Origin of the sequence: Kitasatospora sp. NPDC052868, assembly GCF_044547105.1 — a bacterium.
Taxonomy (GTDB): Bacteria; Actinomycetota; Actinomycetes; order Streptomycetales; family Streptomycetaceae; genus Kitasatospora.
In genome coordinates this window covers 119319-176046 of sequence record NZ_JBITZW010000014.1, presented here as the reverse complement: position 1 = coordinate 176046, position 56728 = coordinate 119319, and the positions used below count along the sequence as shown (strand labels likewise).

At 73.1% G+C, this 56728-nt stretch carries 45 protein-coding genes, 1 tRNA gene and 1 riboswitch (1 of these 47 running past the window's edge); of the genes, 24 read left to right on the top strand and 22 right to left on the bottom strand.

The window, feature by feature from the left end; all coding sequences use genetic code 11:
• From ACIGZJ_RS24125 to ACIGZJ_RS24110, 4 genes are all read right to left on the bottom strand, one after another.
• Window positions 1-1154, bottom strand: the 5' portion of a protein-coding gene (locus tag ACIGZJ_RS24125) for an FtsW/RodA/SpoVE family cell cycle protein (protein WP_396459178.1). The gene continues 223 nt to the left of window position 1, outside the view; the window shows 1154 of its 1377 coding nt (coding positions 1-1154); the start codon lies at window positions 1152-1154; its stop codon lies beyond the left edge, outside the window.
• A gap of 172 nt (window positions 1155-1326) precedes the next feature.
• Entirely contained in the window at window positions 1327-2997 is a 1671-nt protein-coding gene (locus tag ACIGZJ_RS24120) for a PP2C family protein-serine/threonine phosphatase (RefSeq protein ID WP_396459162.1), read from the bottom strand.
• A gap of 53 nt (window positions 2998-3050) precedes the next feature.
• On the bottom strand, window positions 3051-3581 hold the full coding sequence (locus tag ACIGZJ_RS24115) for an FHA domain-containing protein (protein ID WP_392930240.1): 531 nt from the start codon (window positions 3579-3581) through the stop codon (window positions 3051-3053).
• Window positions 3582-3627: 46 nt separating this feature from the next.
• Window positions 3628-4518, bottom strand: a complete 891-nt coding sequence (locus tag ACIGZJ_RS24110) for an FhaA domain-containing protein (protein WP_396459161.1) — start codon at window positions 4516-4518, stop codon at window positions 3628-3630.
• A gap of 417 nt (window positions 4519-4935) precedes the next feature.
• Here ACIGZJ_RS24110 and ACIGZJ_RS24105 point away from each other — a divergent pair.
• A tRNA-Leu gene (locus tag ACIGZJ_RS24105) sits at window positions 4936-5019 on the top strand.
• Window positions 5020-5109: 90 nt separating this feature from the next.
• Here ACIGZJ_RS24105 and ACIGZJ_RS24100 read toward each other — a convergent pair.
• Complete coding sequence (locus ACIGZJ_RS24100) at window positions 5110-6255, bottom strand: sensor histidine kinase (RefSeq protein ID WP_396459160.1); 1146 nt, start codon at window positions 6253-6255, stop codon at window positions 5110-5112.
• Window positions 6252-6905, bottom strand: coding sequence for a response regulator (locus ACIGZJ_RS24095; RefSeq protein ID WP_396459177.1), 654 nt, complete (start codon window positions 6903-6905; stop codon window positions 6252-6254). The genes ACIGZJ_RS24100 and ACIGZJ_RS24095 overlap by 4 nt, the downstream gene beginning before the upstream one ends.
• Window positions 6906-7274: 369 nt before the next feature.
• Between ACIGZJ_RS24095 and ACIGZJ_RS24090 the strand changes: the two genes are divergently transcribed.
• Both ACIGZJ_RS24090 and ACIGZJ_RS24085 read left to right on the top strand, forming a co-directional pair.
• Window positions 7275-9104, top strand: a complete 1830-nt coding sequence (locus tag ACIGZJ_RS24090; protein ID WP_396459159.1) for a phosphatidylglycerol lysyltransferase domain-containing protein — start codon at window positions 7275-7277, stop codon at window positions 9102-9104.
• Between the two features lie 208 nt (window positions 9105-9312).
• On the top strand, window positions 9313-10089 hold the full coding sequence (locus ACIGZJ_RS24085; protein ID WP_396459158.1) for a hypothetical protein: 777 nt from the start codon (window positions 9313-9315) through the stop codon (window positions 10087-10089).
• Window positions 10090-10110: 21 nt separating this feature from the next.
• Here the strand turns inward: ACIGZJ_RS24085 and ACIGZJ_RS24080 are convergent, their stop codons facing one another.
• The gene (locus tag ACIGZJ_RS24080) at window positions 10111-12972 is read right to left on the bottom strand and encodes a SpoIIE family protein phosphatase (protein ID WP_396459157.1); all 2862 of its coding nucleotides are present in this window, start codon (window positions 12970-12972) and stop codon (window positions 10111-10113) included.
• A gap of 278 nt (window positions 12973-13250) precedes the next feature.
• Here ACIGZJ_RS24080 and ACIGZJ_RS24075 point away from each other — a divergent pair, with 278 nt between their 5' ends.
• The 5 genes from ACIGZJ_RS24075 (at window position 13251) to ACIGZJ_RS24055 (ending at window position 19507) form a co-directional block, all read left to right on the top strand.
• Window positions 13251-14414, top strand: coding sequence for a rhodanese-like domain-containing protein (locus ACIGZJ_RS24075; RefSeq protein WP_396459156.1), 1164 nt, complete (start codon window positions 13251-13253; stop codon window positions 14412-14414).
• Between the two features lie 127 nt (window positions 14415-14541).
• Window positions 14542-15201 (top strand): DUF5819 family protein, encoded by a 660-nt coding sequence (locus ACIGZJ_RS24070; RefSeq protein ID WP_396459155.1) that lies wholly within the window; start codon window positions 14542-14544, stop codon window positions 15199-15201.
• Window positions 15198-16514 (top strand): HTTM domain-containing protein, encoded by a 1317-nt coding sequence (locus tag ACIGZJ_RS24065; protein WP_396459154.1) that lies wholly within the window; start codon window positions 15198-15200, stop codon window positions 16512-16514. The genes ACIGZJ_RS24070 and ACIGZJ_RS24065 overlap by 4 nt, the downstream gene beginning before the upstream one ends.
• A gap of 10 nt (window positions 16515-16524) precedes the next feature.
• On the top strand, window positions 16525-18663 hold the full coding sequence (locus ACIGZJ_RS24060; RefSeq protein ID WP_396459153.1) for an FUSC family protein: 2139 nt from the start codon (window positions 16525-16527) through the stop codon (window positions 18661-18663).
• 64 nt (window positions 18664-18727) lie between these two features.
• On the top strand, window positions 18728-19507 hold the full coding sequence (locus tag ACIGZJ_RS24055) for a TrmH family RNA methyltransferase (RefSeq protein ID WP_396459152.1): 780 nt from the start codon (window positions 18728-18730) through the stop codon (window positions 19505-19507).
• Between the two features lie 17 nt (window positions 19508-19524).
• Here ACIGZJ_RS24055 and ACIGZJ_RS24050 read toward each other — a convergent pair whose 3' ends face one another.
• The 5 genes from ACIGZJ_RS24050 to ACIGZJ_RS24030 form a co-directional block, all read right to left on the bottom strand.
• Entirely contained in the window at window positions 19525-20859 is a 1335-nt protein-coding gene (locus ACIGZJ_RS24050; protein ID WP_396459151.1) for a peptidoglycan-binding protein, read from the bottom strand.
• A 219-nt stretch (window positions 20860-21078) separates the two neighbouring features.
• Entirely contained in the window at window positions 21079-21999 is a 921-nt protein-coding gene (locus ACIGZJ_RS24045; protein ID WP_396459150.1) for a pyridoxamine 5'-phosphate oxidase family protein, read from the bottom strand.
• Between the two features lie 63 nt (window positions 22000-22062).
• The gene (locus ACIGZJ_RS24040; RefSeq protein ID WP_396459149.1) at window positions 22063-22533 is read right to left on the bottom strand and encodes a VOC family protein; all 471 of its coding nucleotides are present in this window, start codon (window positions 22531-22533) and stop codon (window positions 22063-22065) included.
• A 216-nt stretch (window positions 22534-22749) separates the two neighbouring features.
• Window positions 22750-23793 carry an XRE family transcriptional regulator gene (locus tag ACIGZJ_RS24035; RefSeq protein WP_396459148.1) on the bottom strand — a complete coding sequence of 348 codons (1044 nt, stop codon included), beginning with the start codon at window positions 23791-23793 and terminating at the stop codon, window positions 22750-22752.
• Window positions 23794-24024: 231 nt separating this feature from the next.
• Window positions 24025-26178, bottom strand: a complete 2154-nt coding sequence (locus tag ACIGZJ_RS24030; protein ID WP_396459147.1) for a protease pro-enzyme activation domain-containing protein — start codon at window positions 26176-26178, stop codon at window positions 24025-24027.
• A gap of 253 nt (window positions 26179-26431) precedes the next feature.
• Between ACIGZJ_RS24030 and ACIGZJ_RS24025 the strand changes: the two genes are divergently transcribed.
• On the top strand, window positions 26432-27022 hold the full coding sequence (locus ACIGZJ_RS24025; RefSeq protein ID WP_396459146.1) for a CGNR zinc finger domain-containing protein: 591 nt from the start codon (window positions 26432-26434) through the stop codon (window positions 27020-27022).
• A 55-nt stretch (window positions 27023-27077) separates the two neighbouring features.
• On the opposite strand, the gene ACIGZJ_RS24020 is transcribed toward ACIGZJ_RS24025, so the two are convergent.
• The 3 genes from ACIGZJ_RS24020 to ACIGZJ_RS24010 all read right to left on the bottom strand — a co-directional run bounded on the left by ACIGZJ_RS24020 (window position 27078) and on the right by ACIGZJ_RS24010 (window position 31868).
• Entirely contained in the window at window positions 27078-28580 is a 1503-nt protein-coding gene (locus ACIGZJ_RS24020; RefSeq protein ID WP_396459145.1) for an FAD-dependent monooxygenase, read from the bottom strand.
• A 138-nt stretch (window positions 28581-28718) separates the two neighbouring features.
• Entirely contained in the window at window positions 28719-30419 is a 1701-nt protein-coding gene (paaN, locus tag ACIGZJ_RS24015; protein ID WP_396459144.1) for a phenylacetic acid degradation protein PaaN, read from the bottom strand.
• Between the two features lie 180 nt (window positions 30420-30599).
• Complete coding sequence (locus ACIGZJ_RS24010; RefSeq protein ID WP_396459143.1) at window positions 30600-31868, bottom strand: glycosyltransferase family 39 protein; 1269 nt, start codon at window positions 31866-31868, stop codon at window positions 30600-30602.
• A 165-nt stretch (window positions 31869-32033) separates the two neighbouring features.
• Here ACIGZJ_RS24010 and ACIGZJ_RS24005 point away from each other — a divergent pair, with 165 nt between their 5' ends.
• Window positions 32034-32618: a TetR/AcrR family transcriptional regulator gene (locus tag ACIGZJ_RS24005; protein ID WP_392930195.1), complete on the top strand. Its 585-nt coding sequence runs from the start codon at window positions 32034-32036 to the stop codon at window positions 32616-32618.
• A gap of 7 nt (window positions 32619-32625) precedes the next feature.
• Here the strand turns inward: ACIGZJ_RS24005 and ACIGZJ_RS24000 are convergent, their stop codons facing one another.
• Complete coding sequence (locus ACIGZJ_RS24000; protein ID WP_387941220.1) at window positions 32626-33072, bottom strand: Lrp/AsnC family transcriptional regulator; 447 nt, start codon at window positions 33070-33072, stop codon at window positions 32626-32628.
• Between the two features lie 163 nt (window positions 33073-33235).
• Here ACIGZJ_RS24000 and ACIGZJ_RS23995 point away from each other — a divergent pair, with 163 nt between their 5' ends.
• From ACIGZJ_RS23995 to ACIGZJ_RS23980, 4 genes are all read left to right on the top strand, one after another.
• On the top strand, window positions 33236-34378 hold the full coding sequence (locus ACIGZJ_RS23995) for a thiamine pyrophosphate-dependent dehydrogenase E1 component subunit alpha (RefSeq protein ID WP_396459142.1): 1143 nt from the start codon (window positions 33236-33238) through the stop codon (window positions 34376-34378).
• Between the two features lie 83 nt (window positions 34379-34461).
• Window positions 34462-35424, top strand: a complete 963-nt coding sequence (locus ACIGZJ_RS23990) for an alpha-ketoacid dehydrogenase subunit beta (protein WP_392931009.1) — start codon at window positions 34462-34464, stop codon at window positions 35422-35424.
• 5 nt (window positions 35425-35429) lie between these two features.
• Complete coding sequence (locus ACIGZJ_RS23985) at window positions 35430-36770, top strand: dihydrolipoamide acetyltransferase family protein (protein WP_396459176.1); 1341 nt, start codon at window positions 35430-35432, stop codon at window positions 36768-36770.
• 217 nt (window positions 36771-36987) lie between these two features.
• Window positions 36988-38601: a globin domain-containing protein gene (locus tag ACIGZJ_RS23980; protein ID WP_396459141.1), complete on the top strand. Its 1614-nt coding sequence runs from the start codon at window positions 36988-36990 to the stop codon at window positions 38599-38601.
• 55 nt (window positions 38602-38656) lie between these two features.
• Here ACIGZJ_RS23980 and ACIGZJ_RS23975 read toward each other — a convergent pair whose 3' ends face one another.
• Window positions 38657-39223 (bottom strand): NUDIX domain-containing protein, encoded by a 567-nt coding sequence (locus ACIGZJ_RS23975; protein WP_392930187.1) that lies wholly within the window; start codon window positions 39221-39223, stop codon window positions 38657-38659.
• A gap of 443 nt (window positions 39224-39666) precedes the next feature.
• Here ACIGZJ_RS23975 and ACIGZJ_RS23970 point away from each other — a divergent pair, with 443 nt between their 5' ends.
• Together ACIGZJ_RS23970 and ACIGZJ_RS23965 are read left to right on the top strand one after the other, a co-directional pair.
• Window positions 39667-40392 carry an IclR family transcriptional regulator gene (locus tag ACIGZJ_RS23970; RefSeq protein WP_396459140.1) on the top strand — a complete coding sequence of 242 codons (726 nt, stop codon included), beginning with the start codon at window positions 39667-39669 and terminating at the stop codon, window positions 40390-40392.
• 238 nt (window positions 40393-40630) lie between these two features.
• The gene (locus ACIGZJ_RS23965; RefSeq protein WP_396459139.1) at window positions 40631-41056 is read left to right on the top strand and encodes an SsgA family sporulation/cell division regulator; all 426 of its coding nucleotides are present in this window, start codon (window positions 40631-40633) and stop codon (window positions 41054-41056) included.
• Window positions 41057-41156: 100 nt separating this feature from the next.
• On the opposite strand, the gene ACIGZJ_RS23960 is transcribed toward ACIGZJ_RS23965, so the two are convergent.
• Window positions 41157-41534 carry a phage holin family protein gene (locus tag ACIGZJ_RS23960; RefSeq protein ID WP_392930182.1) on the bottom strand — a complete coding sequence of 126 codons (378 nt, stop codon included), beginning with the start codon at window positions 41532-41534 and terminating at the stop codon, window positions 41157-41159.
• A gap of 96 nt (window positions 41535-41630) precedes the next feature.
• Here ACIGZJ_RS23960 and ACIGZJ_RS23955 point away from each other — a divergent pair, with 96 nt between their 5' ends.
• Both ACIGZJ_RS23955 and tenA read left to right on the top strand, forming a co-directional pair.
• Window positions 41631-41948, top strand: a complete 318-nt coding sequence (locus tag ACIGZJ_RS23955) for a cupin domain-containing protein (protein ID WP_396459138.1) — start codon at window positions 41631-41633, stop codon at window positions 41946-41948.
• A 46-nt stretch (window positions 41949-41994) separates the two neighbouring features.
• Window positions 41995-42663 carry a thiaminase II gene (gene tenA / locus ACIGZJ_RS23950; RefSeq protein WP_392930177.1) on the top strand — a complete coding sequence of 223 codons (669 nt, stop codon included), beginning with the start codon at window positions 41995-41997 and terminating at the stop codon, window positions 42661-42663.
• A gap of 82 nt (window positions 42664-42745) precedes the next feature.
• On the opposite strand, the gene ACIGZJ_RS23945 is transcribed toward tenA, so the two are convergent.
• The gene (locus tag ACIGZJ_RS23945; RefSeq protein ID WP_396459137.1) at window positions 42746-44038 is read right to left on the bottom strand and encodes a hypothetical protein; all 1293 of its coding nucleotides are present in this window, start codon (window positions 44036-44038) and stop codon (window positions 42746-42748) included.
• 276 nt (window positions 44039-44314) lie between these two features.
• Between ACIGZJ_RS23945 and ACIGZJ_RS23940 the strand changes: the two genes are divergently transcribed.
• Window positions 44315-44515, top strand: coding sequence for a DUF5326 family protein (locus tag ACIGZJ_RS23940; RefSeq protein WP_392930172.1), 201 nt, complete (start codon window positions 44315-44317; stop codon window positions 44513-44515).
• A gap of 143 nt (window positions 44516-44658) precedes the next feature.
• Here the strand turns inward: ACIGZJ_RS23940 and ACIGZJ_RS23935 are convergent, their stop codons facing one another.
• From ACIGZJ_RS23935 to ACIGZJ_RS23925, 3 genes are all read right to left on the bottom strand, one after another.
• Window positions 44659-47418, bottom strand: coding sequence for a PKD domain-containing protein (locus ACIGZJ_RS23935; RefSeq protein WP_396459136.1), 2760 nt, complete (start codon window positions 47416-47418; stop codon window positions 44659-44661).
• Window positions 47419-47641: 223 nt separating this feature from the next.
• Window positions 47642-49126, bottom strand: a complete 1485-nt coding sequence (locus tag ACIGZJ_RS23930; RefSeq protein ID WP_396459135.1) for an SPFH domain-containing protein — start codon at window positions 49124-49126, stop codon at window positions 47642-47644.
• A gap of 206 nt (window positions 49127-49332) precedes the next feature.
• Window positions 49333-49539: a hypothetical protein gene (locus ACIGZJ_RS23925; RefSeq protein WP_396459134.1), complete on the bottom strand. Its 207-nt coding sequence runs from the start codon at window positions 49537-49539 to the stop codon at window positions 49333-49335.
• Window positions 49540-49635: 96 nt separating this feature from the next.
• A riboswitch (TPP riboswitch) is annotated at window positions 49636-49770 on the top strand.
• Here ACIGZJ_RS23925 and thiC point away from each other — a divergent pair.
• The 5 genes from thiC (at window position 49766) to ACIGZJ_RS23900 (ending at window position 55560) form a co-directional block, all read left to right on the top strand.
• Window positions 49766-51589 (top strand): phosphomethylpyrimidine synthase ThiC, encoded by a 1824-nt coding sequence (thiC, locus tag ACIGZJ_RS23920; protein ID WP_396459133.1) that lies wholly within the window; start codon window positions 49766-49768, stop codon window positions 51587-51589. It overlaps the preceding riboswitch by 5 nt.
• A 197-nt stretch (window positions 51590-51786) precedes the next feature.
• A complete protein-coding gene (locus ACIGZJ_RS23915) occupies window positions 51787-53127 on the top strand; it encodes a hypothetical protein (RefSeq protein WP_396459132.1) in 1341 nt (446 codons plus the stop codon).
• A 112-nt stretch (window positions 53128-53239) separates the two neighbouring features.
• Window positions 53240-53392, top strand: coding sequence for a thiamine biosynthesis protein ThiC (locus ACIGZJ_RS23910; protein WP_396459131.1), 153 nt, complete (start codon window positions 53240-53242; stop codon window positions 53390-53392).
• A 275-nt stretch (window positions 53393-53667) separates the two neighbouring features.
• Window positions 53668-55359, top strand: coding sequence for a DUF885 domain-containing protein (locus tag ACIGZJ_RS23905; RefSeq protein WP_396459130.1), 1692 nt, complete (start codon window positions 53668-53670; stop codon window positions 55357-55359).
• A 48-nt stretch (window positions 55360-55407) separates the two neighbouring features.
• Window positions 55408-55560, top strand: a complete 153-nt coding sequence (locus ACIGZJ_RS23900; RefSeq protein ID WP_396459129.1) for a thiamine biosynthesis protein ThiC — start codon at window positions 55408-55410, stop codon at window positions 55558-55560.
• The last annotated feature ends 1168 nt before the right edge of the window (window positions 55561-56728 follow it).

Sequence of the window (56728 nt, the reverse complement as noted above, 5' to 3'; positions counted from 1 at the left end):
CCGACGGCGAAGAGCTTGCCGAACGGGTCGCGGGCGGCGACGGCGGTGCGCAGGCCGCGCTGGATCAGCAGGGCGTAGAGCATGAAGATCGCCATCAGGCCGGTGAGGCCCAGCTCCTCGCCGAAGGAGCCGAGGATGAAGTCGCTCTTGGCGGCGAAGTCGATCAGCCAGGAGCGCCCCTGGCCGAGGCCGGAGCCGGTCACCCCGCCGGAGCCCAGCGCCATCAGCGACTGGCCGATCTGCTCGGTCGCGCCCACCGGCGGCTTGGGCGCGAACGCGGCCATCGGGTCGAGCCAGGCGTTGATCCGGACCTTGACGTGGCTGGCGGTGGAGGCGACCGCGACGGCGCCGCCCACCGACATCAGCAGACCGAAGACGATCCAGCTGGTGCGCTCGGTGGCGACGTACAGCATCACCACGAAGAGGCCGAAGTACAGGAAGGACGAGCCGAGGTCGTTCTCGAAGATCAGGATCAGCAGGCTGAGCAGCCAGATCACGATGATGGGGCCGAGGTCGCGGCCGCGCGGCAGGTACAGGCCCATGAAGCGGCGGCTGGCCAGGGCCAGGGCGTCGCGCTTCACCATCAGGTAGCCGGCGAAGAAGACGGTCAGGATGATCTTGGCGAACTCGCCGGGCTGGATCGAGAAGGCGCCCATCCGGATCCAGATCTTGGCGCCGAGGTCCTCCTTGCGCTCCGGGAAGAAGGCCGGTGCGGCGAGCAGCACCAGGGCCGCCGCCATCGAGATGTACGTGTAGCGCTGGAGGACCCGGTGGTCCTTCAGGAAGACCATCACCACGATGAAGAACGCGACCCCGAGGGCCGACCACATCAACTGGTTGGCGGCCGCCGGGTAGTTGCTGTGCAGCAGCTTCCCGGCCTTGTCGAGCCGCCAGATCATCACCACGCCGAGCCCGTTGAGCAGGGTGGCGATCGGCAGCATCAGCGGGTCCGCGTACGGCGCGAAGCGGCGCATCAGCAGGTGCGCGACCAGGGCGAGCGCCCCCATGCCGAGGCCGTAGCCGAGCATGCCGGTCGGCAGCGTGCCGTCCATGGCGAGGCCCACGTTGGCGTACGCGAGGACCGGCAGCACCACCGCGAAGGCCAGCATGGCCAGCTCGGTGTTGCGCCGGTTGGGCGTGCCCTGCGGGGAGATGGTGGTGTTGCCCCGGCGCCGGGAGGAGGCGCGGTCGGCGGGTACACCGGTGGGCGGCTGGTCGCCGGACCGGCTGTTCGGGCCGCTGCTCAGGTCGAAGGTGCTCACGTGGAGGCCGCTCCCTGACGGCCGGCGGGCCCGCGACGGGCGGCCCTATGTCGGGTCGCGGCCGTCACGGCTTGGGGCAGGAGTCGGCCCGCTGCCGCTCCTCGTCGCTCAGGCCCGGCAGCTCGCCCGGCGAACCGGCGGCCGGGGCGGCGGCGCTCTGGCTGGGCGCGGCCGTGCTCGGCGAGGCGGTCGGGGTCGGGCTCGGAGTCGGGGTGGACGTCGGCCCGGCCGCGGCCGGGCCCCGCAGGCTCGCGCCAGGGCTCGGCGTGGTGGTGGCGGCGAGGAATCCGACGTGCGTCACCGCACCGGCGGGCGCGACGGTGGGCTGGGTCGCCGGCTGGCCGCCCGGCGCCGCCGGGTTGGCCGCGGCCGTCCTGGCGTCCGAGACCTTGCGGCAGAACGTGACCTGCTCGCCGAGCTTCTTCACCTTGTCGTCGGCGTCGCCCAGGCTGCTGGCCGAGATGGTGTTGGTGACGTGGGTGCGCTGGTCCTGCGGCAGGAACTTGAGTTCGACGTCCTTGTACGAGGTGTGCACCGAGGACAGGCTCAGGCCGGCCAGGCTCTGGTTGATGCCCTGGTAGACCGCGACGTGGTCGCCGTCCACGCCCACGTAGTACTGGTCCTGGGTCCACTGGTAGCCGAAGAACCCGGCGCCGCCGAGCAGGCCCAGCGTGACCAGCGCCACCATCGAGAGCTTCAGCGCCTTGCCCTTGCGCTTCGGCCGGTCCTCGTCGTCGAACTCCTCGGTGCCGTACACCGACGGCTCGCCGGCGCCGTAGCCGTCGTAGCCCTCGGCCGGGCCGAAACCGCCCGGCGCGGCGCCCGGGTAGCCGCCCTCGTAGCCCTCGGGGGGGCCGAAGGCGCCCTGCGGGGCACGCCCGAGGCCGGCCGCCCGGCCGGCCGGGGTGTCGCGGATCGACTGGTCGGCGGCGGCCGAGGACGGCGGGGTCTCGGCGACCGCGCCGACCACCACCGGGACGTCGTTGTACTGGCCGCTCAGGGTGTCCGTGGCGCCGACGTCGATGACGTCCGCCACGATGCAGGTGATGTTGTCCGGACCGCCGCCGCGCAGCGCGAGCTGGATCAGCTCCTGCACGGTCTGCTCGGGGGAGTAGTAGCTCCCGAGGGTGTCCTGGAGGGTCTGGTGGCTGACCGGGCCGGAGAGGCCGTCGGAGCAGATCAGATAGCGGTCGCCGGCCCGGACCTCGCGGATCGACAGGTCGGGCTCGACCTGGCCGCGGCCGTCCAGCGCCCGCATCAGCAGCGAGCGCTGCGGGTGGGTCTCGGCCTCCTCGGGCGTGATCCGGCCCTCGTCGACCAGCCGCTGCACCCAGGTGTGGTCCTGGGTGATCTGCACCAGCGCGCCGTCGCGCAGCAGGTACGCACGGGAGTCGCCGACGTGCACCAGGCCCATCCGCTGCCCGGTCCAGAGCATCGCGGTGAGGGTGCAGCCCATGCCCTCCAGCTGCGGGTCCTCCTCGACCATCTGCCGAAGCCGGTCGTTGGCACCCTGGACGGCGTCACCGAGCAGGGTCAGCAGGTCGGCGCCCGGCACGTCCTCGTCCAGGCGGACGATCGAGCCGAGCACCTCGGAGGACGCGACCTCGCCGGCCGCGGCGCCGCCCATGCCGTCGGCCACGGCCAGCAGCCGCGGCCCGGCATAGCCGGAATCCTCGTTCCCCTCCCGGATCAGTCCCTTGTGGGAGCCGGCGGCGAAGCGCAGCACCAGGGTCATGCGACCTGAGCCCCCCTCTGGGTCATGGACGGGATGCTGTCCCTCATGCGCTACTACTTCCGCAGTTCGATGACGGTCCTGCCGATACGGATCGGCATGCCCGGCTGGAGCGGGGTCGGCGCGGTAAGGCGCTGCCGGTCCAGATAGGTGCCGTTGGTGGAGCCTAGATCCTCGACCGTCCACTGCCCAGTCTGATCCGGATAGATCCTGGCATGCCGGGAGGACGCGTAGTCGTCGTCCAGCACGATGGTGGAGTCGTGCGCGCGGCCCAGGGTGATGGTCTGGCCCTGCAGCGCGACGGTGGTACCGGCCAGTGAACCCTGCACCACGACCAGCTGGGTGGGGGCGCCTCGGCGGCGCCCGCCGCCCTGGGTCTGGGTGGCCGGAGCGCCCTGCGGCTGCGGGGCGCGCCCGGCCGCGGGTGCGGGGGCGGCGGCGGCCGCGGCAGCGCCGCGGCGGGAGGACCGGGGATTCACCCTGGTCCCGAACAGGTCGCTGCGGATCACCTGGACCGCGACGATGACGAACAGCCACAGCACGGCGAGGAAACCCAGCCGCATGACGGTCAGGGTCAGTTCTGACATGGCCGGCCCGCCCGTGAGTGAGCGAAGCGAGCGAACAAATCGGACACTACCCTTCGACCTGTCGGTAGACGATGGTGGTGGAGCCCACGACGATTCGCGAGCCGTCGCGGAGCGTAGCGCGCTGGGTGTGCTGTCCGTCCACCACGATGCCGTTGGTGGACCCCAGGTCGAGGACCATCGAGGGGGTGCCGGGCCGGATCTCGGCGTGCTTGCGGGAGACCCCGGGATCGTCGATCCGCACGTCCGCCTCGGTGGAGCGGCCGAGCACGCAGGCGTTCCCGGTGATCTGGTGGCGGGCGCCGTTCACCTCGATCCAGCGCCGCATGGAGGTGCCGTGGCCGGCGCCCGGGAAGGGGCGCACGTTGCCGCCGGCGGGGGCGGGCTGGCCGGGGGGCACGGCGGGCGGCGCGGCCGGCGGCGGGGGCGCGTAGGGCGCGCCGGCGTTCGGCTGCTGCCACGGTGCGCCGGGGGCCTGGGCGGCCGGCGGGCGGCCGTAACCGCCGCCCTGGGTGGGCTGGTGCGGGGCCGGCGGGGCCTGCTGGGGCGCCTGCTGCTGGGGCTCCTCGGCCGCCAGGGTGCGGCTGCGCACCCGGTACAGGCCGGTGTCGAGGTCGTCGGCCTTCTCCAGGTTCACCTGGAGCGGGCCCATGAAGCTGTACCGCTGGGCCTCGGCGTACTCGCGGACCATGCCGGCCAGCTCGCTGCCCAGTTGGCCGGAGTAGGGGCTCAGGCGCTCGTGGTCGTGCGGGCTCAGCTCGACGATGAAGTCGTTGGGCACGACGGTGCGGTCGCGGTTCCAGATGCTCGCGTTGTTGTCGCACTCGCGCTGCAGCGCACCGGCGATCTCCACGGGCTGGACCTCGGATTTGAACACCTTGGCGAAGGTGCCGTTGACGAGACCCTCGAGTCGCTGCTCGAACTTCTTCAGCACTCCCACGGGGCACCCCCTTCCAGGGTTTCGTTCGCCTGCCTGCCGACCGGATCCCGGGGAGCCGGTCGCGCCTACTTGCGGTACTTCCGTACTGATCGTATCCACGCCCGGGCCATCCGTACGGTTCCCGTGGCCGTGTGGTGCCCGGGGTGGGCTCGGACACACAGGGTGACGCATGACCGCGGCAGCATGCCAGGGCTACCCGTCCCCGGGGCCCCTCATCCCTCGCTCGCCTGTTCGCCGGGCAGCCGTTCGGATGCGTTCGGCCTCCCCGGGAAACGGATTCGGAGGTGACCCGCAGGTCGTGCTACTGTTTTCCACGTCGGAAGGGGCACCCGCAAGGGGGCCGGATCGAAGAACCGCGAACGCCATATGGTAGCGAGTGGTTCGGTTGATCGGCTGGCATCTACGACAAACACCCATGCGCGGGTGGCGGAATAGGCAGACGCGCTGGATTCAGGTTCCAGTGCCCGAAAGGGCGTGGGGGTTCAACTCCCCCCTCGCGCACAGCGAAACCCCGCAGATCTTCGGATCTGCGGGGTTTTTTTGTTGCCCCGACTCCCGGGCCCGGGCCCCCACGGGGGCTGTCTGCCGCGGTCAGTCCCGGGTGGCGGGGAGGTCGGCGAGGACCTTGAAGCCGCCGTCCGGGGTGGGTTCCGCGGTCAGGGTGCCGCCGAGCAGCTGGGCGCGCTCGCGCAGGCCGACCAGGCCGTGGCCGCCGCCGGGCAGTGTCTCGGCCGGCACGGTCGGGGGCGCCTCGTTGCGGACCTCCACCTGCAGCCGGCGGCCGGTGGCGCGGACCCGGACGTGGACGGCGGCGTCCGGCGCGTACTTGGTGATGTTGGTGAGGGCCTCCTGGACGGTCCGGTAGGCGGCCCGTTCGACGGCCTCCGGCCAGGGGCGGTCGCCGGGGGCCAGTTCGCTGTCGGCGGCCAGGCCGCTCTCCTCGATCAGCCGGGGCAGGTCGGCCAGCCGCGGCTGCGGGGCCAGCGGGGCGTCCGGGCGCAGTCCGGCGGCGCGGAGCACGCCGACCATCTGGCGCAGCTCGTCGAGGGTGCGTACGGACAGCTCGCGGATGGTGCGGGCGGTGGTCGCGGCGGCCGGGTCGGCGGTGCTCACCTGGAGCGCCCCGGCCTGGATGCTGATCAGGCTGACCTGGTGGGAGACCACGTCGTGCATCTCCCGGGCGAGCCGGCCGCGTTCGTTGACCAGCACCCGTTCGGCGAGCAGCCGGCTCTCGCGCTCCTGGCCGCGGGTCAGCTCGTCCAGCCGGGCGGCCAGCTCCCGGCGGGTGCGGGAGAGCAGGCCGGTGGCGGCCGGGCCGGCGGCCAGCATCACCGACTGGATCGCGTACAGCGCGGTGTCCCGGCTCGGTTCGAAGTTCTGCTCGGAGAGCGGCCAGTGGAAGAACTCGACCAGCGCGAACAGGGTCGCGCAGGGCACCACCACCCTGGGGGTCGGGCGCTCGGCGGCGACGGTGTAGACGGCGGTGATCGGGGCGAGCCAGATGTCGTCGACGTAGCTGCCGGGCATGGTCAGCAGCAGCACCGTCACCGGGAAGCGCCGGCGCCAGAGCAGCACCACGGCGGCCGTGGCGGAGAGCAGCACCTGCCACCAGGGGGCGTCCCTGGCCACCAGCGCGGCGTCCACCAGGGAGTAGAGGGCCGGCAGCAGCAGCATCAGCCAGGGGGCGGTGGCCCAGGCCGGCAGCCGTCGTGCGGGGGCGAGGTCGGCGCTGGTCATGCCCCGTTGCCGGGCTTGGGCCGGACCAGGCCGGCCCGGTGGGCGACCACCGCGGCCTGCACCCGGTTGGCGGCGCCCAGCTTTCCGAGGATCGCGCTGATGTGGTCCTTGACGGTGCCGGTGCCGAGGAAGAGCCGGTCGGCGATCTCCGCGTTGGACAGGCCCTCGCCGAGCAGCGCGAGCACGTCGAGCTCCCGGCCGGTGAGGGTGCGGGCCAGCGCGGCGGCCTCGGCGTCCGGGCCGCCGCCGTCCACGTAGCCGCCGATCACGGTGCGGGTGACGGTGGGGGAGAGGATGTTGCCGCCGGCCGCGAGCACCCGGACGGCGTGCACCAGCTGTTCCGGGGCGGTGTCCTTGAGCAGGAAGCCCGCGGCGCCGGCCCGCAGGGCGGTGCCGATGTACTCGTCGGTGTCGAAGGTGGTGAGCATCGCCACGGCGGGAGGGTCGGGGAGCGCGCGGATCCGGCGCAGCACCGAGATGCCGTCCAGGTCGGGCATCCGGATGTCGAGCAGCACCACGTGCGGGCGCAGACGGTGGACGGCGTCCTCGGCCTGGCCCCCGGAGCAGTCGCCGACCACCTCCAGGTCGTGGGCGGAGCCGACGATGAGGCCGAGGCCGGAGCGGACCAGGATCTCGTCGTCGACGATCAACACGCGGGTGCTGGTGATGGTCCCTCCTCGGTTCGAACGGCCGGGTCCGGCCGCTCCACATGGGTGGATTCGAGACTAGGGCCTGTCGTCAAACTCCCGCCTGCGCGGCGCCGCCGGGCCCGGTGGGCAGCGGGTTCGCCAGGCCGAACGGGCGGTCGCCGCAGCACCCCCGCCGTTCGGCGGGGGTCGGAATCGGCTACCGGGTTCACGCAATTCTCACCCGGGGTGGGGAACCATTGATTTGGCTGGCCCTTCGCCGGTTTTCCGGCCGTGGCGAGGGTCGCTGGTCAGTCCGTCGGGCCCGTGCGGGCGCCCGGCGCCGGGCCGTGTGCGGATGCGCCCCACCATCTGATCGTTTGGAATTGAGCTGTGTCGTCCACTGTGAAGTCGGAGCCGTCCGCCGCGCCCGCCGGGCCCCGGCCCGTTTCGCCGCTCGAGCGCTGGCGCCCCAGGGCCGCCGCGTCCACCGTCTGGTACCTGCGGCTGCTGGCGCTGCTGAACCTCGCGACGGTCCTGCTGGTGCCGTTCCGGGACCAGGTGCAGACGCACAACGAGGGCGAGTACTTCACCCCGTACCTGATGACGGCCGGCCTTGCCAGCGCGGTGCTGTCGATCTTCCTGGCGATCGCGATGCGGCGGCGCAAGCGGGCCGCGTGGATCTTCAACCTGGCGCTGGCCGGGCTGTTCGCGACGCTCTACCTGCTCGCGATGGTGCTGCCCGGCGAGCATTTCAGCCACCACCCGCTGAACTACTTCTCCACCGTGCTGACCTGCCTGTTCGTGCTGGCGCTGCTGGTCGGGCGGAAGGAGTTCACCTCCAAGGGCGACCGCTCCAACCCGAAGACCGCGGCGGCGGCCTTCGTGGCCGGGCTGCTGTTCGGCGGCGGCGTGGGGGCGCTGCTGGTCTGGATGAACAACAGCCTCAAGGGCGCCGACTTCTGGGACCTCTTCCGCTACTCGGTCGGCCGGATGATCACGATCACGCCGTCCGAGCACCTGCGCTCGGTGATCTCGGCGCCGACCTGGGTGAACGCCTTCATCAACGCGATGGGCGCGGTGCTCTTCCTGCTGGTGCTCTACGTGGCGTTCCGCAGCCCGAAGGACAAGGAGCTGCTGAACCCGGAGGACGAGGAGCGGCTGCGCGGGCTGCTGGACAAGCAGGGCGAGCGGGACTCGCTGGGCTACTTCGCGCTGCGCCGGGACAAGGCGGTGGTCTTCTCCCCCAGCGGCAAGGCGGCGGTGACCTACCGGGTGGTCGGCGGTGTCTCGCTGGCCTCGGGCGACCCGATCGGGGACCCGGAGGCCTGGCCGGGGGCGATCGACGCCTGGCTGTCCGAGGCCAGGGAGCACGCCTGGGCGCCGGCCGTGATGGGCGCCTCCGAGGAGGCCGGGGTGATCTACGCCCGGCACGGGCTGGACGCGCTGGAGCTGGGCGACGAGGCGATCGTCGAGCTGGACGAGTTCTCGCTCGACGGCCGGGCGATGCGGGTGGTGCGGCAGGCGTACAACCGGGTCAAGCGGGCCGGGTACACCGTGCGGATCCGGCGCCACCAGGACATCCCCGAGTGCGAGATGGGCGAGCTGGTGGCCAAGGCCGACCAGTGGCGCGACGGTGCCACCGAGCGCGGCTTCTCGATGGCGCTCGGCCGGCTGGGCGACCCGGGGGACGGGCGCTGCGTGATGCTGGAGTGCCATGACGGGGACGGCGAGCTGAAGGCGCTGCTGAGCTTCGTGCCGTGGGGTGCGGACGGGCTCTCGCTGGACCTGATGCGCCGGGCCCGGGACACCGAGAACGGCCTGATGGAGTTCATGGTGATCGAACTCCTGCAGCGTGCGGAGGAGGTCGGTCTGGCCCGGGTCTCGCTGAACTTCGCGATGTTCCGCTCGGTTTTCGAGCGCGGCTCGCGGCTGGGTGCCGGACCGGTGCTGCGGCTGTGGCGCTCCGTGCTCGGCTTCTTCTCGCGCTGGTGGCAGATCGAATCGCTGTACCGGGCCAACGCCAAGTACCGGCCGATCTGGGAGCCGCGGTATCTGCTCTTCGAGAAGAGCAGTGAGATTCCGCGGATCGGCATCGCCAGCGCCCGTGCCGAGGGCTTCATCACCGCGCCGAGCCTGCCCGCCCTGTTCCGTCGCCGACACTCCGGGCCCGCCGTCGCGGCGCCCCGGGTGCCGACGGCGGCACGGGATGGGAAGGGGTAGTTCCTCCGCCGGGGGGCGGAGGAGACCGGGGGGGTCCGGATGGGGGTGTCTCGGGGTGTTCTCTCCCCCCAGAGGATGACTCCGTTCCGGCTTTTATGCCGATGTGGATTCATTAATCGGCTTCTAATGTTGGGGTAGTCGGGAAGGCGTTTCGCGGCTTCGGGGATTTGGAGAGACGGTTGTGATTCACAGGACCCACGCGGGGGGCGTGCGAAAGGGGCCGCTGGCTATTGCCGGAGCGGCCGCTGTCGCCGAGTGGGGGACGCTGTTCGGAACGGTTCGCGAGCAGGTGCTGCGCAAGAGGTTCGCGGCCGTTCCGCTCGCCACCACGGCGACCTGTCTGATTCTGCTGTTCAGCATCGTGCAGCACCTGCCGGGCGGGGAGCGCCTCGTCACCCACATCGGGGTGGTGAAGGCCGCGCTGCCGCTGGACGTGTCGCTGATGCGCACGCCGCTGTCGTTGTACGTGCCGGCGCTGGACCTGCCGGTCTGGGGGGCGCTGGCCCAGGTGTTCGTGGTCTTCGGGCTCGCCGAGATCGTGCTCGGCCGGCGGCTGACCCTGGTGGTCGCCTACGCCTGCACCCTGGCGGGGACGCTGTTCGCCCGGGTCGGGGTGGCGATCGGGCCGGACCACATGTTCGGCTTCCCGAGGTGGGTCGCGTACGTGCGGGACACCGGGCCCTCGGCCGCGGTGGTGGCGCTGGCGATCTGCATCGCGTTCCGCTGCCGGGCCTGGTTCACCGGCGGCCTGGTGGTGGTGCTGATGGTCGGCGAGGCGGTCGTGCTGCCGAACCTGGCGGGTCTGGAGCACGTGGTCGCGGTGATCACCGCGCTGCTGATCGCCGTCTCGGTGGAGGTGTTCGGGGACCTCTGGCCGCGGGTGCTGGCCGGGGTCGTCGCCGCGACCTCGGTGGCCGCCGCGGCCTCGAAGGAGGTCGCGGCGGAGGCCCGGCGCCGGACCTCCGCGGGGGCGGCGATCCCCTGAGCCGCCGCCCGGCGCCTGTGGTCAGGCGCCGGGCGCCTTCGGGGGCAGCGGGAGTTCGAACCAGACCACCTTGCCGACGGCCTTGCGGGCGGTGCCCCAGCGCTCGGCGAGCTTGGTGACCAGGGTCAGGCCCCGGCCGGTCTCGCCGAGCTGCTCGGCGGGCTCCAGGGACGGCAGGTTGTGGTTGTCGTCGCTGACCTCGACCAGCAGCTTGTCCACCCGGATCAGCTGGAGCTGGACCCGGTCCCGGGCGACCCGGACGGCGTTCGTCACCAGCTCGCTGACCAGGAGCTCGGTGGTGTCCGCGAGCGCCTCCAGGTGCCAGCCGGCCAGCTGCTCGCGGACCAGCGCGCGGGCCCGGCGGACCTCGCGGTGGTCGACGGTGAGGTCCCAGGTGGCGACCTCGGTCGGGGCGACCCCGTCGAAGCGGGCCACCAGCAGGGCGACGTCGTCCTTGCGGTCGTCCGAGTGCAGCCGCTCCAGCACCACGTCGCAGGCCTCCTCGGGGCTGCGCTGCGGGTCGATCAGGTTGCCGCAGAGCGCGGCCAGGCCCGCTCCTATGTCGCCGCCCCTGACCTCGACCAGTCCGTCGGTGCAGAGCACCAGCATCGAGCCGTCCGAGACGTCGATGGTCTTGGCGACGAACGGCACCCCGCCGACGCCGATCGGCGCGCCGGCCGGGATCTCCAGCAGCTCGCCGGAGCCGTCCGGGTGGACCAGTACCGGCGGGACGTGGCCGGCGCTGGCCAGCTCGCACGTCCGGTTGATCGGGTCGTAGACCGCGTACAGGCAGGTGGCGAGATGGTCGTCGCCGAGCTTGTGGGCCAGGTTGTCCAGGTGGCGCAGCAGCTGGCCGGGCGGGAGGTCCAGCGCGGCGAGGGTCTGCATCGCGGTGCGGAAGCGGCCCATCGCGGCGGCGGAGTGCAGACCGTGGCCCATCACGTCGCCGACCACCAGGGCGACCCGGCTGCCGGGCAGCTGGATCGCGTCGAACCAGTCGCCGCCGACCTCGGCCCTGGAGTCGCCCGGGAGGTAGCGGTGGGCGATCTGCACGCCGGGGATCTGCGGCGGGCGGGTCGGGATCATCGAGCGCTGCAGGGTGGTGGCGACCCGGGCCTCGGCGCGGTGCAGCCGGGCGTTGTCCAGCGAGAGCGCGGCGCGGGCGGCCAGCTCCTTGAGGGTGGCGGCGTCGCCCTCGTCGAAGGGGGCGCGGTCGGGCAGCCGCAGCAGCTTCAGGATGCCGAGCACGGTGCCGCGGGCGGAGAGCGGCACCACCAGCATCGAGCGGCCGGAGACCACGGTGGCGAGCCGGGCGCCGCCGAGGGCGGCGGCGTAGTCGACGGCGACGTCCTCGCTGACCACCGGGACCAGCACCGGCTGGTTCTGCTGCAGGGCCATCCCCGGCGGGGTGCGGCGGGGCATGGCGACCAGGGCCCCCTCGGGGAGCACGTGGTCCCACTCGCCGGCGGACTCGTTGGAGGCCAGCGCGACCCGGCGGAGCATGGTGTCGTCGTCGGGGCGGGCCGCGGGCAGCTCGGAGTCGGAGATCAGGCCGTCCAGCAGGTCGACGCAGGCGAAGTCGGCGACCCGGGGGACCAGCACCCGGCAGAGCTCGTGGGCCGTGAAGCCGAGGTCCAGGGTGGTGCCGACCTTGCCGCCGACCTCGTTCAGCAGGGCCAGCTGCTCGCCGGCCTGGCCGTTGGTGACGAACGGGCCGAACCGGCCGACCTGCGGTGAGCCGACCTGGGGTGTGGCGCCCTGGGGTGTGCCGACTTCGCGCCCGAAGGCGGACGGGGTGCCCCCGGGGGCCGGGACGGCGGGCCGGTCGGCCGGCGGGGCGCTGCTCGGGCCGGTGCTGGGGGCGGCGTCGGCCCGGCGGGTCTGGTGGCCGTTGGCGGACGGCTCGACGGCGGCCTGCTCGATGGTGGCGCCTCCTCTGGGCGGGGCCGGGACGGACGGACCGGCGCTCGCCGACGCGCCGCTCACGGCGCCGGCGGGCTGCGCGGCCGGGTGGGCGGGCCGGTCCGCCGCCTCGCGCTGGCCGGGCAGCGGGCCCGCGGAGCGGCGGCCGGGGGCGGACTGCTCGGGCTGGGGCGGCGGGCCGAGCCGCGCGGCGCGCTGCTGGGCGGTGGGGTAGCGGCGGCCGAGCCCGGCGGCGGCGTGGGCCGTCCCCGGCTGGGCGTCGAGGGGCAGGACGGGCAGCACGGTGCTCGCGTCCAGCCGCAGGGCGGGCAGGCCGCCCCGGTCGAGCCCGCTCAGCAGGGCGGCCCGGTGGCCGGCGCCGGTCGGCAGCAGCCGGGCGAGCGGCTCCGGTACCGGGCGGCCGGGCGGGGTCAGGGCGGCGGAGAGCCGGTGGAAGCCGCCCCGGGCGGCGGGCGCGGCCGCGAACGGCAGCAGCCGCTCGCCCAGGGCGAGCCGGGGGCCGGTGGAGCGCAGCGGGCGGGCGTCGGCGGCCAGCGCCAGCAGGCCGCCGTTCGGGCCGGGCACCGGGTAGGCCCACCAGAGCACGTCGCGCAGGTGCTCCTCGCGGTCGACCACGGGCATCTGCCCGGCCCAGCCGCCGGTGGCGGCCGTGAGCCCGGCCAGGGTGTCCAGTGCGTCGCAGCGGCGGCGGGCGGCGGCGGCCGGCCCGGGGATGCTCCGTGGCTCGACGGCGGGCAGCAGTCCGGACGCGGGGCGGTCGTGGGCGACCTCGGCGCGGTGCCCGAACAGCTCCTCGGCGGCCCTGCTCCACTGGGCGATCCGCCCTGCGCCGTCCACCAGGACGAGGGCGAGCCGCACCAGGGCGACCACGCCTGACGGCTGGTCACCCGGCGCGGGCCCGGCGCCGTACCCCGTCGAGGGGCCGACTGGAAGCGGTGTGGAGTTGGGCTCGTCCGCCATGGATTCGGTCTGCTCCCGCCTGGCCGCCACGCCTGGAGGCGGCCGTTTCTGTGGAGGAAGGCACGCTGTGCGGATACCAGCGAAGCACGGAGAGGGCGGGGCTTGATAGCGAAACGGGGAGATTCATCCATATCAGTTGCGTGTCACACGGCGTGCGCCGCTGCGCACTCCCCGTCCACCCCGTCGGAGCACTGCGCGCGGGGGTAGGGTGGCAGGCCGGGCCGCCCCGCGGGGCCGGTCCGCAGCAGGGGAACGGCAGGACGAGACAGAGGCGAGAAGTGAGCGCGCAGAGCCCCGTCCGCTGGACGGACCCGGAGCAGCAGGAGCTGGAGGAGCGGGTCGCCGCCGCCGAACTCGCCTGGCTCACGATGGACGTCGACATGCAGACCCTGCGGGTCGAGATCGACAACTTCGCCCTGATCCACCATCAGCTGCTCGGCCCGCTGTACGCCCGGCTGGACGAGCTGGACGCCCTGGTCGCCGAGACGGTGGCCGCCCGGACCGGGCACCCGGAGGACCGCCGGCGGGCCGCCGAGGCGCGGCAGCGGGTGGACGAGCTGCCGGACCTGGACGCGCTGTTCGACAGAGTCCAGGAGCAGGACGCCGCCCCGCCGCCGGCCGCGCCCGCCAAGGTCAGGCCCGGCCGGGAGGCCCAGCGGCTCTACCGCGAGCTGGTCCGCCGCGCGCACCCGGACCTGACCACCGACGGGGCCGAGCAGCAGCGCCGGGCCGTCTTCATCGCCCGGGTCAACGAGGCGTACGCGTACGGCGACACCGCCGCGCTGGAGCGGCTGGCCGGCGAGTGGTCCACCGCGCCCGAGGCCGCGCCCGCCGAGGACTCCCCCGACCGGCTCGGCTGGCTGCGCCGGCGGCTGGAGTGGCTCAACGCCAAGATCGCCGAGACCGCCACCGAGCAGGTCCGGCTGGAGAACACCGCGATGGGCCAGCTGTTGGCCCTCGCCCCGCAGGACCCGGACCGCCTGTTGGAGGAGCTGGCCGAACAGCTGCTCGCCAAGGCCGCCGCGCAGCAGACCGAGCTGGAGCGGCTGCTCGGCGGCGGGCCGGTGGGGGACAATGGCGGAGCCCAGACCGAACCCCAGGAGAACCAGACGATGTTCGCGCAGATCCCCACCACCGACGCCGCCTCCGTGCCGGTCGACGCCGCCCTGCTGGACGTCCGCGAGCAGGACGAATGGGACGCCGGCCACGTGGAGGGCGCCCTGCACATCCCGATCGGCGAGGTCGTCGCGCGGCTGGGCGAGCTGCCCGAGGAGGGCACGCTGTACGTGCTCTGCCGGGTCGGCGGGCGCTCCGCGCAGGTCGTCCAGTACCTGGTCCAGCAGGGCCGGGACGCGGTCAACGTGGACGGCGGCATGTACGCCTGGAAGGACGCGGGCCGTCCGATGGCCGCCAGCGGCGGCCAGGACGCCTTCGTCCTCTGACGTTCGCCAGGCCGCGGGCACTCCGGGAATGCCGTGCCGGCCCGGCTCCACCGACGGGGGCCGGTAGGGCAGGATGGGCGCGACCGCGCCGGAGCCGGACGGGCGGCGCCCGACCCCGGGGGAGCGCATGGCGGAGAGCACGGACGCGCCGCCGGACGGGCGGACCTGGTCCACACCCGCGCTGGCCGTGCTCTGCCTGGCCTCGGCGGCCCTGCTCTGCGCCACCGGGCTGTTCCTCGGCGCGGTCTTCCTGCACGTCGCGCCGGCCAACTCGCTCTCCCGGGAGTACCGGGACGAGGTCGACGGCCTGGTGTACCCGGAGTTCGAGCAGAACTGGAAGCTGTTCGCGCCCAACCCGCTGCAGCAGAACGTCGCGCTGGACGCCCGGGTGCGGACCGTCGCCGACGGCGGGGCCACCCGCACCCTCGACTGGAGCGGCCTCACCGCGCAGGACATCGCCTCGATACGGGGCAACCCGGCGCCCAGCCACGCCGACCAGAACCTGCTGCGGCGGGCCTGGGACTTCTACGACGGCTCGCACAGCGCACAGGACGAGTCGCTGACCAACGGGCGCGGCAGGCTCGCCGAGCAGTACCTCAAGCGGATCGCGCTGCAGCGGATCGGCCGTACCGCCGAGGGCGGGCGGATCCTGGAGATCCAGTTCCGGGTGACCACCGGTACCGTCCCGCCGCCGGACTGGAGCGGGGAGAGCCCGCCGCCCGCGCCCCGGGTGCGGGAGCTGCCGTGGTGGCCGGTGAACGACGAGGACTACCGGGGGCTCGGGTGAACGAGGTGTCGCCGGCGCCGGACCAGACGCCGGACCAGGCGTCCGACCGCGGGTCGGAGTGGTCGTCGGTGCCGGTGCCGGTGCCGGTGCCCGGGGAGGTGTCCGGGCAGCGGCTGCTGGACGGGATCCCCCGGCAGCCGGCCCCGCCCGGACCGGAGCCGGCCCGGGCGGACCGCGGCCCCGGCCCGGGCGAGCTGTTCGCCCGCGCGTTCGCCGCGTTCACCGGGCGGGCGCTGGGCCCCTACCAGGCGGCGGTGGTGCGGATCGGCTTCGGCCTGGTCTGGCTGGCCTACCTGCTGCGGGAGTGGCCCAACCGGCGGCTGCTCTACGGCGACCGCTCGCCCTGGTCGCTGGACCTGGCCGAGCAGCTGCTCGCCGACAACGGGGCGCTGACCGTGCTGCCCTGGTTCGGCGGGCGGCTCTGGTTCGAGCTGGTCTACCACCTGGCGGTGCTGGCGGCCGTGGCGGTCCTGCTCGGCTGGCGGACCAGGGCGGCCACGGTGCTGTTCCTGGTCACCGTGCTGTCGGTGCAGAACCGCAACGTCTTCCTCGGCGACGGCGGGGACAACGTCGTCCACCTGATGGCGGTGTACCTGGTCTTCACCCGCTGCGCCGCGGTCTGGTCGCTGGACGCCCGTCGGCCCGGACCGGGCCGGTCCGGGGTGGCGCTCTGGGCCGGGCTTGGTGCGGTGCTGCTGGTCTGCGGCCTCGGGGACTTCTCCGGCGGGAGCCTGGCCTGGACGGCGACGGCCTTCCCGTACGTCGGCTGGGGGCCGCTGTTCTGGGGCCTGTGGGCGGTGGCCGGGGTCTGGTGGGCGCTCGGGCGGTGGCGGCCGGACGGCGAAGTGCGGGCGGTGCTGGACGCGCTGGCGAACATGGTGCACAACTGCGCGATGCTGGTGATCGCCACCGAGGTGGTGCTGATCTACGCCACGGCCGGCTGGTACAAGGTGCAGGGCTCGCGCTGGCAGGACGGCACCGCGCTCTACTACCCGCTGCACCTGGACTACTTCACCCCCTGGCCGGGGCTCTCCGCGCTGGTCGGCTCGGCGCTGCTACCGGTCTTCCTGATCTCCTACGGCACGGTGATCGTGCAGGTGGCGTTCCCGTTCACGCTGATCAGCCGGCGGGTCAAGAACGTGCTGCTGGCGGTGATGATGGCCGAGCACCTGGGGATCGCGGTGCTGCTCGGGCTGCCGGTCTTCTCGCTGGCGATGATCGCGGCGGACGCGGTCTTCCTGCCGACCGCCGCGCTGTGCTGGCTCGGGGCGCGCGTCGGGCGGATCCGCTCCCGGAAGGCGCCGCTCCCCTAAGCTGACCGTTATGTCCTGGTTCGCCGCACTCCGTGACACCGCACGGACCGGACTGACCCTGGACCGGACGCTCACCGACCCCAAGCGGGCCGTCCGCGGGGCCGTCGCCGTCGCGCTGGTGCTCTTCCCGACCCTGGCGCTGGGCGGGCCCGCGCTCGCCACCTCGGCCGCGATGGGCGCCTTCATCGCCGGCACCGCGACCTTCCAGCGCAGCTTCCGGCCGCGGGCCACGCTCGCGGTGGCGGCCGGGATCGGGCTCGGCACCAGCACCTTCCTCGGCTACCTGGCCGTCGGCGTGCCAGGCGGCTTCCCGGTGCTGCTGGCGGCCTGGGCCTTCGGGGCAGGCCTGGCCTGGTCGATCGGGCCGACCGCCGGGGTGGTCGCGGCCAACACCCTCGCGGTGATGCTGATCGTCGTCCAACTGCCCGTCAGCGCCCTCACCGCGCTCGGCCACGGGCTGGTCTGCGCGCTCGGCGGCGCCGCCCAGGCGCTGGTCATCACGCTCTGGCCGATCGGCAGCTGGGCCGCCCAGCGCGAGGCCCTCGCCGACACCTACGCCGAACTCGCCGACTACGCGCGGCGGCTGCGCCAGGACCCGACCGCGCACGTCGACCCGGCCCCGTTCATGACGGCCCGCCACGCCGCCGCGCTGACCCCCTGGCAGGACCGCCACCGGCCGGCCGAGCTGCGCGGTCTGCGCGGCATCGCCGAACGCATCCGCCCCACCCTGGCCGCGATCGCCGACCCCAAGGTCGGCGCCCCCGCGGAGGGCCCGGAACGCGACCGCGCCCGGGCCGTGCTGGCCGCCGCCGCCGAGGCGATGGACGCATTGGCGCGGGCCGTGCGCACCGGCGACCCGCTGCGCCTGCCCCGCTCCGCGCCCGCGCTCACCCTGGCCACCCCGACCGAGGGCCCGCAGTTGCAGGGCGCCGCCCGGCGGGCCACCCGGCGGCTGGCCGGGCTGCTGCGCAAGGCCGCCGACGCCCTGGAGCGCGGCGACGAGGACACCATCAGCACCCCGGTGGTCGGCGCGGGCGGGGCGCTGCACAAGCCGCCGCTGTCCCGGATGCTGCCGGTCGCCGCGCGCGCCGTGCGCCGACAGCTCCAACCGCGCTCGGCGATCTTCCAGCACGCCGTCCGGCTCACCGGCGTGATCACGGTCGCGTACCTCCTGGCCCGGCTGGCCGGCTTCGAGCACGGCTACTGGGCGCCGATGACCGCCGCGATGGTGATGCGCCCGGACTTCGCCCAGACCTACAGCCGCGGGGTGGCCCGGCTGGCCGGGACGATGGTCGGCGTCGCCGTCTCCACCCTGGTGGTGCAGCTCGCCGACCCGGGCGACCAGGTGCTGGCCGCGCTCGCGGTGCTCTGCATCGGCGGGGCCTACCTCACACTGCGCACCGGCTATGCGCTGATGACGGCCTGCGTCTCCTCGTACGTCGTCTTCCTGCTCGGCCTCCAGGCCGGGAACCCGCTGGTCACCGCGGTGGAGCGGGTCGGGCTGACGCTGCTCGGCGGCTCGGTCGCACTCTTCGTCTACGCGCTGTTCCCGACCTGGCAGACCGCCCGGCTCGGGGAGCGGCTGGCCGAGTGGCTGGCCGCCGCCGGGCGGTACGCGGCCGCCGTGCTGGACGGCTACGGGCACCCGGGGACGCCGCGCGGGCAGGAGGTGCGCTCGGCGCTGCTGGACTCCCGGGAGGCCCGCTCCGAACTGCTCCAGGCGATGCAGCGGGCGGACGCCGAGCCGGGCCGGCACTCCTCCGGGCTGCCCGGGGTGAGCCGCCGCCAGATCGACCGGGCCCGGGCGGCGGTCGGCCACCTCGGGCGGGCCGCCGTGCTGCTGGAGGCGCACCTGCCCGCGGCCGACGCCGAAGCCGTCCCCGGCGCCGCCGAGTTCGCCGAGGAGCTGCGGCTGGGCACGGCGCTGGCGGCGGCCGCGCTGCTGACCGGCGGCGCGGTGGAGTTCGGCGCGCTCCGGGAGGCCCAGACGGAGCTGGAGCGGCGGCTGGCCGAGGCCCCGGCCGGGGTGCACCGGGACGTCGTGCAGGCCGGCACCCGGCTGCTGCTCCAGGCGCTGAAGGACCTGGAGCGTGCGCTGCGCGGCGGCGGCACGGTCGGCGGGCAGCGCGAACGGGAGGACGCCCGGTGAGCCCGGGGCCGCGGCCGCCGGGCGGCCCGGTGAGCCCGGGGCAGGGGGTGGCAGAGTGAACGGCATGAGTGACGATCAGCTGGTGCGGGCCTGGCGCGCGGGTGCCCAGGAGCCCGGGACGGTGCTGTTGGACGGGTTCCACGCGCTGAAGCACGCGCTGCGCTTCGGCGGGGACGTCCGGCAGGTGCTGACCGCCGACCGGGCCGCGCTGCGGGCGCTCGCACAGGAGTTGGCCGCGGACGTGGGACCGGCGTTGGACGGCCTGGCGGCCGAGCTGCCCGAGGCGGCGCTGAAGGCGCTGGTGCCCAGGCTGCACCCGACCGGGGTGGCCGCGCTGGCCACCCGGCCGACCGCCGAGGCCAACCGGGCGGCGCTGGCCGGGGCCGGGCGGCAGGCCCCCGTCGTGCTGCTGGAGAACCCCCGCAACCTGGGCAACGTCGGTGCGGTGATCCGGCTGGCGGCCGGCTTCGGCGCCGCCGGGGTGGTGACCACCGGGGACCTCGACCCCTGGCACCCCGCCGTGCTCCGGGGCAGCGCGGGCCTGCACTTCGCCACCGCGGTGGAGCGGCTGGAGCCGTCGGAGCTGCCGGCCGGGCCGCTGTTCGTGCTGGACCCGGAGGGCGAGGACATCCGGACGGTCACCGTCCCGGACGACGCGCTGCTGGCCTTCGGCACCGAGCGGCACGGGGTCTCGGCGGAGCTGAAGGGCCGTGCCGACCGGCTGCTGGCGGTGCCGATGCAGCCCGGGGTGTCCAGCTTCAACCTGGCGACCAGTGTGGCGATGGGGCTGTTCCACTGGATGTCCCGGCGCCCGCCCGGTGCTCCCCTGCCGGGCGGGCGCTGAGTCGGACCGGTTAGGCCCTAGCCGAAGAGGCGTCGCCAGGTGTCCGGGCCGGGGTGGCCGTCGGCCTCGGCGCCGCGCCAGCCCTGGGCCTCCTGGAAGGCCTGGACGGCGCGCCGGTCGCTCTCCGTCCAGCGCGGGCCGGGGCCCTGGGTGTAGGAACGGCCGAAGCCCTTGCGGACCAGCTGCTCGCCGAGCCGGCGGACGTCGTCGTTGCTCGCGCCGGGCCCGAACCGGTCCCGGCCGGGGAAGGCGGGCACCGTGCCACCCGGGTCGACCGGCGGCGGGGGCGGCGGGGAGGCGGCGGCGATGTCGCGGCCCTTGTGGTGGACCAGGTAGTCCCAGGTGTCCTTGCCGGGGATGCCGTCGGCCTCGGCGCCGCGCCAGCCCTGGGCGAGCTGGAACGCCTCGGTGGCCTTGCGGTCGGCCTCGCCCCAGCGCGGGCCGGGGCCCTGGCTGTAGAACCGCCCGCCGCCGCGCTGGACCAGCATCCGGCCGAGTTCGGTGACGTGGGCGTTGTCGGCGCCGGGACCGAACCTGTCCGCGCCGGGGAAGGCGGTCGCGGTGGAGCCGTCGCTGCTGGTGCCGCCGCCGGAGAGCGCCTTGTAGCGGTACGGGACGTACGAGGCGGAGTTGTTCCAGTACGCGTACGGGGTGTCCCGTCTGGTGGTGCTCGGGGCGGTCTGCTCGTAGGCGAGGTACCGGGTGTGGGCGGCATCCGTCCAGCCGCCGAAGATGGTGACGTGCGAGCCGGCCTGCGGGTTTCCGGGGTTGTTGTAGACCAGCACGTCCCCGGGCTGGAGCTCGGCCCTGGTGATCCGCTCGGCGACGTCCGGCAGCGTCCAGGTGGTCTGGCTGCTGCCCAGGCCCCAGGCCATCGAGACGAAGCCGGAGCAGTCCTGGCGGTAGCCGTCCGACCAGTAGCGGCTCATGCCGTACGGGACCTTCTGGTCGACCCAGCGCTGGGCCCGCTCGATGATCTGGGCCCGGGTGACCGGTGGCGTGGCGGTCCGGGGGGCGGCGAAGCCGCGGGCCTGGTCGCCGTAGAGGCCGCTGACCTCGCCCTGCGGGGTCTTCGGGGGCTGGGTGGCGCTGCTGCCGCCCGGGGTCGGGGCCGGGGCGGCGGCGGCCCCGGAGGCCCCCGCCGCGCCGCCGCCGAGGACGGTGCCGACCGCGGCCATCAGCACGGCGGCCCGGCGGCGGACGCTCCGGGCCGCGGCGTGCCCGCCCTCGTGGACCGGCGCGGCGTGCAGCCGGGCCCGGCGGCGGGCACTGCAGCCCCCGCATATGCAGTCCTCGTCCGGTTCGACCTCGTCGAACTCCAGCAGCGCGGTCGGCTGGTGGGTAGGGGTCATTTCCGCCTCTTTCCTGGTCAGGCCCTGATGGCGCGACAGGACTGACCTTCCCAGCCCGATACCGCGTGTTATCGGGACCAAAGTCCCAAACCGGACGGGGGTGCGGCGCGGTGGGTTGCGCCGGGCGGGTGACGGCCGTTCGGCGGCCCGGGCCTGGCGGGGGCTCCGGGGAGGCGGTAGTGCCGGGGTGGTGGAGCCGGCGGTGGACCTGGCGGCGGGTCAGGCCGCGGCGGGCGGATTGGCCGGGGAGAACTCCGGGTCCGTCCAGGTCAGCGGGGTGGCATCGGCGAGCTCGACCACGGCGGTGACGGTGAGTTCGACCACCCGCTCGGCGCCGGGCAGGCCGGCCCGGGCCGGTTCGGACCAGTCGGTCCTGGCCTCGCCGGTGACCAGCAGCGCCCCGCCGGTCTCCCAGTCCGGCAGCAGCAGCCCGGCGCGCGGGTCCAGCTCCAGATTGCCAAGTGTCATGAACATGCTGTTTCCGGTGTACTCGGGCCAGCGCAGCAGGTCGGGCCGGTCGGCCCGCAGGAAGCCCGGAGCGCCGCCCCGGTGGGAGGCGTCCACGCTGCCGTCCGGCCCGACGGTGGCGATGAAGAAGGTGTCGGCGGTGGCCGCCGCGAGCCGCTGGGCGGTGGACAGCGCCGGGCCGGCGGCCACCGCGCGCGGATTTCCGGCGCCGGGCCGGCCCAGCGGGCTGCGGCGCTGGATGTACTTGGGGCAGTTGGCGTACACCTCGTCGGCGGCGATCACCAGGCCGCCCCGGCCGTCCGGGGCGGAGCGGCCGTTGAGCCGCATCCGGCGCCGGCCGGCCGGGTCCAGCGCGATGGTGCCCACCTCGGCGGGACCGGCCAGGGTGGCCGCCAGCGGATCGTCGGCGGCGGGCCGGGCGGCCACCGTGAGGGTGCGCTCGTCGGCGGCCTGGAGGAAGCCGGGCTCGCCGGTGAGCTGGGTGGCCCAGAGCCGCCCCCGGGCGTCGGCGGCGCCGACCACCAGCGTCCGGCGCTCGGTCAGGAAGCGGCCGGCCACGGTGGGGATGACCCGGCCGATGGCCCGGCCCGAGTGGTCGGCCCGCTCCAGCCGGCCGGCCCTGGCCTGCACGGCCCGCTCGCCCGGGTGGTAGGGCGTGGTGGTGCTGGTCATGGCGTGTTCCTCCGGTGTCGGTCCGCGGACGGGGGGCGAAGACGGGGCCCGGCCGGACAGGGCCTAGAAGAAGCCGCAGGTCGGGGCGGCGGCGGTGGGGGCCTCGGCGCCGGTCTCGTCGACGCCCTTCGGGGTGTAGATCTCCAGCCGGATGCCGTCCGGGTCGGTGAAGAAGATGCCGCCGGAGGCCGCGCCCTCGCCGTGCGGGACGACGCCCTCGTAGGCGAACTCGGCGCCCAGCTCGCGCAGCAGCCGTTCGGCGGCGCGGACCTCCTCCAGGCCGTCGACCTGGAAGGAGAGGTGGTGCAGGCCGGGGGCCGCGGTGGCGAAGGCGCCCTCGCTCTGCTGCCAGAGGGTGATCAGCAGGGTGCCCTCGCGGCCGAGGAAGGCGAAGCGGCGCTCCGGGTCGGTGCCCTCCTTGACCACCTCCAGGCCGAGCACGCGCCGGTAGAAGGCGACGGAGCGGTCGAGGTCGGTGACGTTCAGTCCGATGTGGCCGGTCTGCAGGGTGCTGGCGACTGCGGTGCTGGACATGCCTGGACACTCCCGTGGCTGAGGTGCCCGGAGAGGTTTCTACCTAACCGGTACTCTCGACTTTAAGGGTTAGGTGATGGAGCGTCAACCGGTATCGGGGCGTGAAAGGGTTAGGGCCTGTCCGACGGATCCCGGCGGTGTGCGGGATCGGACGGACAGGCCCCAGGGGGTGCGCTGTGCGGGTGGCGGGCGGAGCGGGACGGGCCGCGGGTGCGGTTACTCCCACTCCCAGCGGATGCCGATGTGGCCCGGCTGCTGGTCGGGCGCGAGGACGTGGGCGCTGGCGGAGGCGCCGATCCAGAGCTGTTCGCGGCGCCGGTCGATGTCCTCGCCGGGAGCGCGGTCGTAGCGCTCGCAGTGGACGGGCACGGCCGCCGGGTCGAAGTGCACCTGGAGGACGTACTCGCGCACCGGGGTGGCGAAGCGGCGGCTGTACTCCATGGTCGGGCCGCCGGGCGGGATCTCCACCTCGTACTCGAAGACCGTGCTGTCGCCGAGCCCGAGCGGGCGGTCCAGCATCAGCTCGCCGACCACCAGCCCGGCGTCCGGGCGGCGGCGGACCCGGCCGAGCCGGCCGTGCCGGACCGAGGTGATCTCGGGGCAGCCGGTGGCCTCCTCGTCCGCCTTGTGCACCACCAGGCAGCGGGTCACCCCGCTGACCGTGGCCCGGACGACCTGGCGCATCCGCAGCAGGTTGCCGCGCCGCTCGGCGTCGACGTAGTACGAGTCGTGGATGCTGAGCCGCTCCAGCTCGCCGGCCGGCGGGGCGTCCAGCTCGGCGAAGACGTCCGCGATCTCCTGCTCGCCCGGCCAGACGTCCTCCAGTCGCAGGTGGGCGATGGTGGCGGCGGCGGCCCAGCGGCCGCGCGGGCGGGGCGGGCCGAGCAGGGCGGAGAGGGTGCTGTGCGGCAGGCCGAGCAGCTCCTCCAGCAGGTGGACGGCGCGCAGCGAGCTGGCCCGCTCGGGCTGGCTGCGGCCGCGCCGCCAGTAGCTGAGGGTGGTGACGCTGACTCTGATCCCGCGCTGGGCCAGGGCGGCCCGGATCCGGTCCAGGCTGAGGCCGCTGGCCTCGATGGCCAGGTGCAGGGTGTCGGCGAAGCCCCCGGCGGGCGCCGGACGGCCGATGGCGGGCGCGCCGACGGTCGGGGGAATGGGAGAAGCGGGAGGAGCGGGAGGAGCGGAGGGAGCGGGAGCGGAGGCGCCGGGGCGCTGTCCGATCAGCCTGAGCCGTGCCGCGTCCTGGGGGTGCTGTGAGCCCATACGGATACCTTCCCCACCAAGCGAGTTCGGCGGGACCGGTCCGGCGCCGGAGCGCGCCGTCAGCGGCTTCACCGAGCTGTGGGGAACCCTATGCACGGTCGAGAGGCTACGTCATCAGTCGTGCGTATGACAGTGGTCACGAGTGGTGGACCTCAAGGTTAGCGATCTTGAAACAGTGCGGAAACAGAACCGGGGCGGACCGGTCGCGGTCCGCCCCGGTGAAGGGGGTGATCAGGAGACGTTGAGCGCGGTGTCGTCGATCACGAAGCTGGTCTTCAGCGAGGAGTCCTCGGCGCCGGTGAACTTGATCGTCACCGTCTGCCCGGCGAAGGCCGAGAGGTCGAAGGACTTCTGCACGTAGCCGGTGGCCGCGTTGGCGTTGGACAGGGTGGTGAGGGTGGTGGAGCCGGCCTGGACGGTCAGCTTGTCGTACGCGGTGGAGCCGGTCTCGGCGGTGTCGATGTGCACCCAGAACGAGAAGGTGGCCTTGCAGCCGGCCGGGATGGAGACGGTCTGCGAGACGGTGTCGGTGTGGCTGCTGCCGTAGCCGTCCAGCCAGGCCTTCCAGGAGCCCGTGTGGGCGGCCTCGCCGGTGCTGCTGTCGACCACGCCGCTGGAGGCCGTCCACGGGGCGGCGGTGCCGGTCTCGAAGCCCGCGTTGCCGATCAGCTGGGTCGCGGTGCAGCCGCCGGAGGGCGGCGGGGTGGTGCCGCCGAGCAGCGCGGTGTTCAGGGCGTCGGCGATCGGGCTGCCCCAGCCGGTGACCTGGTCGTAGCCGGCCTTGGTGGAGAAGTCCTGGTTCTTGCCGTTGGTGACGTCGTGGAAGGCGGCGGCGTAGCCGCTGCCGTTGGCGACCGCGTACAGCTTGGGGCTCGCCTCGCCGAGGACGGGCTGCCCGGCGGCCTTGGCCTTCTGGTTGAACTGGGCGGCGTAGCCGGACCAGAGCGGCGCGGCCGCGCTGGTGCCGCCGTAGACCTGCCAGCCACCGGCCGTGTAGATGGCGAAGCCGCTGGCCGGGTCGGCGTTGGAGGAGACGTCCGGGACGGTGCGCATGGTGCCGGTGATGCCGGTACCGGTCTGCCAGGCGGGCTTGGCGAACACGGTGGAGACGCCGCCGCCGGCGGTGCTCCAGGCGCTCTCCGAGGAGTAGGCGCTGCCGGAGACCTTGAGGTTGGTGCCGCCGACGCCGGTCTGGTGCGGGCTGGACGCCGGGAAGTCGACGGCCTTGACGCCGGAGCCGCTGGTGGAGCGGGTGCAGTCGCGCGAGCCGTCGTCGCCGGAGGCCGAGAAGATCGAGATGCCCTGGGCGGCGGCCTGCTTGAAGGAGTTGTCGACCGCCGTCATGGAGGAGGCGGTGGTGTCCGGCTCGCAGGAGCCCCAGGAGATGGAGATGACCGAGACCCTGTTGTCCGCGACGATCTTGGCGGCCATGTCGATCTCGCCCTGGTCGCTGTTGGGGGCCTCGTAGACCAGCTGGGTGGCCTTGGGGGCGACACCGCGGACGATCTCGCTGTCCAGTTCGACCTCGCCCTGGCCGTCGCCGGGCTTGGAGTCGTAGTTGGCGCCGTCGACCGACACGGTGCTGACGGCCGGGCCGGTCAGGCCGTACTGGGAGTCGTAGGTCCGCAGGTTGGCGGAGCTGTAGCCGTCGAACTCCCAGAGGGCGACGGTGACCCCGGTGCCGTCCGCGCCGGTCCGGTCGAGGTTGTAGGCGCCGTCGTACTGGGTCGGGCCGAAGCCGCTCGGGGCGGCGTTCGGGGCGGCGGCCGGGGTGGTGCCCGGCTTCACGTTGCGGGTGGTGCGGACGGTGTGGTTGTTGAGGCCGGAGACGCCCTGGACCACCTCGGCCAGGTCGGCCGGGACGGAGGCGGCCGCGTCGTTGGCGAAGAAGGTGCGCTGCTGCTGCGGGTCCAGGTAGGCGCTCTCGTGGGTGCCGAAGGCCTTGGCTATCTGCTCGGCGGTGCCCTGCGCGTTGACCACCTGGCGGTTGTCGCTGACGCCCGAGACGGCCAGGCCCTGGGCGGTCAGGTACGACTTGACCTGCTCGACGGCGGCCTTGGTGGGGCCGAAGCGCTCGGTGAACTGCTGCGGCGTCAGGTAGCGGCCGTACTCGGGGGTCCCGGGGGTGGCGACCGCGGCGAGGAAGCGGTCCAGCTCGGCGGTGTCGCGCAGCTTCAGGCTGACGGCCACCGAGAGCTGCTGGGAGGCGGGGACGTCGCCCTTCTTCTCGGAGCGGGCCACCGCGGGGGTCACGGTGTTCGGCAGCGAGACGCGGGGGGCGGCGGCGTTCGGGGTGGCGGCCTGAGCGGTGGTCACGCCGAGCGAGACGGCGGAGAGCGGCAGGACGGCAAGGGCCGCGACGAGGGCGAGGGAGCGGGGGCGCACGGGGTCCTCCTCTGGCCGGTGTGTGGGGACCGGCAGGGGCTAGGGCGTTCCAGGGTCGAAAACGCTGGCTAGAACATGTCAGAGGCGGTACGGCAATTGGCTTATGGTCAAGCAATTCGTTGCTAAAGAACAGTCAAGTGTGGAGAACTGAATGGAGGGTGTTTCATACAGTGAATGATCGGAATTCCGGAATCGGTCCATACCAATTCAGGGGAGGGTCGGGCATAGAATCGGGCGAGGCCGAGGGAGAACGATGACAGACCGAGCAGCCGACCGTGCGGCAGACCGTGCGGCAGACCCCAGGGACCCGCGCCCGCTGATCGGCGAGCCGCTCGCGCTCGACCTGCTGAACACCCGGTGGTCGGGCACACCGGTGAACGACCTGCTGACCGACCGGGAGGGCCACCTGATCTGGCTCTCCTCCGCGGGGCTCGCCGACCGGTGCGGTGCGGGCGGGTCAGGTCTCCCGGAGCTCCGGGAGGCGCGGGAGGCGCTGGCCGCCGCCGTCCTGGACCTGGACGAGCGGGGCGAGCCGGGCGCCGCGGCGCTGGCCGGGCTGGACGCGGTGCTGCGGCACGGGCGGGTCCGGCGGACGGCCGGTGCCGGCGGGCCGGTGGACCGCGTCGAGGTGGACGGTCCGCAGTGGCTGGCGGCCTGGCTGGCGGTCGACGATTTCCTGCGGCTGCTGGGGCAGGGGGCGCACCGGATCAAGAAGTGTGCACACGAGGCGTGCATTCTGCATTTCCTCGACACCTCGCAGAACGGGCGCCGGCGGTGGTGCTCGATGGCGGTGTGCGGGAACCGGGCCAAGGCGGCGCGGCACTACGGGAAGGCGCGGGGGTAGGCACCGGACAGGGCGTGGGCCCTGGCCGGCGCACCCTCCCGCAGGGCCGGCGGGGTCAGCCGTTGTCGGGGCTGCCGAGCCAGTGGGCGAGGGCGGCGCGGAGCTCGCCGCGGCCCGGGTCGACGGCCGCCCAGGCGGCGTAGCCGTCGGGGCGGATCAGCAGGACGGTGTCCCGCAGCTTGCCGTGCGGGTCGGCCGGGGCGGCGGTGGTCACCCGGTCCGCCCACGGGTCGGCGGCGGACAGCTCGTCATTGCTCACCAGCACGAACCGCCCGCCGCGCAGCGCCTCGTAGAGCCGGTCGGGTGCGCCCGGCGCGCCGTCGGGGGCCTGCTCCAGGCCGGTCAGCCGCAGGTCGGGGACGCGTCGGCCGACCAGCGGGTGGGCGTCCTTGGGGGCGGCGTACCTGATGCCGATGCCGGAGACCTGCCGGGCGCCGCGCTCGGCGACCACGTCGAGGTGCTCGGCCAGGGTGGTGAGCGCGCCGCGCAGCGCCCTGGTCGGGGCGGACTGGGCGAGGGCGAGCCGGATGAGCGCGCCGGAGCTGCGCAGGACGGCCTTGCCGACCGGGTGCCGCTCGCTCTGGTAGGTGTCGAGCAGGGCGTCGGTGGCCCAGCCGTGGACGGCGGCGGCGAGCTTCCAGGAGAGGTTGGCGGCGTCCTGGAGGCCGGTGTTCATGCCCTGGCCGCCGGCCGGGGAGTGGCAGTGCGCGGCGTCGCCGGCCAGGAAGACCCGGCCGGAGCGGTAGTTGGGGACCTGGCGCTCGTCGCTGTGGAAGGTGGAGGTCCACCGGGCGTCGTGCAGGCCGTAGTCCTCGCCGAGGGCGGCCCGGGCGATCGCGGCGATCCGGTCGAGCGAGGGCGGGGTGCCGTCGGGGGCGCGGTCGGTGCGGTCCCAGGCGATCACCCGGTACCAGCCGTCGCCGAAGGGCGCGAGGAAGGCGAAGCCGGCCTCGTTGGCGCCGACGGTGAGCAGCTCCTCGGGGTCGCGCTCGACCCGGACGTCGGCCAGCAGCACGGAGTTGACCACGGACTCGCCGGGGAACGGGATGCCGAGCAGGTCGCGCACGGTGGAGTGGACGCCGTCGGTGCCGACCACGTAGCGGGCGCGGTGGGTGGCGGCGGCGCCGGCCTCCAGGGTCTCGACGGTGACGCCCTCGGCGTCCTGCCGCAGCCCGGTGACCTCGGCGCCGCGCAGGATGGTCGCGCCGGCCTTCGTCGCGCGCTCGTGGAGCAGGCGTTCGACGTTGTACTGCGGGGTGATCAGGACGAACGGGAAGCGGGTCGGGAGCCGGCCGAGGTCGACCCGCAGCCGGTCGAAGAGCCGCAGCTCGCGGAGCGGCCGGCCGGTGGCGATCAGGTCGTCGGCCAGGCCCCGGGCGTCCAGCGTCTCCAGGCTGCGGGCGTGCACGGCGAAGGCCCTGGTGAGGTTGGACTCGGCGCCGCGCTTCTCCAGAACGGTGACCCGGACCCCGGCGGTGGCCAGGTCACCGGCCAGCAGCAGCCCGGTCGGTCCGGCGCCGACGATCAGGACGTCGGAGCCGATCTGCTTCGCGGTCATGTGTCATCTCCCGATGATCGGACGAGGGTTGGGCACGGTTCCCAGCATGCTCCCAGCCTCCCATCATCGCTGGCCCGGGTGGGCCTGTGAATCTCCCGGGCCCGGCACCGCCTGGTGCCGAGCCCGGGAGACGGAGGGTCAGGCGTGCCGGCGGACCTCGACGGTGCGGAACCGGTTGGCGACGAACGCGCCGTCGCAGTAGGCCGAGTTGGCGGCCGGGTTGGCCCCGGTGCCGTGCAGGTCGGAGAAGGCGGCGGTCTGGTTGGCGAACACCCCGCCGGTGAGGTTGAGCGAGAGCGAGACGCCGGAGTCCAGCGCGGCCTCGACCAGCGCGGCCTCCACCTCGGGTGCGGTGGTGTAGCCGGCGGCCGTCATCGCGCCCTGGGTCCGGACCGTGGCGCGCAGCAACTCCACGGCGGCGGCGGTGGACTCGACCGCGACGGCGAAGGAGACCGGGCCGAAGCACTCGCTGCGGAAGACCGCCCGGTCGTCCGGCTTGTCGGCGTCCAGCTTGATCAGCGCGGGCGTGCGGAGCACCGCGGAGGGGAACTCGGGCGAGGTCACCACCCGCGGGGCGAGGGCGAGTTCGCCGTACTCGCCGCCGGCCGCCGCGACGGTGCGCTGCAGCACGCCGGGGTTGACCACCGCGCCGAGGATGGCGGCGGCCCGGGCGTCGTCGGAGAGCAGGCCCTCGATGGCGGCGGCGAGGTCGGCCACCACCTCGTCGTAGGACTTGGCGCCCTGGTCGGTGTCGATGCCGGTGCGCGGGATCAGCAGGTTCTGCGGGGTGGTGCACATCTGGCCGCTGTAGAGCGAGAGCGAGAAGGCCAGGTTGCCCAGCATGCCCTTGTAGTCGTCGGTGGAGTCGACGACCACGGTGTTGACGCCGGCCTTCTCGGTGTAGACCTGGGCCTGGCGGGCGTTCTCCTCCAGCCAGTCGCCGAAGGTGGTCGAGCCGGTGTAGTCGATCAGCTTGACCTCGGGGCGGACGGCCAGCACCTGGGCGACGGTGCCGCCCTCGTGCTCGGCGGCCAGGCAGACCAGGTCGGGGTCGAAGCCGGCCTCGGCGAGCACCTCGCGCGCGGTGCGCACGGTGAGCGCGAGCGGCAGCATGGCGCGCGGGTGCGGCTTGACCAGCACCGGGTTGCCGGTGGCCAGCGAGGCGAACAGCCCGGGGTAGCCGTTCCAGGTGGGGAAGGTGTTGCAGCCGATCAGCAGCGCGACGCCGCGCGGGACGACGGTGAACTCCTTGGTCATCACCAGCGGGTCGCGCTTGCCCTGGGGCTTGGTCCAGCCGGCGCTGAGCGGCAGCCGGGTCTGCTCGGCGTACGCGTAGGCGACGGCCTCCAGCCCGCGGTCCTGGGCGTGCGGGCCGCCGGCCTGGAAGGCCATGCCGTACGCCTGGCCGGTGGTGTGCATCACCGCGTGCGCGAACTCGTGCGAGCGGGCGTTGATCCGGGCCAGGATCTCCAGGCAGACGGCGGCGCGGACCAGCGGGCCGGCCGCGGCCCAGCCGGGCTGGGCGGCGCGCAGGGCGGCGATCAGCGCGTCCGGCCCGGCGTGCGGGTAGCCGATGCCCAGCTCCACGCCGTACGGCGAGGCCTCGCCGCCGACCAGGTCGCCGTCGGCGGGGTGGCCGTCGAGGGCGAACGGCTTGTTCAGCAGCGCCTCGAAGGCGGCCTTGCCGTCCTCCGCGCCGCTCTCGCCGTACGCCTTGGGGAACTCGGGGTAGGGCGACCAGTAGTCGCGCTTGGCGGCGGCGTCGATCGCGGCGTCCAGGGTGGCCTGGTGGCGTTCGACCAGCTCGGCGATGAGGGGGTTGGTGACCGCTGCGGACATCTGTGCGCTCCTCAGAGGGGAGGACGGGACACCCCACAGAGTAACCGAACGATCGGTCGGCTCAAGAGGGCGTACGGGGTCGGATCCGGTGGGGCGGTTGCGGGCGGGGCCGGGTTCGCGCCGCAAACGCCGGGGGCGCGTCCGCATCGGACGCGCCCCCGGAAGTGAACGGGTGCCGGTCTACGGGATGCCCAGTTCGAAGATGAGGTACCCGCCGAACCAGCCGGAGGCGATGGCACCGCTGCCGAGCACCCCGGCCAGCACCGGCCAGCTGAGCCTGCGCATGGCGATCGCGAGTGCGATGAGCAGCGGGAAGGCCGGCAGCAGGTAGCGCGAGACGTTGCCGAAGATGCCCACGCTGCCGAGCACCGAGACGATGGTGGCCAGCGTGTAGGCGGTCAGCACCAGCGGCGGACGCAGCCGGATCAGCAGGATGATCAGCACCGGCAGCGAGAACACCACCAGGGTGGAGAAGAGATCCGGGACGGGGTACGCGAACGCGTAGTCCGTCCGGCCGAGCAGCACCCCGCGGATGGCGTGCCAGGTGCCCTGGCCCCAGTCGAAGTAGTGCAGCCAGGCGTCGTGCTGGAGCTTGAAGTAGGCGCCCCAGTCGCCGGTCTCCCAGCCGACCCAGCCGACGTAGCCGAGCAGTCCGAGCGGGGCCAGCAGCATCGCGGCCAGCGGGCGCAGGATCCCGCTCTCCCGGCGGTACAGCTCGACGATCGCGGCCAGGCCGACGGCGCCGATCAGCGCCGCCGAGGTCGGCCGGTTGAGGCCGGCGACCAGGCTGATCACCCCGGCGGCCACCCACTGCCTGGTCATCGTGCAGTAGCAGGCCCAGGCGGCCAGGGCGACGAAGGTGGAGTCCGAGTAGAGCGCCCACTCGGCGCCCGAGCCCGGGGCGATCGCCCAGAGCCCGGCCGCGATCACCCCGGCCCGGGGACCGGCCAGCTTGTCCACCACCGCGTAGATGCCGGCGGCGGCGAGCAGCGAGGCCACCACCGAGACCAGCATCCCCGCGCCGTACAGGCCGAGGCCGGTGGTGTCCGAGACCAGCCGCATCAGCCCGGGGTACAGCGGGAAGAAGGCGGCGGAGTTCTGCTGGATGGTGAACCCGGGGACGCCGTTGGGGACGGCGATCAGTGCAGGGTGGTAGCCGAACTCGGCGACCTGCTGGTACCACCAGCCGTCCCAGCTGGCCAGGACGTCCCAGGGCTGGGCGCCGCCGCCGAAGCGGGGGTGCTTGCCGAGGTAGTCCCCGGAGAAGGAGAGCAGCTTCATGAACACCGTGAAGCCGATCAGCTTCAGCACGGCGTAGCACCACACGGCCGGTCCGAAGCGCAGGACCAGGGCGGCGGCGCGATCGCGCCAGCCGCCCTCCGGTGCCGCCTCGGGCTCGCCGTTGCGCTGCTCGGGCACGTCGGAGGCGACTGCCGGTATTGCGCTCATCAGTCTGGACCCACCCTGCTGGCCGTGGACGATCGTCCGCCGATTCTAGGGGCTGCCGCCTGGAATTGGTGCGGACCATTGCCGGGGAGCCGAGGTCGGCGGCCGGGTGGCCGGATGGCCGGACCCGGCCGCGTCGGGCGCGGCGGGGACGGGGATACTCGGAGGATGGCCGATCACACCACGCGTACCGCCTACACCGTGGAGTCGCTGCTCGCGGTGACCGTCGACGTGTTCAACGAGCGCGGCTACGACGGCACGTCGATGGAGGACCTCTCGCGGGCGGCCGGTATCTCCAAGTCGTCCATCTACCACCATGTGCGCGGCAAGGAGGAGCTGCTGCGGCTCGCCGTGGGCCGGGCGCTGGACGGGCTGTTCGCGATCCTGGCCGAGCCGGAGGCGGTCGGCGGGCCGGCCGTGGAGCGGCTGGAGCATGTGGTGCGCCGCACCGCCGAGGTGCTGCTCGACGAGCTGCCGTACGTCACCCTGCTGCTTCGGGTGCGCGGCAACACCGTCACCGAGCAGTGGGCGCTGGAGCGGCGCCGGGACTTCGACCACCAGGTGGCCGAGCTGCTGCGGGCCGCCGTCGCGGACGGCGCGCTGCGGGCGGACGTCGAGCCCCGGCTGGCGACCCGGCTGCTCTTCGGCATGATCAACTCGATCGTCGAGTGGTACCGGCCGGGCCTCAAGGCGGCAGACGGTGTCGCCGACGCGGTGGTCCACCTGGCCTTCGACGGTCTGCGGGCCCGGTAGCCGGGCCTCAGTCGGGCGGTACCTGGTCGGTCTCCTCGAAGACCAGCATGGTCTGGGTGCCGAGCACCTGCGGGATGGACTGGATGCGGTTCAGCACCAGCTCCCGCAGGGCGTGGTTGTCGGCGGTGTGCACCAGCAGCAGGACGTCGAAGTCACCGCCGACCAGCGCGATGTGCGCGACCCCCGGCAGCGCCAGCAGCTGCTCGCGCACCGTCCGCCAGGAGTTCTGCACGATCTTCAGGGTGATGTAGGCGGAGGTGCCCTGACCTGCCTTCTCGTGGTCGACGCGGGCGGTGAAGCCGCGGATCACGCCGTCCTCGACCATCCTGGATATCCGGGCGTACGCATTGGCCCGGGACACGTGCACCCGCTCGGCCACCGAGCGGATCGAGGCGCGACCGTCCTGCTGCAGCAGCCGCAGGATCGACCGGTCGACCCGATCGAGTCTGGACATCTGTTCAGCCGACATGACCCCCACTCTCCCCTGATTGGACGTACTGCCACCAGTCGACCGCCCCCCGGGCCGATTGTCCACCACCTTGTCACGCTTCTGGTCAAGATGAACAGACGACCGAACAATCGGTAGGGAGCCCCCGCCACCCCTGGAGGTGCCCGAGATGACCGTTCTCGACCACAGACACCACACGGCGGTGCCCGGCTGGCTGCCCGGGGCGACCGCCCCGCGCAGCGAACCGGCCCCGCTGCTCCCGGACGACGCTCCCGTCCGCCTGCTCGGCACCCCCGCGCTGGAGAAGTACGACCCCGTGCTGCTGCGCGAGCTGTACCGCCGCCTGGTGGTCGGCCGCCGCTACAACCAGCAGGCCACCACCCTGACCAAGCAGGGCCGGCTGGCCGTCTACCCGGCCTCCACGGGCCAGGAGGCCTGCCAGGTCGCCGCCGCGCTGGCGCTCGGCGAGCGCGACTGGCTCTTCCCCAGCTACCGCGACACCCTCGCCGTGGTCTCCCGGGGGGTGGACCCGCTGGAGGCGCTGACGCTGCTGCGCGGCAACGCCCACACCGGCTACGACCCGATCGCCACCCGCACCGCCCCGCTCTGCACCCCGCTCGCCACCCAGGCCCCGCACGCCGTCGGCCTCGCCCACGCGGCGCGGCTGAACGGCGACCCGGTGGTCGCGCTGGCGCTGCTCGGCGACGGCGGCACCAGCGAGGGCGACTTCCACGAGGCGCTGAACTTCGCCGCGGTGCTCCGGGCCCCGGTCGTCTTCCTGGTGCAGAACAACGGGTACGCGATCTCCGTCCCGCTCACCGCGCAGTCCGCCGCGCCGACGCTCGCCCACAAGGCGGTCGGCTACGGCATGCCGGGCCGGCTGGTGGACGGCAACGACGCGCCCGCCGTGCACAGCGTGCTGGCCGAGGCGGTCGAGCGGGCCCGGACGGGCGGCGGCCCGACCCTGGTGGAGGCGCTCACCTACCGCGTCGAGGCGCACACCAACGCCGACGACGCCACCCGCTACCGGGACGACACCGAGGTCGCGGCCTGGCGCGAGCACGACCCGATCCTGCTGATGGAGCGCCACCTGCGGGAGCTCGGGCTGCTGGACGACGCCCTGGTGCAGGAGGCCGCCGACGAGGCGGAGGCGCTGGCGGCCCGGATGCGGGCCGAGTTCCACGCCGACGCCGAGCTGGACCCGATGTCGCTGTTCGCCCACGTCTTCGCCGAGCCCACCCCGCAACTGCTGGAGCAGGCCGCCCAGCTGTCCGCCGAGCTGGCCGCCGAGGCCGAGGTGCACGACCGATGAACCAGACCGCCCACCCGTCGCCCGCCCCCGCCCGCGGCCGAGCCGCCGGGCGGCCCTCCGTCGAGGGCGTACGCACGTCGACCATGGCGCAGGCGCTCAACTCGGCGCTGCGGGACACCCTGCGCGAGGACCCGACCGTGCACGTGCTCGGCGAGGACGTCGGCGCCCTCGGCGGGGTCTTCCGGATCACCGACGGGCTGACCGCCGAGTTCGGCCCGGACCGCTGCATGGACACCCCGCTGGCCGAGGCCGGCATCCTCGGCACCGCGATCGGCATGGCGATGTACGGGCTGCGCCCGGTGGTGGAGATGCAGTTCGACGCCTTCGCCTACCCGGCGCTGGAGCAGCTGTTCTCGCACGTGGCCAAGATGCGCAACCGCACGGCCGGCCGGCTGCCGCTGCCGATCACCGTCCGGATCCCGTACGGCGGCGGCATCGGCGGGGTGGAGCACCACAGCGACGCCTCCGAGGCGTACTACACCAGCACCCCTGGCCTGCACGTGGTCACCCCGGCGACGGTCGCCGACGCCTACGGGCTGCTGCGCGCCTCGATCGCCTCCGACGACCCGGTGGTCTTCCTGGAGCCCAAGCGGCTCTACTGGGGCAAGGCCGACTTCGACCCGGCCGCGCCGGTCGAGCCGATCGGCCGGGCCGTGCTGCGGCGCACCGGGACGTCGGCGGTGCTGATCACCTACGGGCCCTCGCTGCCGGTCTGCCTGGAGGCGGCCGAGGCGGCGAAGGCCGAGGGCTGGGACCTCGCGGTGCTGGACCTGCGCACCCTGGTGCCGTTCGACGACGAGACGGTCTGCCGGGTGGTGCGCTCGCTGGGCCGGGCGGTGGTCGTGCACGAGGCCACCGGCTTCGGCGGCACCGGCGCGGAGATCGCGGCCCGGGTCACCGAGCGCTGCTTCCACCACCTGGCGGCGCCCGTGCTGCGGGTCACCGGATTCGACATCCCGTACCCGCCGCCGATGCTTGAGCACCACCACCTCCCCGGGGTGGACCGGATCCTGGACGCGGTCGCCCGGCTGCAGTGGGAGGACTGAGGATGATGCCCGTCGTACGCGAGTTCACCCTGCCCGACCTCGGTGAGGGGCTCACCGGGGCGGAGGTGGTGCGCTGGATGGTCGAGGTCGGCGAGGTGATCGCGGTCGACCAGCCGGTGGTGGAGGTGGAGACCGCCAAGGCCGTGGTGGAGGTGCCCTGTCCGTACGGCGGGGTGGTCACCGCCCGGTACGGCGAGCCGGGCGAGGAGGTCGCGGTCGGCGCTCCGCTGGTGACGGTCGCGGTGGCGCCGGCGGTCGGGTCGGATCCGGTGGACGGGGAGGGCCTCCCGGCCGGGGTCGAGCGTCCGCTGGTCGGGTACGGCGTGGCCGAGCCCGACCGGGGCGGACGGCGGCGCCGGGTCGGTGCCGCGACGGCGGCGGCGCTGTCTGCGCCGGTGGCGGTGGCAGTGGCTGCGCCCGTGGCGGTTGCTGTGCCCGTGGCGGTGAAGGCCTCGGCGGTGGTGCCGGTGATCTCGCCGCTGGTGCGGCGCACGGCCCGTGAGCACGGCATCGACCTGGCGCTGCTGACCGGTACCGGGCGGGACGGGCTGATCCTTCGGGCGGACGTGGACCGGGCGGTGGCGGCGCTGGACCGGCCGGCCGCGGTCGGCGCGGCCCCGGCCGCCACGGCTGCGGTGACCGTCCCTGCCGCGGCCGCCGCCGAGGTCGTCCCGCTGCGCGGGCTGCGCCGGGCGGTGGCCGAGAAGCTCACCCGCAGCCACCGAGAGATCCCCGCAGCGACCTGCTGGGTGGACGCCGATGCCACCGAACTGATGTCGCTGCGGCGGCAGTTGAATGCCGCTGCCGGTCCGAAGGTCAGTGTGCTGGCGTTGCTGGCGCGGATCTGCACGGTGGCGCTGGCTCGCTTCCCCGAGCTCAACTCCAGTGTGACGGAGGACGGTTCGGGCATCATCCGGCACCAGGCGGTGCACCTGGGCTTCGCAGCGCAGGGCGAGCGCGGGCTGGTCGTCCCGGTGGTGCGCGGCGCCCAGGCGTTGAACACCGAGCAACTGGGCGCCGAGCTGGGTCGGTTGACCGAGTCGGCCCGGTCGGGTTCGCTCACTCCGGCCGAACTGACCGGTGGCACCTTCACCTTGAACAACTACGGGGTGTTCGGGGTGGACGGCTCCACCCCGATCCTCAACCACCCGGAGGCGGCGATGCTCGGGGTCGGTCGGATCGTTGCCAAACCCTGGGTCCACCAGGGGGAGTTGGCGGTGCGCGAGGTGACCCAGCTGTCGTTCACCTTCGACCACCGGGTCTGTGACGGCGGTACCGCGGGCGGGTTCCTGCGGTTCGTCGCGGACTGCGTCGAGCAACCGGGGATGCTGCTGCGGCAGCTGTGACCGGGGTGGTCGCCTTGCGTGGTGGATTCACCACGCAAGGCGACCGCAGATCGAGGGAGAGTAGCGCGTGCCGGGGGCGGGTGTCCGGGCTTCGCGTGATTTGTCGGATGAGCAGTTCGGGCGTGCCACGCTACCGAGACGTCAACAGGGACAAGCCAGGTGGTGGCGCAGGCCGGCCGGAGGCGAAACGATTCTCTTGGGTACTCGAAACGTTGCGGTGAAGTCACGCAGAACACTCCTGGTCCGTACCGGACACGGCTCGGCGGCGGCCTCGGCCGTCCCCGGACTGCCGGACATCACGCCGGACATCACGCCGGGCATCGCGTCGGACACCAGGGCCGAGGCCGCGGCCGAGGCCACGGCGGTGCTCCCCCCGGTGCCGCTGGACCCGCCGGACCTCCCGCCCGTGCCGTCCGCCCCGCCGGCGGTCCCCGCCCCGCCGAGCGAGCCGCCGGCCGTCCCCGCGCTGCCGCCGACGTCGTTCACGTCGCCGGCGCCGTTTGCGACGCAGCCCCCCGCCGGGCCCGCTATCGAGCCGCTGATCACCCGGGCGCCCGGCCTCAACTGGGCCGGGCCGGGCGACCAGTGGAGCCGGGCCTGGGCGCTCCAGACCATCGACGCACCCCACTCCGCGGCTGGCCCCGAGCCCGCACCCGAGCCGGCACCCGATCTGCGCACCGAGGCCGAACAGCCGCCCACCGCACGGGACATCGAGCTGATCCGGGCCAGCCTGGCCGTGGTCGAGCCGGTCGCCGACCGGGCCACCGCGCACTTCTACGCGCTGATCTTCCTGCACCACCCCGAAGTCCGGGCGCTGTTCCCGGCCGCCATGGACGTCCAGCGCGACCGCCTCTTCCGCGCCCTGCTGGCGGCCGCCCGCAGCGCGGACGACCCGGACGCCCTGCGCGCCTACCTGAGCGGTCTCGGCCGCGGACACCGCCGGTACGGCACGCTGACCGGCCACTACGCCCCGGTGGGGGAGTGCCTGCTGCAGGCGCTGGCCCGGTACGCGGGCAGCCGCTGGGACACGGGGACGGAGCTGGCCTGGCGCCGGGTCTACCGGCTGGTCTCCTCGATCATGATCGAGGCCGCCGAGGAGGCCGCCCGCACCTCCCCGGCGTGGTGGCAGGCCGAGGTGGTGTCGCACCGGCTGCGCACCCGGGACATCGCGGAGATCACCGTCCGCCCGGACCAGGCCTATCCGTACCGGGCCGGGCAGTACACCAGTCTGGAGACGCCCTGGTGGCCGCGGGTCTGGCGGCACTTCTCGTTCGCCTCGGCGCCGCGGCCGGACGGTCTGCTGACCTTCCACGTGAAGGCCGTCCAGGCGGGCTGGGTCAGCAGTGCGCTGGTGCACCGCGCCGCCGCCGGCGACGTCCTGCGGCTGGGCCCGGCGGCCGGGGCGATGACCGTCGACCACGCGGCCGGTGCGGACCTGCTCTGCCTGGGCGGCGGCACCGGCATCGCGCCGATCCGCGCCCTGGTGGAGGAGGTCGCGGAGCACGGCGCGGCCGGTCGCTCGGTGGAGGTCTTCTACGGCGCCCGGCAGGCCGAGGGCCTGTACGAGCTGGAGGCGCTGCGCGGGCTCGCCCAGCGCCACCCGTGGCTCTCGGTGCGACCGGTGCTCTCCGGTCCCGGGGCGGCCGGCAGTGGTGCGCTCACCGGTGAACTGCCCGAGGTGGTGGGCCGGTTCGGGCCGTGGCAGGGCCGGGAGGCGTACCTCAGCGGGCCCGCCGCGATGGTGCGGCGCGCGGTCGGCGTGCTGCTGCGGGCCGGGGTGGCGCAGGAGCGGATTCGGCACGACCTGGTGGGCGAGCTGGCGGCGGGCTGATCCCGCGGGCGCGGTCGCCCGGCAGGTCGGCGTGGCCGGTCCCTTCGGCCGGGGCTCAGCCGAGGTCGGGGGCCAGCAGCGCGCGGACGCCCTCGATGTTGGCCGCCAGGTACGCCCGCAGCCTGGGCGGTACGACGTTCACCGAGGTCACGCCCTCCCGGGTGAAGGGCAGCCGGACGACCTCGTACTCGCCGTTCGGGTCGTCCACCTCCGGGCCGTGCCGCCGGGTGAGGTCCATCGCGGCGAGCCGGCAGACGAAGAAGTGCTGGACCTTGACCCCGTGCGGCTCGATCAGGGTGCCGTCGTCGACGGCGCCCCCCTCGCCCGCCGGGTGGGGAAGGGGGTGGCTGATGGTGTCCACGAAGGCGGGGACGACGTCGACGACCTTGCCGCCGAGCTCCTCGTCCACCTCCCGGTGCAGCGCGTCGACCACCGTGGGGTCGCCGCGTTCGACGCCGCCGCCCGGCGTGATCCAGTACGGGTGGGGGGAGTCGGGCCGGGTGCGCTTGATCAGCACGATCGAGGCCGGGCCGTACGGGTCCTCCCGGTCCAGCTCCAGCAGGATCGCCCGCGCGGTGCGCTTGACGACGGGCCGCGGCGGACGGGGGATCGGGGTGCCCATGGCGACCTCCGGGGCTGGAGCGTTGTGCGGGAGTCTCCCGCAGGTCGGCGGGGCCGAAACGCGGGCCGTCCCGGGTGCGTCCGTTCGGGGGCAGGGGGCGCTATTGATGGATCTTGGATAGCGGCGTTGAAGCTTGAAATTCTCTTGTAATTATCGGATCAAAGCAGCATTTCACCTTTCATTCAAAGGATTTTGCCAAGTGAACCGTGCGAGAGTGATTGCAGCTCCGCCTACCCTGTGCTGCAATGAGCGACTATCGGGCGAATCGGAGCACTTCACTCCGTATGCCCTCCTGGTGCAATGACTCGGGTTGGGGGCTGGGTGTGGCCATGGATCAGATCGCAGAGCCGTCCCGTACGGTCCGGACGGGAGGGGTGGCCGTGTCACCGGAGCCCGTGTCACCGAACCCCGCGTCACCGGCGGGCAAGGACCGGCAGCTTACCTTGATCACCTCGGTCCAGCGGGCGCTGCGCCTGCTGGAGGCCGTCGGCGGTTTTCTCCAGGGGGCGACCGCCAAGCAGCTCGCCCGTGCCGCCGGCCTGCCGCTCGGCACCACGTACCACCTGCTGCGCACCCTGACCCACGAGGGCTATCTCCGCCGGGCCGAGGGGAGGTTCTTCTACGGGGATTCGGTGGACGACATAGGCCGGGCCGACGACCGGCAGTCCGAACGCCACGATCTGCGCGGGCGGATGGAGCAGCTGCGCGACGAGCTCGGCGCCGCCGTCTACTTCGCGCTCTACCAGGACGGCGAGATCCACGTGGTGGACACCGCCGCCGGGCCCGGGCAGCCCGCCGTCGAGCCCTGGGCCGACTTCCGGGCCACCGCCCACGCCCATGCGATCGGCCAGTGCCTGCTGGGCCAACTGCCCGAGGACGCCCGGCGCGACCACCTCGCGCGCCACCCGCCCGCCGGGCTCACCCCCTCCACCCTCACCGACGAGTCCGCCATCCTGCGCCGGCTCTCCTCGCTGCGGCCCACCATGCCCGTTCTGGAGCGCCAGGAGTACGCGCTCGGCACGGTGTGCGCGGCGGTGCCCATCACCGTCGGTGCCGTGGTGGCCACGATGGCCGTCTCGCTCCCCGTCGAACAGGCCGCCCGGCTGACCGCCACCGCCGGGCGACTCCGGCGGAGCGTCGGGGCGATGACACCGTCGTTCGTCCTCTGACGCTCCTTGCGCCGCCCCGGTTTCGCCGTGTTCACCATTTGAAAAAGCACACCTTGTCCACTACGTCCCCAAACGTGGACGATGAGGATCGAACAGGGACCGGCGGTACAAACCCACCGAATCAGCCGCACGACAGACATCGCACAGCCGCACTCCCTCCATGACAGCGAACTGCATTGTCCGGCCACCTGCGGACCCACAGCACGCACGGCCGGGCAGAACGAGAGGTACTGGCGCCATGCAGCACAGCACAGTCCAGGGCCACCTGGTGATGAGCCTCGTGGTCTCGAACGAGCTCTCCTTCCGCATCGTGGTCGACCTTGAGTACGACGCCGCCGACCCGTATGCGGTCCGCTTCACCTTCCACCTGCCCGGCGACGAGCCGGTGACCTGGGTCTTCGCGCGCGAGCTGCTGCTCGACGGGATCAGTCGGCCGTCCGGTGAGGGGGACGTGCACATCCACCCGGTCGGCGGGGAGCTGTCCGACGTCTGCATCGTGCTGCACTCCCCCGGCGGCGACGCCCTGTTGAAGGCCTCCGCGCCCCCGTTGATCGCCTTCCTGGCCCGCACCGACCGGCTGGTGGCGATGGGGCATGAGCTCACCGGCGGCGAACTGGACGCCAAGCTCGCGGACATCCTCGGAGGATGTGAGAACGCCGGGTGAGCGCCCGCCCGGTCCCGGCGGCCGAAGGGGCCCGCACCCGGTGGACGAACCGGGTACGGGCCCCTCGTACGGGACCGGGCGGGCGCCCGCTCGGCGTCGGTCAGTCGTCGTCGCCGAGGGCCAGGCTGAGGCCCCAGGAGACCAGGCTGATGATCAGCGCGCCGAACAGCGCGGCCCAGAAGTCCTCGACGTGGAAGTTCAGGTCGAGCTTGTCGGAGACCCAGGAGGTCAGCAGCAGCATCAGGGCGTTGATGACAAAGGTGATCAGCCCCAGGGTGAGGACGAACAGCGGCAGTGAGAGCAGCTTCACCACCGGCTTGATCAGCCAGTTCACCACGCCGAAGACCAGTGCCACGGCGATCACGGTCAGGCTCACGTGCTGCCAGTCGTCCCCGACCAGCGTGATGCCCGTGACGATCCAGGCGGCCACCCAGATGGCGGCCGCGTTGATAAGTGTCTTGATGACGAAACCCTTCATGGGGCCAGCGTCGCAGGCCAGGTGGGACGGGGGAAGCTCTCACCGGGCATGTTGGTGTTGAATGCCCGGTGGTCCCGGACACGGAGGGTGGTACCGATGAAGCTGTTCAGGCTGGACGAACTGGACGCCGAGCGCGCCGCGAACGACGGCGCGTACCTGCGGTTCCTGCGCGAGCCGCGGATGTCCGCCGGCCTCTACGCGCTCTCCCCCGGCGACACCGACCAGCAGACCGCGCACGCCCAGGACGAGATCTACCAGGTGGTCAGCGGCCGGGCCGAGCTGACCGTCGGCGACGAGACCACCACGGTGGCCCGCGGGACGGTGGTCTACGTCCCCGCCGGGACGCCGCACCGCTTCCACCACGTCACCGAGGAGCTGCGGGTCCTGGTCGTGTTCTCCCCGCCGGAGGACTGACCGGCGGGGGGACCGCCCCGCGGGCGGACTGAGTAGGGTCGTCGCCATGAGCCTGAGCCTGACGGAAGAACTCTGGGCGGCGATCGAGCCGGTCTACGCGAGGATCCTCGACCACCCCTTCATCGGCGGTCTGACCGACGGCACCCTGCCGCGCGAGGCGTTCCGCCACTTCGTGGTCCAGGACTCGCACTACCTGCGGGACTACGCCCGCGCGCTCGCCGTCTGCGCCGCCAAGGCGCCCGGCGAGGAGGAGGTGCGGGCCTTCGCGGACGACGCGATCGGCGCGCTGGCCGCGGAACAGGGCATGCACGCCGAGTTCATGACGGCCTTCGGGGACAGTGCCGAACAGGCCGCCGCCGAGCCGGTGCTGCCGACCACCCGGGCCTACACCAGCTACCTGCTGGCCACCGTGTACGGCGGCTCCTTCGCGGAGGCCCTCGGCGCGGTGCTGCCCTGCTACTGGATCTACGCCCGGGTCGGCGACGAACTGCTCGCCAAGGGCTCCCCCGACCCGCTCTACGCGAAGTGGATCGCCACCTACGGGGACGAGGCCTTCCAGTCGGTGGTGCGCCGGGTGCTCGCGCTCGCCGACCGCCTGGGCGAGGAGCTCTCCCCCGCCGAACGCCGCCGGGTGGTGGAGCACTTCACCACCACCTCGCGCTACGAGTGGATGTTCTGGGACGCCGCCTGGCGCGGCGAGGTCTGGCCGGTCTGACCCCGCCCTTCCGGGCCCGGGGGGCCGGCCCCCCGGGCCCGGAGGCCCGGGTCGGGCCGGCGGGGTCGGGCCGGCGGTCGGCTCAGCCGGCGGTGAAGAAGCCGGTCAGGTCGACGATCGCCTGGGCGGGAGCGGCGGAGTGGAGGTAGATGCCGACGGCGCCGGGCACGTCGCCCAGCTCGCTGGTGACGCCGTTGGCGACCGTCTGGCCCGGGTTGAAGTTGACGTTGGACGTGCCCGGCCGGATGTCGTCGGCCCGGAAGACGTCCACGTGCCCGCCGGCGCCCGGTTCGGTGACCGTCACGTTCAGGGTGGCGGCGGTGGCGGTCGGCGGGACGCCGGTGTTGCCGCCGGCCACCGGGAGCACCCGGGTGGCGAACGGCATGAGCGCGCTGCCGTACCGGGTGTCGAGCAGCCGGGGCTGCTCGGTGACGGCGCTGAACAGGTTGTGGCCCGAGGGGCCGTAGTAGCCGACGATGTCGACGACGAGGTCGGCGGAGCCGGTGTTGAGGAGGTTGATCCTCCCGTCGGGGCCGACCGGGACGACCACCTGGTTCGCGGTGGTCCGGCCCGGCACGTAGTTGAGGTTGGAGCCCTCGGACGGGTAGGGCTTGTCGGAGGGGTACGCCACGACGAAGCCGTGGTTCCTCGGCTCGGCGGCCGTGACGTTCAGGACCACGGCCTTGGCGCCGGCCGTGCCGAGTTCGGGCTTGGCGACCTGGACCGGGACGATGCTGCGGTTGCCGCCCGTCGTCCGGGTGTCGACCAGCCGGGTCGGCCGGACGCTGTCGTACTTGTCGGTCCCGGTGGGCGCGTAGTAGCCGAGGACGTCGACCACCACGTGGGTGTCGCCCGCGTTGTTGTAGAGGTTGATCTGCGGGCTGGCGCCGTACTCGCGCGGGGCCACCGCGACGGCGATCGTGTTGGAGATCGTCTCGCCGGCCTTGAAGTTCAACGTGGACGTGGCCGGGGCGCCCGGCATGTCGCCGTCCCGGCGGACGGTGAGGTAGCCGTCGGAGGTGGGGTCGGTGACGGTGACGTTGACCAGGACGGCCGTCGCGGACTGCGGTACGACCGGGATCTCGCGCTCCGGGTGGGACTTCCAGGCGGAGAGTGGCACGTCGAAGGACTCGCCGGCGGTGAGCGGGCGGGCCTGGCCCGCCGGGGTCTCGCGGGCGGATCGGGTGTCCAGGAGCCGCCGGATCTCCAGCGGGACGAAGGCCGCCGGGGTGGTCGACTGGCCCGGGCCCACGCCGGAGGCGGAGGCCGCGGCGGCGGCGACCGGGGCCGCGGTGGCCGGGGCGGCCGCCAGGACCGGGGCGGTCAGGGTCAGGGCGGTGAGGACGGACAGGGCGACAGCGGGTCGAGCGCGCATCTTGGTTCCCCCCAAGTGTGCTGTCCTCCGGGCTTGTTCCGGAGGTCTGTATACCCATAGACGGTTGACCCCGGGGGAGGTTGCAGGTCGGTTCCAAGATCTTTCCCGGGTGGGCCCGGGGGTCGTCCCGGGTGCCGGGCTCGGGGTGATCTCCGGGTTCTATGGGGGCCGTCGGCCCTCGTTCCGCCACTTGCGTCCCCGTACGATCGAAGTATCGAAAGCAAGCGGGATGCGGCACCAGACGGCAGCCGGCCCGAGGGGAGAGAAGGAACGGACATGGCTGAGCTCTGGAAGTCGCTGCCCTCCTGGGTGCGGAACATCGTCGTCCCGGTGCTGGTGCTGGTACTGGCCTGGAACATCATCGGATTCGTCTTCGGCGTGGTCGGCGCCCTGCTGATGCTCGTGATCAAGCTCCTGGTGGTGGTCGGCATCGCCGCCGCCGTGGTGGTCCTGGTGAAGAAGGCGGCCAAGAGCTGACCGCCACGAAACGACCGGCGCCCGCACCCCCTGAGCGGGGGTGCGGGCGCCGGTCGTTTCGTGGCGCGGGCGGCCACCCTTGGCGCGGGCGGCCACCCTTGGCGCGGGCGGCCACCCTTGGCGCGGGCGGCCGGAGGGCCTGACTACTTGTTGCGGTAGTAGCCGAAGAGGTCGGCGATCACGTGCGTGGAGCCGGAGTTGTTGGCGATGTCGAAGCGGCCCGCGGCGTCCACCGGGATGGTGGTGTGGTTGGGGACGTCCAGCCCGGCGGTGGCGTTGAGATTGCTGGTGCCGGGCTTGGCGCTGCCGGTGGCCCAGGCCGTGAGGTGGGTGGCCTCGGTGGTCTGGGTGGCGGTGAGGTTGACGGCGGCCGCGGTGGCGCCGGCCGGGACGCCGCCGACGGTGCGCACCGAGCCGCCGCCGAGCGGGAGGTCGTTGCGGGAGTCCAGCAGACGGGCCGGGGTGACCGGGGTGAACAGGCCCTGGCCGTCCGGGCTGAAGTAGCCGAAGACGTCCACGATCGCGTGCGAGCTGCCGTTGTGGTTGTAGATGTCGATCGAGCCGTCGGCGCCGAGCGGGACGATCACCTGGTTGGGGATGTTCCGGTTGGGGACGGTGTTGAGGTTGGAGCCGGCGGAGGGGCGCTGGGTGCCGGCCGGGAAGACGGTGAAGAAGCTGGTGGCGGTGGACTCGGTGGCGGTCACGTTGAGGACGACCGAGGTGGCGTTGGCCGGTACGCCGCCGGAGCCGGCCACCTTCAGTCGGCGGGTGGCGGTCTCGCCGATCGGGCCGCCGGCGCTGCGGGTGTCGAGCAGCCGGGCCGGGGCCAGCGAGGTGAACCCGCCGGGGGCGTCGGCCTTGTAGTAGCCGAGGACGTCCGCGATGGTGTGCACCTGGCCCGCGTTGTTGCGGATCACGACCTTGCCGTCCGGGCCGATCGGCACGGTGACCAGGTTGGAGACGTCCTGGTTGGCGGTGAAGTTCACGTTCGAGGTGATCGGGCGCTCGCCGCCCGCCGGGTACACGTCCAGGTGGCTGGTGGCGGTGCCCTGGGTGGCGGTCAGGTTGAGCACGACGGCGGTCGCGCCGGGCGGGACCACGTCGGTGGCGCCCCAGGTGCGGCCGCGGACGTACAGCTCCATGGTGTCGCCGCCGCCGAGCCGCGGGTAGCGGCTGCCGACCGTGCGGGTGTCGAGGATCCGGGTCGGCGCGATCGCGGTGAAGCCCGCGGGGGTGTACGCGACGGTGACCTGCTGGGTGCTGGTCGCGGTGGCGCCGTTGTCGTCGGTCACGGTGACCTTGACGGTGTAGGTGCCGGGCTTGGCGTACACGTGGCGCTCGACCTGGTAGCCCTCGTTCGGCTTGGCCGGGCCGTCGCCGAAGTCGAAGGAGTAGCTCGCGATCCGGTACGGGCCGGAGGTGGCGACCCGGGCGCTCACGGCGAGCGGGTCGCGGTCGCTCTCCGGGGTCACCGTCAGGGCGGCGCCGAGCGGCTTGTCCTCGCCGACCTGCACCGGCTGGCTGTAGGTGGTGGTCACCGAGCCGCCGCGGCCGTCGGTGACGGTCACCTTCGGGTGGAACTCGCCGATCGCGGTGTAGGTGTGCCGGACGGTCTTCGAGGCGCCGCTCACCGGGGCGGTGCCGTCGCCGAAGTCGAAGGTGTAGGTGAGCGTGGTGTCCCACTGGTTGGTGGCGTCCGCGGTGAGGTCGACCGTCAGCGGGGCCGGGCCGCCCGGGTACTCGTGGACGGTGCCGACGACGTTGAGGGTGACGCCGCCCAGGCCGCGGACCTCGTAGGCGCCGCGGTCGCGGAACGTCCCGTTCGGGCCGGAGTTCGCGACGGAGGGGTTGTCGATCGGGGCGCTGCCGAGCAGGTCCTGGTCGAGGATGCCGGGGGCCTGCGGGTCGGCGGAGTCGATGGCGGCCGCGGCGGCCTGCGCCGGCTCGGCGAGCGGGTCGCCGAGCTGCACGGCGGTGTCGATGTCGTGGCCGCCCTGTCCGGTGGCCGCGGTCAGCGCGGCGGGGGTCTGGTAGCCCGTCCCGGCCCAGCTGTAGGCGGGCAGCCCGGAGACCGGGTGCACGATGTTGTAGTCGAGCGTGGTGCCGGCGGCGGAGCCCGCCGAGACCGTCACGGTCGACCCGTTGACGATGTTGTTGTAGACCGCGGAGCCCGTCGAGGCGCCGTTCAGCGCGAGACCGGAGGTGATGCCGTCGGTGAGGGTGTTGTTGGTGACGATCGTGCCGGTGGCGTCGGTCGCGTCGATCGCCGTCCCGTTCGACTTGCTGAACTGGTTGCCGACGACGGTGGTCTGCTTCACACCGGCGCCGACCGACACGCCGAGGGTGCGGTAGAAGACCGACTGGGCGACGGTCACCTGCTCGCTCGACCCCGAGACCCGTACGGCGGGGGCGGTGACCGGCACGGTCGAGCCGGAGCCCTCGAACCAGCTCCGGGAGATCTGCACCCGGGCGGAGTCGGCGACGTCCACGGTCGACAGCTCAAGACCGGTGAGGACGACGTCGTGGACGCCGGAGAGCCGGACCGGCTTGCCCGAGGAGGGCTTGACCGCGGGCAGGTCGTAGCTGCCCAGGTCGGTCAGCGGGGCGCCGCGGAAGGTGATCGGCTTGCCGGGCTGGCCGGAGTGCGTGAGGGTGACGTCGCCGGCGTACTCGGTGCCGGGGGCGATCTGGACGGTCTGGCCCGGCTGCGCGGCGTCGGCCGCGGCCTGGACGGTGCAGTACGGCTTGGCGGCGGTGCCGGTGCCGTGGTCGTCGCAGGTGGTGTTCCACCCGTTGTCGACGTACAGGACCGCGGCGGGTGTGGCGGCGACGGCCGGAAGAGGTAGTCCGACGACGGCGGAGACGACGGCGGCGCTGAGGCCGGCGACATGACGAAGGCGCACGGTGTGCTTCCCCCTGAGCGTGATGAATGTCGGTGCTGCTCGACGCGTGGGCGCCCGTCAGCGGGACGGCGCGGGCGGCCTGCGGAGCAGATGTGAGCATTATGGGGCCGGGTGTGATCACTGGTGTCGTCAGGGTGCCGTTGTCGGAATCCTTCTGACACCAAGGTGCCCGCCCGAGAACCGCTGCGGACGGGCACCTTGACGTGGAACCAGGACGAACCGGTCAGCCCTCGACGGGGATCTGCTGGACCGGCACCGCGGCGGCGGCCGGAGAGGCGGTCTTGGCGGCGGCCGGGGAGGTCTGGTCCGCCGGGGTGGCCACCTGCATGGTGGCGAGCAGCTGGCGGGCCAGGCCGAGGCCGGTGCCGCCCATGGTGAGGGCCTTGGCGAACATGTCCCCCATGCCCTCGGCGCCGTTCAGCAGCACCATGTGCTCGACGTTGCCGAACGCCTCGGCGCCGGCGCGGACGATCTCGGGCCACTTCTCGGCGAGCTGCTGGGCGACGACGGCCTCCTGGTTCTCGGCCAGGGCGGCGGCCCGGGCCTTGATCGCCTCGGCCTCCGCCAGACCCAGGGCGCGGGTGGCCTCGGCGGTGGCCAGGCCCTTGGCCTCGGCCGCGGCGGCCTCGGCCTGGCCGGTCGCCCGGGTGGCCTCGGCGGAGGCCAGACCGCGGGCCTTGGTGGCCTCCGCCTCGGCGGACGCGGCCACCTTCACCCGGTTCGCCTCGGCGGCCGCCTTGAGCTCGGTCTCCTTGGCCTGCGCCTGCGCGGCCGAGATCCGGGCGTCGCGGTCGGCCTCGGCCTTGGTGCGGGTCTCGTACGCACGGGCGTCGGCCGGCTTGCGGACGTCCGCCTGGAGCTGCTGCTCCTTGCGGTGCGCCTCCAGCTCGGCGACCTTGGTCTCCTGGACCACGACCTCCTGCCGGGAGGCGGCCTGGGCAAGCGGTCCGGCCTGCATCGCGCGGGCGGTCGCCGTCTCCAGCTCGGCCTGGTAACCGGCCTGCTGGATACCGCTGTTGCGGGTCGCCTCGGCCTTGCGGGCGAAGGCCTCCTGCTCGGCCTCGGTGGCCTGGCGGTCCGCCTCGGCCTGGGCGATGCGGGCGTCCCGCATGACGGCGGCGGCGTGCGGGGCGGCCAGGTTCTGGATGTACCCGGTCGGGTCGATGATCTCCTGGATCTGCAGCGAGTCGATGATCAGGCCGAGCTTCTCCATCTCGGAGCCCGACGCGGCCCTGGTCTCCCCGGTCAGCCGCTCGCGGTCGCGGATCATGTCCTCGACCGTCAACCCGCCGACGATGGACCGCAGATGACCGGCGAAGACGTTGTGGACCCGGTGGCCCATCATCTCCTGCTGGTCGAGGAAGCGGCGGGCCGCGTTGGCGATCGACACGGTGTCGTCGCCCACCTTGAAGATCACAACTCCCTTGACGTGGACCGGGATTCCCTGCGACGTCACGCACTCGACGTCCAGGTCCGCCTCGTTCAGGTCGAGGGAGAGCTTGCGCACCACCTGCACGCCCGGGGTGACGAGCGTGCCCCGGCCGGTGACGATCCGGAAGCCCAGGCCCTCGCCGACACCCTCGGTGCGGTGCCTGGAACCGGAGATGATCAGGGCCTCGTTGGGCTCGGCGACCCGCCACATCAGCTTGAAGAGAACGATCAGGATGACGATGGAGGCGACGACCGCCCCCGCGATGCCGATCAGCATCGGCGAATTCCCCCTTCAGGGCACACCGGTTCCGTGGCTGCGCTCTGTTGCAGGATGGCGCGGAACGCGGTGGCAGCAGGGATTCTGCGCCTCTTGTCGATCAGTGGGAAGGACTTTTCGTCCCGACTTCGCACCAGGGCCGTCAAGACCGCGTCAAGACCCCGTCAGGACGGTGGCAGGCGGGTTGTCGAAAGGGCGCCGCGGCGTCAGCCCAGCGCGTGCGCGACGTAGACCGTGCGCGGCGGCTGGTACTCCACCACGACCACCGGTGTGCCGGGCGCCAGCACCTCGCCGGGCACGGCCGGGTACGCGAGGAACGCCTCCGTGCCCTGCCGTTCGCGGACGTGCAGCAGCACCTCGCCGACCAGACCCGGACCGATCCTCCCGGTCACCCGACCGGTCGCCCCCACCATGCCGCCAGTGTGCCAGCCCTTCCCACTGGCTGGAAGCCGTCTGGACCAGCGGCGATCCGCTCGCTACGGTGTTGGACGTCATGCGCAGGCAACACCGTCTGCGGACACGGGAGCTCGGAGCACCGGGCTGAGAGGGCGCTGAACGGCACGTCGGTGTACGTGCCAACCGCTGCGTCGACCGCAGGAACCTGACCGGGTAATGCCGGCGTAGGGAGTAGTAGGTCTGATGACCGCATTTGATGTACAGCCGCAGTCTGCCCGGACGTCCGCCGCCGGCAGCACCGCCAGCAGCACCTCCACCGGCTACCCGACCCCGGCCTGGCGCAAGGCCTACCGCGAGGGCTCCCGCCCCGACCTCGCCGTCCCGTACCGCGAGGTCGTGCTCACCAACGGCCGGACCGTCCCCCTGTACGACACCTCCGGGCCCTACACCGATCCGGCGTACGAACCCGACGTGCGGCGCGGCCTGCCCGCCCTGCGCGACTCCTGGATCCGCCAGCGCGGCGACGTCGAGGAGTACGACGGCCGCGAGGCCCGCCCCGAGGACGACGGGATCAAGCACACCTCGCCGCGCGGCGGGAACCTGAAGAACCTGGACGCCGTCTTCCCCGGCCGGCCGCGCCGCCCGCTGCGGGGACGCGGCGGGGCGGCCGTCACCCAGCTCGCGTACGCCAAGCGCGGCATCGTGACGCCGGAGATGGAGTTCGTGGCCCTGCGCGAGGGCCTGGAGCCGGAGTACGTCCGTGCCGAGGTGGCCCGCGGCCGGGCCGTCATCCCGGTCAACGTGAACCACCCCGAGGTGGAGCCGGCGATCATCGGCACCAACTTCCTGGTGAAGATCAACGCCAACATCGGCAACTCCGCGGTCACCTCCTCGATCGAGGAGGAGGTGGAGAAGATGACCTGGGCCACCCGCTGGGGCGCCGACACCGTCATGGACCTCTCCACCGGCCGCAACATCCACACCACCCGTGAGTGGATCCTGCGCAACTCCCCGGTGCCGATCGGCACCGTGCCGCTCTACCAGGCGCTGGAGAAGGTCGACGGCCGGGCCGAGGAGCTGAGCTGGGAGGTCTACCGCGACACCGTCATCGAGCAGTGCGAGCAGGGCGTCGACTACATGACCGTCCACGCCGGCGTGCTGCTGCGGTACGTGCCGCTGACGGCCCGTCGCAAGACCGGCATCGTCTCGCGCGGCGGCTCGATCATGGCCGCCTGGTGCCTGGCGCACCACCAGGAGAACTTCCTCTACACCAACTTCGAGGAGCTCTGCGACATCCTCGCCGCCTACGACGTCACCTTCTCGCTCGGTGACGGCCTGCGTCCGGGGTCGATCGCGGACGCCAACGACGAGGCGCAGTTCGCCGAGCTGCAGACCCTGGGCGAGCTGGGCCGGATCGCCCGCGAGCGCGACGTCCAGGTGATGATCGAGGGCCCGGGCCACGTCCCGATGCACAAGATCAAGGAGAACATGGACCTCCAGAAGGAGATCTGTGACGAGGCGCCGTTCTACACCCTGGGCCCGCTCACCACGGACGTCGCCCCCGGCTACGACCACATCACCTCGGGTATCGGCGCCGCGATGATCGCCTGGTGGGGCACCGCGATGCTCTGCTACGTCACGCCCAAGGAGCACCTGGGCCTGCCCAACCGGGACGACGTGAAGACCGGCGTCATCACCTACAAGATCGCCGCCCACGCCGCCGACCTGGCCAAGGGCCACCCCGGCGCCCAGGAGTGGGACGACGCGCTCTCCGACGCCCGCTTCGAGTTCCGCTGGGAGGACCAGTTCAACCTGGCCCTCGACCCGGAGACCGCGCGCTCCTTCCACGACGAGACCCTCCCCGCGGAGCCCGCCAAGACGGCCCACTTCTGCTCGATGTGCGGCCCGAAGTTCTGCTCGATGAAGATCAGCAAATCCATCAATGAGAAGTTCGGCAACGGCCAGGCCTCGCCGGAGTACGACGAGACGGCTGTCGAGGGCATGAAGGCCATGTCCGAGGAGTTCAAGGCCCACGGCAACAAGGTCTACCTGCCGATGGCCGACTGACCCAGGACACCTGAGCGCCGCCCCGATCACCTCGGGGCGGCGCTCTGCTGTCTCCGGGCACCCGAAATCCCGTGGACGAGGCGGGCGGCCGGGTGCTGCCATGGTGGGACGGTTCTCCGTGCCGGGAATGGGAAACCTGTCGTACGGTCATAGTGGCTGCGCAGAGCTGGTTTTGGGGGAAGCGCATGGTCAGGTCAATGGCGAAGGCGGGAGCGTTCGTGACGCTCGCGGCACTCTCACTCACCGCGTGTGGAGGTTCGTCGGGTCCAGCTGATCCCAAGGAGTCCCGGACGCAGACCTCGGCTGCCGTGCCGTCCCAGTCTGCCGTGCCGTCCCGGTCTGCCGTGCCGGCCAAACCGATTCCGGCGGCGTTTGACAGTACAAGGGGATGGGAGGTCGAGGCGGGCAAGGACGGGAACCTGCGTGGTCCGGCTGTCGCATCCGACGCGGGACTGATCCTGTTCCGTTCGATCTCCGAGGACAAGAAGACCGCGAGCGTCCTCGCCTACGACGCGAAGACCGGCGCGATCCGCTGGCGGAGCAAGCCGGTCGCGAATCCCACGCGCGACAGCCTGGACGCCGACGCCATGGTGTTCGTCACGCACAAGGCCGGTAAGGAATACGCGGTCCTCGCGGTCACGGGTGCCGAAGGCGGGGACGGCGTGAACCGGGCGAGCGGCGTCACACGGCTTGCCGCGTACGACACGGCGTCCAGCGGTGAGGCGGCGCCGGTCAAGGAGACCACGGTCCCGGACAAGGCCACCGGTTACGGCGTTCAGCGCGACGGCGGCCTCGCCGCGGTGCAACTGGGCCGGTCCACGGCCGTGGTGGACGTACTCTCGGGCCAGGTCACCACGTACGACCGGAACAACGCCGCCCTGAACGCCCCCAAGCCCTGCGAGCTGGCCTTCGGCTCCTGCAACACCAGTACGGGTGTCGCAGCGCTGACCCCGGCCGGCCCGCTGGTTCAGGGCCGGGGCGCCTTCTGGGCGCTCGGCGGCTGGTTCAGCGGCGACGTGGTACCCGCAGGGGCGAGCGCCATCGTGGGCTCCAGCACAGTGACGGCCTACGGATCAACCGATGGCCATGTCGTGGCCGCGTGGCCGCCCACCGGGCACGACAACGACAGGTCCGTCTGGGCCGTGCACGACGGCGGGACCGGCCAAGTGCTCGCCACGGTCGAGTGCACGGGGAAGAAGGCCACGCCCCGACTGTCGTCCGACGGCCGCTACCTGATCGCCGACTTCGCGGTCTTCGACCTGCAGGAGAAGAAGGGCTACTGCTTCGAGGCGACCGGCGCCCGCAACCCCGTTCAACTGACCACGGTGGACAAGGACGGAACGGCGTACGGCAACGCCAAGACACCCGACCAGAACACCGGCGGCCTGAGCGATACACCGACCTCGGTCGTCCTGGCCACCGGCCAGGCATCCGCGCTCCCGGCCGGGACACTCGTCCCGGACCTGATCGGTGCGGACGCCGCGGTCTTCGGCGCCGACACCGGCATCGGCCCCGTCCTCGTCTACCCGCGGCGCTGACCCTGCCACGGCACGCCGAGCCGTCCCCGAGTCGCGCCTCGATGCCGCTCAGAAGGCATCACGTCGGCGCATTCAGACGCGATGTGCTGGTTTCGGACTGAAGTTGTCGTCGATGAAGATCTCCCAGCAGATCCGCGACGAGCACGGCGACGGCTCCACGGCCGTCAACGCCGGTTACGACGCCGACGCGGTGGCCGGCATGGCCGAGAAGTCCGCCGAGTTCGCCGCCCAGGGCAACCGGGTCTACCTCCCGCTGGCGGACTGAGCTGCACCATTGAGCTGCGCTGCTCCGGGAGGAAGAGGGGGCTTCCCGGAGCAGCGCCTCGGCGTTGTGCGCTCGCGGCATCCGACGAATCGGGTGCGCCGTGATGGTCATGGAGGTCATCCGAGCCCCCGTCTGAGGTGCCGGAACCTGCACGGCGGCAGGTAACGGGCCGTACCCGCAGGCGGTTTCTGCCCTGCCGTCACGTGTCGGAACGGCGTCTGCTGGCCCTGCGGCCAACGTTGTACCGTCATCCGACGGTACGTCAGGATGATCATATGGCAGATGAATCGATCACTCCGCGCAGCATCGCCGACAACCACCTCGACCAGGTGGCCGCACATGAGCCGATGACCTCCGCATGGCTCGGCCTGAACCCGGGCGACGACCGGCAGCCGGACCTCTCGCCGGAGGGCTTCGAGGCCCACGCCGAGCTCGCCCGCCGCAGCCTCGCCGCACTCGACGCCGCCCCCGCCGCAGACGACCCCGCCGAACAGGCCTGCGCCAGACTGCTGCGGGAACGCCTCACATCCGAGCTCGCGATGCACGACGCCGGAGAGAACTTCCGACAGCTGCGCACCATAGGCGCGCACGTCCACCAGGTGCGGACGATATTCACCTTCATGCCCACCGCCACCGACGAGGACTGGGCGGCGGTGGCCGGACGGCTGCGCAACCTCCCGGGCGCGCTCGACGGCTACCGGGCCACCCTCACCGAGGGGATCTCCCGCGGCCTGCTCGCCGCCCCCCGCCAGGCCGCCGGGGTGATCGGCCAGCTGACCGACTGGACCGGGGAGGCCGCCGGACAGCACGCGGGTGGTGGTGCGGGCTGGTTCGCCGACTTCGTGGCGGACGGGACCGACCGGCTGCGCCCCGAGCTGGACGACGCCGCCCGCCAGGCCACCGCGGCCGTCGCCGAGTTCCGGGACTGGCTGCGCGATACCTACGCCCCCGCCACGGCGGACACCCCGGACGCCGTCGGCCGCGAGCGCTACCTGCGCGCCGCCCGCCACAACACCGGTGCAGACCTCGACCTGGACGAGTCCTACGCCTGGGCCTGGAGCGAGTTCCACCGGACGGTCGCCGAGATGCGGGCCGAAGCCGAGCGCGTCCTGCCCGGCTCCACCGTCCTCGAAGCCACGCGCCACTTGGAGGAGCACGGCCACGAGATCAAGGGCGAAGAGGCCATCCGCGACTGGCTGCAGCAGCTCATGGACGACGCGATCACCGCCCTCGACGGCCGCCACTTCGACATCTCCGGCCCGATCCGCAAGGTCGAGTCCCTGATCGCGCCCGTGGGCAGCGCCGCCGGCCCCTACTACCAGGGCCCGAGCCTCGACTTCAGCCGCCCCGGACGCACCTACCTGCCCACCCTCGGCCGGGACAGCTTTCCTACCTGGCAGCTCGTCAGCATCTGGTACCACGAAGGCGTCCCCGGCCACCACCTTCAGCTCGCCCAGTGGGTCGCGGTCGCCGACCGGCTGAGCCGCTACCAGGTCACCGAGGGGATCGTCAGCGCCAACATCGAGGGCTGGGCCCTGTACGCCGAGCGCTTCATGGACGACCTGGGCTTCTTCACCGACCCCGCGCGCCGCCTCGGCTTCCTGGACGGGCAGATGCTGCGCACCATCCGGGTGATCATCGACTTGGGCATGCACCTCGAACTCGCCATCCCCGCCGACTCGGGCTTCCATCCCGGCGAGCGCTGGACCCCGGCGCTCGCCACGGAGTTCATGGCCACCTACAACGGTAGTCCGGCCGCCCGCCGCAACGGCGAGATCGACCGTTACCTCGGCTGGCCCGGCCAGGCCATCGGCTACAAGCTCGGCGAACGCGCCTGGCTCCAGGGCCGCGAGGCCGCAAAGCGCCGCTACGGCGCCGCCTTCGACCTCAAGAACTGGCACATGAAGGCGCTCTCCCAGGGCTCCTTCGGCCTCGACGACCTGGTCGACAACCTCGCGGCGCTGTAGACCGGAAAGATCCGACCGACCGTCCTGGTTCGGTTGAAGCTCTGCTCGATGAAGATCTCCCAGCAGATCCGCGACGAGCACGGCGACGGCTCCAGCGCGGTCGCCTCCGGCTACGACGCCGAGGCCCTGGCCGGCATGCAGGCCAAGTCCGAGGAGTTCGCCGAGCACGGCAACCGGGTCCACCTCCCGCTGATCGACTGACCGTCGCCCGTATCGCACCGGTCCGCGCTCCGGAGGGGGGAGCGCGGACCGGTGCGTGCAAACGACGTCAGGCGTCCCAGGTGGTCACGATCGGCTCCGGCCAGTCCTCGGCCGTCGCTGTGAGATTCGCCGACAGTATCGCGGGCAGTAGAGACCGGCTGTCGGCGACGTGCTTCAACGGGGGCTCCTGGGCGTCGTCCTTGGCGTCTCCTGCTGGGGCAAGCCCTAGTGCCGTCGGCGGGCTGCGGCTCGGCCGCTTCGCCTCACGAGGATGACAAGTCCACCGCCCAGGGCGATGGCTACCGCCGAGCCGACCACGATGTTGATCGATCCGCCTGCGCCGGTGGCGGCGAGTGCCTGCTCCGACTCCTTCGGGTACTGAACGGCGCTGGCTGGTACGTTGCCGCCCTGGCCGTGACCGCCTTGAACGGCGCTGGCTGGTACGTTGCCGCCCTGGCCGTGACCGCCTTGAACGGGACCGCCGCCCTGCTCGTGACCGCCTGGCACGTTGCCGTGGTTGCCCTGGTCGTTCCCGTGATCACCTTGCTCGTGACCGCCGTGCCCCTGGCCACCGTGACCGCCTGGCGATTGGGGCGGTCCTGCGGGCCCCGCCGGGCCTGCGGGTCCCGCCGGGCCTGCAGGTCCGGGTACTCCGGGTGAGCCGTTGGCGCCGGGTGAGCCGTTGGCGCCGGGTGAGCCGTTGGCGCCGGGTGAGCCGTTGGCGCCGGGTGAGCCGTTGGCACCGGGCGAACCGTTGGCGCCGGGTGAACCGTTGGCACCGGGGAGACCGTTGGCGCCGGGTGAACCGTTGGCACCGGGGAGACCGTTGGCGCCGGGTGAACCGTTGGCGCCGGGGAGACCGTTGGCACCGGGTGAGCCGTTGGCACCAGGAGCTCCAGGGGCACCATTAGGCCCCGGGGCACCCGGAGCACCGGGCGAGCCGTTGGCGCCGGGAGCGCCGTTGGGACCGGGTGCACCGGGAGCACCCGGCGCACCGGGAGCGCCGTTGGGACCGGGCGCGCCAGGAGCACCCGGAGCACCGGCCACGCCGGACGCACCGTCGGGGCCGGGAGCACCCGGAGCACCGGGCGAGCCGTTGGCGCCGGGAGCGCCGTTGGGACCGGGTGCACCGGGAGCACCCGGCGCACCGGGAGCGCCGTTGGGACCG

Coding starts and splice junctions, on each gene's coding strand:
- ACIGZJ_RS24120 (WP_396459162.1), bottom strand. CDS start 2,997: ATGACCCTGGTGCTGCGCTTCGCCGCCGGCTCCCACAAGGGACTGATC.
- ACIGZJ_RS24115 (WP_392930240.1), bottom strand. CDS start 3,581: ATGTCAGAACTGACCCTGACCGTCATGCGGCTGGGTTTCCTCGCCGTG.
- ACIGZJ_RS24100 (WP_396459160.1), bottom strand. CDS start 6,255: ATGACCAGCGCCGACCTCGCCCCCGCACGACGGCTGCCGGCCTGGGCC.
- ACIGZJ_RS24080 (WP_396459157.1), bottom strand. CDS start 12,972: ATGGCGGACGAGCCCAACTCCACACCGCTTCCAGTCGGCCCCTCGACG.
- ACIGZJ_RS24070 (WP_396459155.1), top strand. CDS start 14,542: ATGGCGGAGAGCACGGACGCGCCGCCGGACGGGCGGACCTGGTCCACA.
- ACIGZJ_RS24060 (WP_396459153.1), top strand. CDS start 16,525: ATGTCCTGGTTCGCCGCACTCCGTGACACCGCACGGACCGGACTGACC.
- ACIGZJ_RS24055 (WP_396459152.1), top strand. CDS start 18,728: ATGAGTGACGATCAGCTGGTGCGGGCCTGGCGCGCGGGTGCCCAGGAG.
- ACIGZJ_RS24050 (WP_396459151.1), bottom strand. CDS start 20,859: ATGACCCCTACCCACCAGCCGACCGCGCTGCTGGAGTTCGACGAGGTC.
- ACIGZJ_RS24045 (WP_396459150.1), bottom strand. CDS start 21,999: ATGACCAGCACCACCACGCCCTACCACCCGGGCGAGCGGGCCGTGCAG.
- ACIGZJ_RS24040 (WP_396459149.1), bottom strand. CDS start 22,533: ATGTCCAGCACCGCAGTCGCCAGCACCCTGCAGACCGGCCACATCGGA.
- ACIGZJ_RS24035 (WP_396459148.1), bottom strand. CDS start 23,793: ATGGGCTCACAGCACCCCCAGGACGCGGCACGGCTCAGGCTGATCGGA.
- ACIGZJ_RS24025 (WP_396459146.1), top strand. CDS start 26,432: ATGACAGACCGAGCAGCCGACCGTGCGGCAGACCGTGCGGCAGACCCC.
- ACIGZJ_RS24020 (WP_396459145.1), bottom strand. CDS start 28,580: ATGACCGCGAAGCAGATCGGCTCCGACGTCCTGATCGTCGGCGCCGGA.
- paaN (WP_396459144.1), bottom strand. CDS start 30,419: ATGTCCGCAGCGGTCACCAACCCCCTCATCGCCGAGCTGGTCGAACGC.
- ACIGZJ_RS24010 (WP_396459143.1), bottom strand. CDS start 31,868: ATGAGCGCAATACCGGCAGTCGCCTCCGACGTGCCCGAGCAGCGCAAC.
- ACIGZJ_RS24005 (WP_392930195.1), top strand. CDS start 32,034: ATGGCCGATCACACCACGCGTACCGCCTACACCGTGGAGTCGCTGCTC.
- ACIGZJ_RS24000 (WP_387941220.1), bottom strand. CDS start 33,072: ATGTCCAGACTCGATCGGGTCGACCGGTCGATCCTGCGGCTGCTGCAG.
- ACIGZJ_RS23995 (WP_396459142.1), top strand. CDS start 33,236: ATGACCGTTCTCGACCACAGACACCACACGGCGGTGCCCGGCTGGCTG.
- ACIGZJ_RS23990 (WP_392931009.1), top strand. CDS start 34,462: ATGGCGCAGGCGCTCAACTCGGCGCTGCGGGACACCCTGCGCGAGGAC.
- ACIGZJ_RS23985 (WP_396459176.1), top strand. CDS start 35,430: ATGCCCGTCGTACGCGAGTTCACCCTGCCCGACCTCGGTGAGGGGCTC.
- ACIGZJ_RS23975 (WP_392930187.1), bottom strand. CDS start 39,223: ATGGGCACCCCGATCCCCCGTCCGCCGCGGCCCGTCGTCAAGCGCACC.
- ACIGZJ_RS23965 (WP_396459139.1), top strand. CDS start 40,631: ATGCAGCACAGCACAGTCCAGGGCCACCTGGTGATGAGCCTCGTGGTC.
- ACIGZJ_RS23960 (WP_392930182.1), bottom strand. CDS start 41,534: ATGAAGGGTTTCGTCATCAAGACACTTATCAACGCGGCCGCCATCTGG.
- ACIGZJ_RS23955 (WP_396459138.1), top strand. CDS start 41,631: ATGAAGCTGTTCAGGCTGGACGAACTGGACGCCGAGCGCGCCGCGAAC.
- tenA (WP_392930177.1), top strand. CDS start 41,995: ATGAGCCTGAGCCTGACGGAAGAACTCTGGGCGGCGATCGAGCCGGTC.
- ACIGZJ_RS23945 (WP_396459137.1), bottom strand. CDS start 44,038: ATGCGCGCTCGACCCGCTGTCGCCCTGTCCGTCCTCACCGCCCTGACC.
- ACIGZJ_RS23940 (WP_392930172.1), top strand. CDS start 44,315: ATGGCTGAGCTCTGGAAGTCGCTGCCCTCCTGGGTGCGGAACATCGTC.
- ACIGZJ_RS23930 (WP_396459135.1), bottom strand. CDS start 49,126: ATGCTGATCGGCATCGCGGGGGCGGTCGTCGCCTCCATCGTCATCCTG.
- ACIGZJ_RS23925 (WP_396459134.1), bottom strand. CDS start 49,539: ATGGTGGGGGCGACCGGTCGGGTGACCGGGAGGATCGGTCCGGGTCTG.
- thiC (WP_396459133.1), top strand. CDS start 49,766: ATGACCGCATTTGATGTACAGCCGCAGTCTGCCCGGACGTCCGCCGCC.
- ACIGZJ_RS23915 (WP_396459132.1), top strand. CDS start 51,787: ATGGCGAAGGCGGGAGCGTTCGTGACGCTCGCGGCACTCTCACTCACC.
- ACIGZJ_RS23910 (WP_396459131.1), top strand. CDS start 53,240: ATGAAGATCTCCCAGCAGATCCGCGACGAGCACGGCGACGGCTCCACG.
- ACIGZJ_RS23905 (WP_396459130.1), top strand. CDS start 53,668: ATGGCAGATGAATCGATCACTCCGCGCAGCATCGCCGACAACCACCTC.
- ACIGZJ_RS23900 (WP_396459129.1), top strand. CDS start 55,408: ATGAAGATCTCCCAGCAGATCCGCGACGAGCACGGCGACGGCTCCAGC.